The 54662-nt window shown below is 71.1% G+C and carries 58 protein-coding genes (2 of these 58 cut by a window edge); 16 read left to right on the top strand and 42 right to left on the bottom strand.

Annotated elements, in window-relative coordinates; translation table 11 throughout:
* Positions 1-293: the 3' end of a DUF72 domain-containing protein gene (locus HNR14_RS16570; protein ID WP_179701901.1), read on the top strand. The gene continues 535 nt to the left of window position 1, outside the view; only the last 293 of its 828 coding nucleotides appear in the window; its start codon lies beyond the left edge, outside the window; its stop codon occupies positions 291-293.
* Positions 294-306: 13 nt separating this feature from the next.
* Here HNR14_RS16570 and HNR14_RS16565 read toward each other — a convergent pair whose 3' ends face one another.
* Entirely contained in the window at positions 307-696 is a 390-nt protein-coding gene (locus HNR14_RS16565) for a VOC family protein (protein WP_179701900.1), read from the bottom strand.
* 32 nt (positions 697-728) lie between these two features.
* Positions 729-1679: a J domain-containing protein gene (locus HNR14_RS16560; RefSeq protein WP_021765593.1), complete on the bottom strand. Its 951-nt coding sequence runs from the start codon at positions 1677-1679 to the stop codon at positions 729-731.
* A 155-nt stretch (positions 1680-1834) separates the two neighbouring features.
* On the opposite strand from HNR14_RS16560, the gene HNR14_RS16555 reads away from it, so the two are divergent.
* Positions 1835-2215: a VOC family protein gene (locus HNR14_RS16555; protein ID WP_179701899.1), complete on the top strand. Its 381-nt coding sequence runs from the start codon at positions 1835-1837 to the stop codon at positions 2213-2215.
* A 23-nt stretch (positions 2216-2238) separates the two neighbouring features.
* On the opposite strand, the gene HNR14_RS16550 is transcribed toward HNR14_RS16555, so the two are convergent.
* From HNR14_RS16550 to HNR14_RS16525, 6 genes are read right to left on the bottom strand one after another with little or no spacing between them, the layout of a single operon-like run.
* On the bottom strand, positions 2239-3117 hold the full coding sequence (locus HNR14_RS16550; RefSeq protein WP_179701898.1) for a prenyltransferase: 879 nt from the start codon (positions 3115-3117) through the stop codon (positions 2239-2241).
* The gene (locus HNR14_RS20985; RefSeq protein WP_343064520.1) at positions 3114-3440 is read right to left on the bottom strand and encodes a lycopene cyclase domain-containing protein; all 327 of its coding nucleotides are present in this window, start codon (positions 3438-3440) and stop codon (positions 3114-3116) included. The genes HNR14_RS16550 and HNR14_RS20985 overlap by 4 nt, the downstream gene beginning before the upstream one ends.
* Positions 3437-3766 (bottom strand): lycopene cyclase domain-containing protein, encoded by a 330-nt coding sequence (locus HNR14_RS16540; protein WP_179701897.1) that lies wholly within the window; start codon positions 3764-3766, stop codon positions 3437-3439. Before HNR14_RS16540 ends, HNR14_RS20985 begins: the two co-directional genes overlap by 4 nt.
* A complete protein-coding gene (gene crtI, locus HNR14_RS16535) occupies positions 3763-5364 on the bottom strand; it encodes a phytoene desaturase family protein (RefSeq protein WP_179701896.1) in 1602 nt (533 codons plus the stop codon). Before crtI ends, HNR14_RS16540 begins: the two co-directional genes overlap by 4 nt.
* Positions 5361-6266: a phytoene/squalene synthase family protein gene (locus HNR14_RS16530; protein ID WP_179701895.1), complete on the bottom strand. Its 906-nt coding sequence runs from the start codon at positions 6264-6266 to the stop codon at positions 5361-5363. Before HNR14_RS16530 ends, crtI begins: the two co-directional genes overlap by 4 nt.
* Positions 6263-7366 carry a polyprenyl synthetase family protein gene (locus tag HNR14_RS16525; RefSeq protein ID WP_179701894.1) on the bottom strand — a complete coding sequence of 368 codons (1104 nt, stop codon included), beginning with the start codon at positions 7364-7366 and terminating at the stop codon, positions 6263-6265. Before HNR14_RS16525 ends, HNR14_RS16530 begins: the two co-directional genes overlap by 4 nt.
* A 90-nt stretch (positions 7367-7456) precedes the next feature.
* Between HNR14_RS16525 and HNR14_RS16520 the strand changes: the two genes are divergently transcribed.
* Positions 7457-8020 carry a MarR family winged helix-turn-helix transcriptional regulator gene (locus tag HNR14_RS16520; RefSeq protein WP_246311590.1) on the top strand — a complete coding sequence of 188 codons (564 nt, stop codon included), beginning with the start codon at positions 7457-7459 and terminating at the stop codon, positions 8018-8020.
* Here the strand turns inward: HNR14_RS16520 and HNR14_RS16515 are convergent.
* Positions 7995-9500 (bottom strand): SDR family oxidoreductase, encoded by a 1506-nt coding sequence (locus tag HNR14_RS16515; protein ID WP_179701893.1) that lies wholly within the window; start codon positions 9498-9500, stop codon positions 7995-7997. The two genes, HNR14_RS16520 and HNR14_RS16515, sit on opposite strands and share 26 nt — an antisense overlap.
* A gap of 80 nt (positions 9501-9580) precedes the next feature.
* Between HNR14_RS16515 and HNR14_RS16510 the strand changes: the two genes are divergently transcribed.
* Positions 9581-9922, top strand: a complete 342-nt coding sequence (locus HNR14_RS16510; RefSeq protein WP_179701892.1) for a DUF7882 family protein — start codon at positions 9581-9583, stop codon at positions 9920-9922.
* Positions 9923-9987: 65 nt separating this feature from the next.
* Here HNR14_RS16510 and HNR14_RS16505 read toward each other — a convergent pair whose 3' ends face one another.
* On the bottom strand, positions 9988-10899 hold the full coding sequence (locus tag HNR14_RS16505) for a sigma-70 family RNA polymerase sigma factor (protein WP_021765581.1): 912 nt from the start codon (positions 10897-10899) through the stop codon (positions 9988-9990).
* 297 nt (positions 10900-11196) lie between these two features.
* Here HNR14_RS16505 and HNR14_RS16500 point away from each other — a divergent pair, with 297 nt between their 5' ends.
* Complete coding sequence (locus tag HNR14_RS16500; RefSeq protein ID WP_179702714.1) at positions 11197-12612, top strand: MFS transporter; 1416 nt, start codon at positions 11197-11199, stop codon at positions 12610-12612.
* A 19-nt stretch (positions 12613-12631) separates the two neighbouring features.
* Here HNR14_RS16500 and HNR14_RS16495 read toward each other — a convergent pair whose 3' ends face one another.
* Together HNR14_RS16495 and ku are read right to left on the bottom strand one after the other, a co-directional pair.
* Positions 12632-13600, bottom strand: a complete 969-nt coding sequence (locus HNR14_RS16495) for a DNA topoisomerase IB (protein WP_179701891.1) — start codon at positions 13598-13600, stop codon at positions 12632-12634.
* Positions 13597-14484 carry a non-homologous end joining protein Ku gene (gene ku, locus HNR14_RS16490; protein ID WP_179701890.1) on the bottom strand — a complete coding sequence of 296 codons (888 nt, stop codon included), beginning with the start codon at positions 14482-14484 and terminating at the stop codon, positions 13597-13599. The genes HNR14_RS16495 and ku overlap by 4 nt, the downstream gene beginning before the upstream one ends.
* A 75-nt stretch (positions 14485-14559) precedes the next feature.
* On the opposite strand from ku, the gene HNR14_RS16485 reads away from it, so the two are divergent.
* From HNR14_RS16485 to HNR14_RS16475, 3 genes are read left to right on the top strand one after another with little or no spacing between them, the layout of a single operon-like run.
* Entirely contained in the window at positions 14560-17043 is a 2484-nt protein-coding gene (locus tag HNR14_RS16485) for an ATP-dependent DNA ligase (RefSeq protein ID WP_179701889.1), read from the top strand.
* Between the two features lie 5 nt (positions 17044-17048).
* The gene (locus tag HNR14_RS16480; protein ID WP_021765576.1) at positions 17049-17492 is read left to right on the top strand and encodes a hypothetical protein; all 444 of its coding nucleotides are present in this window, start codon (positions 17049-17051) and stop codon (positions 17490-17492) included.
* 44 nt (positions 17493-17536) lie between these two features.
* On the top strand, positions 17537-18838 hold the full coding sequence (locus HNR14_RS16475; RefSeq protein WP_179702713.1) for an MFS transporter: 1302 nt from the start codon (positions 17537-17539) through the stop codon (positions 18836-18838).
* Between the two features lie 20 nt (positions 18839-18858).
* Here the strand turns inward: HNR14_RS16475 and HNR14_RS16470 are convergent, their stop codons facing one another.
* Entirely contained in the window at positions 18859-19500 is a 642-nt protein-coding gene (locus HNR14_RS16470; RefSeq protein WP_246311589.1) for a putative glycolipid-binding domain-containing protein, read from the bottom strand.
* A 34-nt stretch (positions 19501-19534) separates the two neighbouring features.
* On the opposite strand from HNR14_RS16470, the gene HNR14_RS16465 reads away from it, so the two are divergent.
* Positions 19535-19861, top strand: a complete 327-nt coding sequence (locus HNR14_RS16465; RefSeq protein ID WP_179701888.1) for a hypothetical protein — start codon at positions 19535-19537, stop codon at positions 19859-19861.
* A 32-nt stretch (positions 19862-19893) separates the two neighbouring features.
* On the opposite strand, the gene HNR14_RS16460 is transcribed toward HNR14_RS16465, so the two are convergent.
* On the bottom strand, positions 19894-21048 hold the full coding sequence (locus HNR14_RS16460; RefSeq protein ID WP_179701887.1) for a citrate synthase: 1155 nt from the start codon (positions 21046-21048) through the stop codon (positions 19894-19896).
* Between the two features lie 15 nt (positions 21049-21063).
* Here HNR14_RS16460 and HNR14_RS16455 point away from each other — a divergent pair, with 15 nt between their 5' ends.
* The gene (locus tag HNR14_RS16455) at positions 21064-22335 is read left to right on the top strand and encodes a citrate/2-methylcitrate synthase (RefSeq protein ID WP_343064519.1); all 1272 of its coding nucleotides are present in this window, start codon (positions 21064-21066) and stop codon (positions 22333-22335) included.
* A gap of 73 nt (positions 22336-22408) precedes the next feature.
* Here the strand turns inward: HNR14_RS16455 and HNR14_RS16450 are convergent, their stop codons facing one another.
* Genes HNR14_RS16450 through HNR14_RS16440 form a run of 3 tightly spaced genes read right to left on the bottom strand, consistent with a single transcriptional unit; the run spans position 22409 to position 25063 of the window.
* Positions 22409-23068 (bottom strand): methionine ABC transporter permease, encoded by a 660-nt coding sequence (locus HNR14_RS16450; RefSeq protein ID WP_021763432.1) that lies wholly within the window; start codon positions 23066-23068, stop codon positions 22409-22411.
* On the bottom strand, positions 23065-24090 hold the full coding sequence (locus HNR14_RS16445) for a methionine ABC transporter ATP-binding protein (RefSeq protein ID WP_021763433.1): 1026 nt from the start codon (positions 24088-24090) through the stop codon (positions 23065-23067). The genes HNR14_RS16450 and HNR14_RS16445 overlap by 4 nt, the downstream gene beginning before the upstream one ends.
* 4 nt (positions 24091-24094) lie before the next feature.
* Positions 24095-25063, bottom strand: a complete 969-nt coding sequence (locus HNR14_RS16440) for a MetQ/NlpA family ABC transporter substrate-binding protein (RefSeq protein ID WP_021763434.1) — start codon at positions 25061-25063, stop codon at positions 24095-24097.
* 155 nt (positions 25064-25218) lie between these two features.
* Here HNR14_RS16440 and HNR14_RS21225 point away from each other — a divergent pair, with 155 nt between their 5' ends.
* Genes HNR14_RS21225 through HNR14_RS16425 form a run of 3 tightly spaced genes read left to right on the top strand, consistent with a single transcriptional unit; the run spans position 25219 to position 27613 of the window.
* A complete protein-coding gene (locus tag HNR14_RS21225) occupies positions 25219-25467 on the top strand; it encodes a BatC protein (protein WP_179701886.1) in 249 nt (82 codons plus the stop codon).
* On the top strand, positions 25467-26720 hold the full coding sequence (locus HNR14_RS16430; RefSeq protein WP_179701885.1) for a cupin domain-containing protein: 1254 nt from the start codon (positions 25467-25469) through the stop codon (positions 26718-26720). The genes HNR14_RS21225 and HNR14_RS16430 overlap by 1 nt, the downstream gene beginning before the upstream one ends.
* Positions 26717-27613 (top strand): sucrase ferredoxin, encoded by an 897-nt coding sequence (locus tag HNR14_RS16425; RefSeq protein WP_179701884.1) that lies wholly within the window; start codon positions 26717-26719, stop codon positions 27611-27613. The genes HNR14_RS16430 and HNR14_RS16425 overlap by 4 nt, the downstream gene beginning before the upstream one ends.
* Positions 27614-27641: 28 nt before the next feature.
* On the opposite strand, the gene HNR14_RS16420 is transcribed toward HNR14_RS16425, so the two are convergent.
* The 6 genes from HNR14_RS16420 to HNR14_RS16395 all read right to left on the bottom strand — a co-directional run bounded on the left by HNR14_RS16420 (position 27642) and on the right by HNR14_RS16395 (position 33824).
* Positions 27642-28067, bottom strand: a complete 426-nt coding sequence (locus HNR14_RS16420) for a VOC family protein (protein ID WP_021763410.1) — start codon at positions 28065-28067, stop codon at positions 27642-27644.
* Positions 28068-28120: 53 nt separating this feature from the next.
* Positions 28121-28531 (bottom strand): helix-turn-helix transcriptional regulator, encoded by a 411-nt coding sequence (locus tag HNR14_RS16415; protein ID WP_021763409.1) that lies wholly within the window; start codon positions 28529-28531, stop codon positions 28121-28123.
* An 18-nt stretch (positions 28532-28549) separates the two neighbouring features.
* On the bottom strand, positions 28550-32014 hold the full coding sequence (locus HNR14_RS16410; RefSeq protein WP_179701883.1) for a TM0106 family RecB-like putative nuclease: 3465 nt from the start codon (positions 32012-32014) through the stop codon (positions 28550-28552).
* An 84-nt stretch (positions 32015-32098) separates the two neighbouring features.
* On the bottom strand, positions 32099-32662 hold the full coding sequence (locus tag HNR14_RS16405; protein WP_021765093.1) for an HhH-GPD-type base excision DNA repair protein: 564 nt from the start codon (positions 32660-32662) through the stop codon (positions 32099-32101).
* 56 nt (positions 32663-32718) lie between these two features.
* Positions 32719-32934 carry an SCO4848 family membrane protein gene (locus tag HNR14_RS16400; protein WP_179701882.1) on the bottom strand — a complete coding sequence of 72 codons (216 nt, stop codon included), beginning with the start codon at positions 32932-32934 and terminating at the stop codon, positions 32719-32721.
* On the bottom strand, positions 32931-33824 hold the full coding sequence (locus HNR14_RS16395; RefSeq protein ID WP_179701881.1) for a LysR family transcriptional regulator: 894 nt from the start codon (positions 33822-33824) through the stop codon (positions 32931-32933). The genes HNR14_RS16400 and HNR14_RS16395 overlap by 4 nt, the downstream gene beginning before the upstream one ends.
* A 78-nt stretch (positions 33825-33902) precedes the next feature.
* On the opposite strand from HNR14_RS16395, the gene HNR14_RS16390 reads away from it, so the two are divergent.
* Positions 33903-35141, top strand: a complete 1239-nt coding sequence (locus HNR14_RS16390) for an MFS transporter (protein WP_179701880.1) — start codon at positions 33903-33905, stop codon at positions 35139-35141.
* 20 nt (positions 35142-35161) lie between these two features.
* Here the strand turns inward: HNR14_RS16390 and HNR14_RS16385 are convergent, their stop codons facing one another.
* From HNR14_RS16385 to HNR14_RS16350, 8 genes are all read right to left on the bottom strand, one after another.
* Positions 35162-35782, bottom strand: coding sequence for an NADPH-dependent F420 reductase (locus tag HNR14_RS16385; protein WP_179701879.1), 621 nt, complete (start codon positions 35780-35782; stop codon positions 35162-35164).
* Between the two features lie 87 nt (positions 35783-35869).
* Positions 35870-36709 carry an endo alpha-1,4 polygalactosaminidase gene (locus HNR14_RS16380; RefSeq protein WP_179701878.1) on the bottom strand — a complete coding sequence of 280 codons (840 nt, stop codon included), beginning with the start codon at positions 36707-36709 and terminating at the stop codon, positions 35870-35872.
* 143 nt (positions 36710-36852) lie between these two features.
* Positions 36853-37725: an SseB family protein gene (locus HNR14_RS16375; RefSeq protein ID WP_179701877.1), complete on the bottom strand. Its 873-nt coding sequence runs from the start codon at positions 37723-37725 to the stop codon at positions 36853-36855.
* Complete coding sequence (gene priA / locus HNR14_RS16370) at positions 37709-38455, bottom strand: bifunctional 1-(5-phosphoribosyl)-5-((5-phosphoribosylamino)methylideneamino)imidazole-4-carboxamide isomerase/phosphoribosylanthranilate isomerase PriA (RefSeq protein ID WP_021759754.1); 747 nt, start codon at positions 38453-38455, stop codon at positions 37709-37711. The genes HNR14_RS16375 and priA overlap by 17 nt, the downstream gene beginning before the upstream one ends.
* Before the next feature lie 55 nt (positions 38456-38510).
* Positions 38511-39152 (bottom strand): imidazole glycerol phosphate synthase subunit HisH, encoded by a 642-nt coding sequence (gene hisH, locus HNR14_RS16365; protein WP_179701876.1) that lies wholly within the window; start codon positions 39150-39152, stop codon positions 38511-38513.
* Positions 39149-39751 (bottom strand): imidazoleglycerol-phosphate dehydratase HisB, encoded by a 603-nt coding sequence (gene hisB / locus HNR14_RS16360; protein WP_021759758.1) that lies wholly within the window; start codon positions 39749-39751, stop codon positions 39149-39151. The genes hisH and hisB overlap by 4 nt, the downstream gene beginning before the upstream one ends.
* The gene (locus HNR14_RS16355) at positions 39748-40860 is read right to left on the bottom strand and encodes a histidinol-phosphate transaminase (RefSeq protein ID WP_179701875.1); all 1113 of its coding nucleotides are present in this window, start codon (positions 40858-40860) and stop codon (positions 39748-39750) included. The genes hisB and HNR14_RS16355 overlap by 4 nt, the downstream gene beginning before the upstream one ends.
* 78 nt (positions 40861-40938) lie before the next feature.
* Complete coding sequence (locus HNR14_RS16350) at positions 40939-41307, bottom strand: LysM peptidoglycan-binding domain-containing protein (RefSeq protein WP_021759764.1); 369 nt, start codon at positions 41305-41307, stop codon at positions 40939-40941.
* 238 nt (positions 41308-41545) lie between these two features.
* Between HNR14_RS16350 and lexA the strand changes: the two genes are divergently transcribed.
* On the top strand, positions 41546-42229 hold the full coding sequence (gene lexA, locus HNR14_RS16345) for a transcriptional repressor LexA (RefSeq protein ID WP_021759766.1): 684 nt from the start codon (positions 41546-41548) through the stop codon (positions 42227-42229).
* A gap of 108 nt (positions 42230-42337) precedes the next feature.
* Here lexA and HNR14_RS16340 read toward each other — a convergent pair whose 3' ends face one another.
* The 4 genes from HNR14_RS16340 to hflX all read right to left on the bottom strand — a co-directional run bounded on the left by HNR14_RS16340 (position 42338) and on the right by hflX (position 47824).
* Positions 42338-42688: a metallopeptidase family protein gene (locus tag HNR14_RS16340; protein ID WP_179701874.1), complete on the bottom strand. Its 351-nt coding sequence runs from the start codon at positions 42686-42688 to the stop codon at positions 42338-42340.
* Between the two features lie 85 nt (positions 42689-42773).
* The gene (gene metE / locus HNR14_RS16335) at positions 42774-45122 is read right to left on the bottom strand and encodes a 5-methyltetrahydropteroyltriglutamate--homocysteine S-methyltransferase (RefSeq protein ID WP_179701873.1); all 2349 of its coding nucleotides are present in this window, start codon (positions 45120-45122) and stop codon (positions 42774-42776) included.
* A complete protein-coding gene (locus HNR14_RS16330) occupies positions 45119-46081 on the bottom strand; it encodes a methylenetetrahydrofolate reductase (RefSeq protein WP_179701872.1) in 963 nt (320 codons plus the stop codon). The genes metE and HNR14_RS16330 overlap by 4 nt, the downstream gene beginning before the upstream one ends.
* A gap of 231 nt (positions 46082-46312) precedes the next feature.
* Positions 46313-47824: a GTPase HflX gene (gene hflX / locus HNR14_RS16325; RefSeq protein WP_179701871.1), complete on the bottom strand. Its 1512-nt coding sequence runs from the start codon at positions 47822-47824 to the stop codon at positions 46313-46315.
* Positions 47825-47888: 64 nt separating this feature from the next.
* Between hflX and HNR14_RS16320 the strand changes: the two genes are divergently transcribed.
* Positions 47889-48515: a class I SAM-dependent methyltransferase gene (locus HNR14_RS16320; protein ID WP_021762550.1), complete on the top strand. Its 627-nt coding sequence runs from the start codon at positions 47889-47891 to the stop codon at positions 48513-48515.
* Between the two features lie 83 nt (positions 48516-48598).
* Here the strand turns inward: HNR14_RS16320 and dapF are convergent, their stop codons facing one another.
* The 7 genes from dapF to HNR14_RS16285 form a co-directional block, all read right to left on the bottom strand.
* Positions 48599-49477, bottom strand: coding sequence for a diaminopimelate epimerase (dapF, locus tag HNR14_RS16315; RefSeq protein ID WP_179701870.1), 879 nt, complete (start codon positions 49475-49477; stop codon positions 48599-48601).
* A gap of 2 nt (positions 49478-49479) precedes the next feature.
* Entirely contained in the window at positions 49480-50397 is a 918-nt protein-coding gene (miaA, locus tag HNR14_RS16310) for a tRNA (adenosine(37)-N6)-dimethylallyltransferase MiaA (RefSeq protein WP_179702710.1), read from the bottom strand.
* Positions 50398-50444: 47 nt separating this feature from the next.
* The gene (miaB, locus tag HNR14_RS16305) at positions 50445-52091 is read right to left on the bottom strand and encodes a tRNA (N6-isopentenyl adenosine(37)-C2)-methylthiotransferase MiaB (RefSeq protein ID WP_179701869.1); all 1647 of its coding nucleotides are present in this window, start codon (positions 52089-52091) and stop codon (positions 50445-50447) included.
* Positions 52092-52134: 43 nt separating this feature from the next.
* Complete coding sequence (locus HNR14_RS21420; RefSeq protein ID WP_343064518.1) at positions 52135-52854, bottom strand: regulatory protein RecX; 720 nt, start codon at positions 52852-52854, stop codon at positions 52135-52137.
* 157 nt (positions 52855-53011) lie between these two features.
* Positions 53012-54091: a recombinase RecA gene (gene recA / locus HNR14_RS16295; RefSeq protein ID WP_021761910.1), complete on the bottom strand. Its 1080-nt coding sequence runs from the start codon at positions 54089-54091 to the stop codon at positions 53012-53014.
* A 170-nt stretch (positions 54092-54261) separates the two neighbouring features.
* Positions 54262-54486, bottom strand: a complete 225-nt coding sequence (locus tag HNR14_RS16290; protein ID WP_179701867.1) for a DUF3046 domain-containing protein — start codon at positions 54484-54486, stop codon at positions 54262-54264.
* 84 nt (positions 54487-54570) lie between these two features.
* Positions 54571-54662, bottom strand: the 3' end of a protein-coding gene (locus HNR14_RS16285) for a helix-turn-helix domain-containing protein (RefSeq protein WP_021754800.1). Its footprint extends 220 nt past the window's final position; 92 of the gene's 312 nt are visible here — the last part of the coding sequence; the start codon falls outside the window, past its right edge — the gene reads right to left on this strand; the stop codon is at positions 54571-54573.

Here is a 54662-nt window from a genome sequence, read left to right as displayed (position 1 = left end):
ATCCGGCGTTCGCGCGGATCGCCCGCGAGCACGGTGTCGCCGTCGTGGTGGCCGACACGGCCGGCCGCTACCCGCTCCTGCGCGAGGTGACGACCGACTTCGTCTACGTGCGGCTGCACGGCGACGAGGAGCTCTACACAAGCGGCTACACCGATGTGGCCCTCGACCGCTGGGCGACCGATGCCCGGGGCTGGCTCGACGACGGCCTCGACGTGTACGCCTACTTCGACAACGACGTGAAGGTGCGCGCGCCCTACGACGCGATGGGACTCCGCGAGCGGTTGCGCGACTAGTCCTGCAGCACCGCTAGTCCTGCAGCACCGAGAGCACGTTGCCCGCGGGATCGCGGAACCACGCGATGTCGGGGCCGCGGTTCTGACTGCGCCCGCGTAGGACGCCCTTCTCGTCGGTCGGCAGCCGCTCGCCGTCGTAGATCGTCGTGGACACCCCGCGGGCGTTGAGGTCGTCGACGGCCGCATCGATGTCGTCCACCACGAGGTTGAGGATGGTGAACGTCGCGGGCTCGTGGTCCGGCTTCGGGTAGACGAAGACGTGGGAGCCGGCGGGCAGCGCGATGTCGAGGTTGCCCATCGGGCCGTCCGTCACATCGAGGCCGAGGGTGTCGCGGTAGAACGTGCGGGCCGCGTCGATGTCACTGACGCTGAAGCCGCTGAAGATGTCGAGAGGGGTCACCATGCCCCCACTCTGCTCCTCGGCGGGGCGGGCGTCTAGACGAAGCGGATGGACTCCTGGAGGCGGGTGCGCAGTTCGAACGCGCGGTCGACGCTCTCGCGCGCGGCCGCGTTGGCCCCGTCGCGGAGGATCGTGGGCAGCAGCGAGCGCCGCACGACGAGCGAGCCGGAGAGGCGCCCGCGCTGCACGACGTCGAACGGGACCGCGAGGGCGTTGTCGGGCACCACGACGATGAGGGTGGTGAAGCGCACGCCGGCCTGGCGCCCGAAGCTCTTCGCCGCGCGGTGGAGGTCGTGGAATGGCTCCTCGCCGTCCGCGATCCCCGGCCCCACCAGCTCCCCCTTGGCGAGCTTGACCTCGGTGCCCCAGTCGGCGGACCGGAGGGCGAAGAGACCGGCCGGCCCCAGGACGATGTGGTCGATCTTGGCGTCGGACGACGGGTGCACGGCCACGTCGTTCCAGATCGTGAAGCCGATCCCGAGTCCGGAGACGGCCCGCGCGGTGGCCTCCTCGGCCAGGGCCTCGGCGAGCAGCCCGCGGATCTCGCGCGGGGCGGAGCGGACGAGCGCGGGGTCGTAGGGGTCGTCGAGCTCGGCGCCGCGGCCCACCCATTCGCGCAGGAGGGACAGGTAGCGCTCGCGGGCGCGACCACCCGGGTGTCCGTAGCTGCGGGCGCGCACCGTGGCGCCGCGTGCCGAGCGCGCGGAGTGGAACGTCGCGCTGAACCCGCCGCCGTCGCCGTCGTAGCCACCGGCGACCGCGTCGACGGTGACGGTCTCGCCGCGGTCGTAACGCGCGCGGTCCTCGGGGTCGCCGACCAGCTCCCACGCCTCCTGCACCGCCTGGAACGCGGCGGCGGAGCCTCCGGTGTCGGGATGCGTCTGCCGGGCGAGGCGGCGGTACGCGCGCCGCAGCTCCTCCTGCGTCGCGGTGGAGCGGACGCCGAGCACCTCGTAGGGGGTGGCTGCGGCGGGGCTGTCGCTCATTCGGTCGGAGATCCTTCTGTCGTCTGGGGAGGCTCGGTCTCCGACGATAGCGCGCCGGACCGGGCGTTTGCTCGATATCCGATTGCGGACGGAATCTGACCGCAAGCGTGCATAGCCTGGTGGTACACCGGAAGACACGGACAGAAAGGCAGATCATGGCCATCAGCGACTGGCGCATCGAGCTCATCATCCTCCCCGTCGGCGACGTCGACCGGGCGAAGGCGTTCTACGTCGACACCCTCGGCTGGAACGCCGACCACGACCAGCGCGTCTCCCCCACCCTGCGGTTCGTGCAGGTGACGCCGCCCGGCTCCGCGTGCTCCATCGCGTTCGGCGAGGGGCTCTCCGAGATGGCGCCCGGCACCATGCAGGGGCTGCAGATCGTGATCCCCGACGCCGACGAGGCCCTCGCGCACCTGCAGGAGCACGGCGTGGACGCGCAGGGTGTCGCCGATCTCGCGTGGGGCCGGTTCGTGACGTTCACGGACCCGGACGGCAACGCGTGGTCGCTCCAGCAGCTCCCGGCGCGGTCCTGACGACAGCCGTCAGCCTTCCCCCGTCAGCGCAGGGCGTAGCCGATCAGCAGCATGGTCACGAGGAAACCGCACGCGTAGTTGATCCAGAGGAAGCGCCGCCAGCCCCGGTTGGCGGCGCTCGACTGCGCGTCCGTGACGGACCAGAACGGCGCGGCCGCCAGGATGTACGGCACGGCGAGGATCGCTGCAAGCGGCCCGGGCCATGCGGTGAAGAGCACGCACACCCCGGCGAGCGCCCACGCTCCGATGGCGAAGCGGGTGGTGCGGGCGGCACCGAGCACGGTGGCGATGGAGGCGATGCCGCCCTCGCGGTCGGGCACCACGTCCTGCACGGCGCCGAACGCGTGGCTGCCGACGCCCCAGAGGAAGAACGCCAGGAGCACCAGCCAGAGCTGCGGGGTGAAGACGGCACCCGCCAGCACCAGTCCGTAGAGGGCCGGGCTGCTGAAGTGGAAGCTGGAGGTCGCGGAATCGAGGAACGGGATCTCCTTGAAGCGGAGCCCCCGCACCGAGTAGGCGAGCACGGCGAAGACGCTCGCCGCGAGCACCAGCCACGACAGCGGCGATCCGACTACGACGAGGTAGACCAGGAAGGGAGCGCTGCTCACCGCCGAGGCGATCAGCGTGCGCCGGTGCATCCCCCGGTCGAGCAGCGCGCCCTCCGCTCCGCCCTTGCGGGGGTTGCGCAGGTCGGACTCGTAGTCGAAGACGTCGTTCACGCCGTACATCGTGAGGTTGTACGGGATGAGGAAGTAGAGCGTCCCGATCACCAGCGTCAGGTCGACGTGCCCGGTGGCCAGCAGGTACGCGGCGGCGAAGGGGAAGGCCGTGTTGATCCAGCTGACCGGCCGGGAGGCGATCAGCAGCTGCCGCCACGGTGCGGGTGCGGTAGCCGTCGTCATCCCTCCTCCCCCGACCGCCGACGCAGGAGCAGCCACACGGCGGGGAGCAGGAGCAGCCCGGCGAGCGGGTACGCGAAGTCCTCGATCGGGACGAGCCCGAGCCGCAGACCGGCCAGGTGAGCGCCGCCGTAGGTCATCAGGCCGACGCCGATCATCAGGTTGTCGAAGACGGCGGTCAGGACCGCGATCAGCACGCCGGCGACCGTCACCGGCAGCCACCAGCGCCGGACGAGGCTGCGGCGATCGCGCGCCAGCGTCAGGGCGACGGCGAGGACCACTGCGGCCACGGCGAGGAAGCCCAGACTGAGCCACAGATAGGTCACGAGCGCTCGGCCTTCCGCCGGTCCAGGAGGGTGCGACCGCCGAACACGAGGACCAGCGTGAGATAGCAGAGGAAGAGGAGGAAGAAGATCTCCTCCAGCGGCAGCTCCGGCGCGACCTCGATACCGGTCATGAAGCGGGACCCGCCGCGGGCGAAGATGCCCAGGGCGATGCCGGCCGCATCCCACGCGAGGAAGAACAGGAGGCCGACGGCGAGGGTGATGCCCGCCCGGCGGGCGTCCCGCCAGAAGACGAGCCGGAAGCGCCGGTCGAGCAGCACCATCGCCGCGAGCGAGACGAGCAGGGCGCCCAGATAGATCAGGCTCACGGCACGCGCTCCGACCGCGAGGCCGTCGCGACGAGCGGCTCGGGCAGCGGCGTGGCGGAGACGTCGCCGCGCATCCGCTTCACGACGAGCTCGGCGCTGATCAGGCACATCGGCAGACCGATGCCCGGGATGGTCGAGCAGCCCGCGTAGAACAGGCCGTCGACGCGCGACGACGCGTTGCCAGGGCGGAAGAAGGCGCTCTGCCGCAGCGTGTGCGCCGGCCCGAGCGCTCCCCCGCTCCACGAGTTCACGTCGCGGGCGAAGTCCTCGGGCCCGACCGTGCGGCGGACGACGACGCGGTCGGCGAGGTCGGGGATGCCGGCCCACGCCCCGACCTGCGCGATCGCGGCGTCGGCGGTGCGTTCGACGAGGCGGTCGCCCGCGCCGTCCACACCTCCCGAGCCGATGGACTCGTCGGCGGGGACGGGTACGAGCACGAACAGGTTCTCGTACCCCTCCGGCGCGACGCCCGGGTCGGTCGCGCTCGGCATGCAGACGTAGAGCGAGGCCGGGTCCGGGATTCCCGGCTCGGACCCGTAGATGCGCTCGAAGTTGGCCGCCCAGTCGGTGGTGAAGAACAGGTTGTGGTGCGTGAGCTGCGGGAGCCTCCCGCGGATCCCGAGCATGACGAGGACCGCACCCGGCCCGGGGTTGCGCTTCTCCCAGACCCGCTCGGGATGCGTGCGCAGCTCCGGCGGGAGCAGTCGCGTCTCGGTGTGGTGCAGGTCGGCGGCCGAGACCACCACGTCGGCATCGAGCTCGCGCGGAGTACCTGACGCATCGACGTAGGAGACCCCTGTCGCGCGGGCCGCGGCGTTGCCGCCTGCGGTGCGGATCGCGGTCACCCGCGCACCTGTGACGATGCGCGCACCGGCCTCCGCCGCGAGCGCGGCGACCCGGCCGATCAGGGCGGTGAAGCCGCCCATCGGATAGCGGACGCCGTCGTCGAGGTCGAGGTGGCTCATCAGGCTGTACATGCTCGGCGCGCGATCGGGAGAGGTGCCGAGGAACACCGCGGGGTAGCCGAGGATCTGCCGGAGCCGCACATCCCGCACGTAGCCGGCGGCGTACCGGTCGAGTGGTTCGAGGAGCAACCGCACGAGGCGCCCGGCGCGGCGCAGGAGCGACCTCGTCAGCAGCGGGCGGAACGAGGCGAAGGTTCCATAGAGGAACGACGAGACGGCCATGCGATAGGTCTCGCGTGCACGGGCGAGGTAGCGGTCGAGCGCTGCGCCCGCTCCCGGCTCGACGCTCTCGAACAACGCACGGTTGGCGGCGCCGTCCGCGCGCACGTCGAGCGGCGGCCTCCCGTCCTCCGAGAAGACGCGGTAGCCGGGGTCCAGGGTGACGAGGTCGAGCTGCTCGGCCGTGCTGGTCCCCATCAGGGCGAAGAAGTGGTCGAAGACCTCCGGCATCAGGTACCAGGAGGGACCGGTGTCGAAGCGGAACCCATCGTGCTCCCACGAGCCTGCGCGTCCGCCGACAACGGCGGACTGCTCGAGCAGAGTCACGTCGTGGCCGTCGCGGGCCAGGAGCGCGGCCGACGCGAGACCGGCGATCCCGCCGCCGATCACGACGACCCGACGCCGGCCGGTCACCGCCGGGACCCCGTGCCGGCGCGGACGAGGATGGCGAGCTTGGTGCGCGTCGGTACGCTGACACGCCGCGTGAGGAGTTCCTCGGCCGGAGTGGAGCGGATGCGATCGCTCAGCTCGGCGAAGAGACCGTGGGCAGCGAGGACCGCGCGGCGGCAGTTGTCCGGCAGCTCCGGGATGACGTCGGCAGCAGCGCCCAGGTCGCAGTCGATGTCGACCACGAGGGCGAGCTTCTGCCGCTCGGTCAGCCGGCTGGGGTCGATGCCCGGGAAGTAGCTGCGGCCGAGCTCCGCGTAGTCGACCGCGAGGTCGCGGAGGAAGTTGATCTTCTGGAACGCCGAGCCGAGCCGCTGCGCGCCGATCTCGAGCCGCCTGCGGGTGTCGTCGGTGACCGGGCGGCCCGCCAGAAAGGCGGCGAGGCACATCAGTCCGATCACCTCGGCCGAGCCGTAGATGTAGGACCGGAGCTCCTCGGACGTGAAGTCGACCGGACTGAGGTCCCGTCGCATGGACGCGAAGAACGGGCGGGTGAGCTCGGTGCCGAAGCCGGAGGCGCGGGCGGTCGACGCGAAGGAGTGGACGACGACGTTGGCGCTGTAGCCGGTGCGCATCGCCCGCTCGGTGTCGGCTTCGAGGGCGTCGAGGAGGTCGCGCTGATCGGCGACGGAGAGCCCGGCCTCGGCGGCCGCGCCGTCGACGATCTCGTCGGCGACCCGGACGAGCGAGTAGACGTCCTCCACCCGCGGGCGCACCTCGGCGCCGAGAAGCCGCGTCGCCATCCCGAACGAGGTGGAGTACTCGCGGATGATGGTCGCGGCGCCGGCGTGCGCGGCGCGCGTGTACAGCGCCAGGTCGGTCGGCTGCGCCGAGGCCGAGGGCGTGGAGGCGACGGGTGTGCGCGTCATCGGATCCTCCCGACGCAGCTGCGGGCGATCGTGGTGAGTTCGGCGGCGAGGCCCGACGGCACCTCGGGCACGTCGATCGCGGCGACCGCCTGGTCGACGTGGTCGGCGATGAGGCGTTCGACGAAGCGGCGGGCGCCGCAGCGCTCCAGGATGTCCGCGAGTGCGGCGGCCTCCAGCACGGAGAGATCATCGCGGCCGAGGCCGGCGGCGATCTCGGGCCAGCTGTCGGTGCTGCGGGCGAAGGCGATGAGGGTGGTCTTCTTGCCCTCGCGGAGATCGCTCAGCACGCTCTTGCCGGTGTGCTGCTGATCCCCGTAGATGCCCAGGAGGTCGTCGCCGAGCTGGAACGCCGTTCCGACGAGCCGGCCGTAATCGGCCAGCACCGCGAGCAGGCCGTCGTCGCCACCGGCGAGGATCGTCCCGGCCATGACAGGGCCGGCGACGGAGTAGGCGGCGGTCTTGCGCTCGGTCATCCCCAGGACGGCCGGCAGGGACGGCGTGGTCAGCCCGATCGCGAGCCCCACATCGGCCAGCTCGCCGGCGGCGGTGACGACCACCGAATGGTCCAGGACGTCGAGCAGACGACCACGTGCGGCCGCCGGGATGTCGAGGCGGCCGACGAGAGCAGTCGCCGCGTGCAGGAGGAGGTCGCCGGCGAGGATCGACGCGGACTCCCCCCAGAGGCGCGCCTGCGGGCGCGGCGTGCCGTGCGTCGCGGCGTCGGCCGCGAACTCGCCGGAGAGGTTGGGGCGCCCTCGACGCACGGTGTCGCCGTCGATGACGTCGTCGTGGAGCAGGAAGGCGGTGTGCAGCAGCTCGAAGGCCGTGGCGGTGTCGATCGCCGCAGCGTCGATCTCGCCGCCCAGGGCGGCGAGCGCCGCGAGCACGAAGCGCGGGCGCATCCGCTTACCGCCGTCCGCGGCGGCGCGGGCACTGGACCACAGGTGCTGGTAGTCGTCCCCGTACGCCGCCGAGGCGGCGATGCGCTCCGCGAAGAAGGCGGCGAGCCGGCCGTCGACGGCCGCGAGGCCTCCCTCGATGTCGGCGGTCTGGATCCGTACGGACTCCGGCCGGTCGATGCGGGAATCGAAGCGGGTCATCCGGACCTCCTCGTGTGCGAACGACCATAATGTCTAGCCAAGATAGAAAATAACTTAGCACGCTTCTTACTCGTCGCATAAGATAGCCGCATGAGCTCCAGGGACGATGCGCGCCGCATCTCCGGGTCGATGATCGACCCGCGCGTCATCGACCCCCGGCAGGAGCTCGTCCGCCACGACGACCTGCCGGAATCCGAGCTCGCCGAGATCGTGGCGGTGCTGAGCGCGATGCGTGGCTGGCGTGAGGCGGAGCAGCGGCTGAGCTTCGAGTCGCGCAGCAAGATGCGGCTCAACGAGACCGACATGAAGGCCCTGCGGTACGTGATCGCCTCCATGAACGCGGGCATAGCGGTGACCGCCGGCGCGCTGGCCGAGCATCTCCACATCTCCACCGCCTCCACGACCAAGCTGCTGGACCGGCTGGAGGCGTCCGGCCACGTCGTGCGCCGGCCGCATCCGACCGACCGGCGAGCGGTGACGGTCGAGATCACCCCCGAGACGCATCGCGAGGTGCGTCGGACGATGGGTCTGCAGCACGCCAGGCGCTTCGACGTGGCGCGGTCGCTGACGTCCGACGAGCGCGCGGTGGTCACACGATTCCTGACGGATCTCAGTGCGACCACGCTCGTCACCCCTCCGCCGGCGGAGGACTGACGACCGACCGCAACCGGTCCGGCTCCGTCACGATGCGGTTCGCCATGCCGTTGAAGATGACGCCGTGGAACGGCAGGATCGAGTACCAGTAGAGGCGCCCGGCGAGACCGCGCGGGAAGAAGACCGCGCGCTGCCAGTAGCGGGACCCGCCGTCCGGAGCGGGCGTGACGGCCAGCTCGAGCCAGGCCCGACCGGGCACCCGCATCTCGGCGCGCAGCCGGAGGTCGCCTCCCTCGGGTCCGCGTGTGACACGTTCCACGCGCCACCAGTCGAGCGCGTCTCCGGTGGAGAGGCGGTCCGCGTCGCGCCGCCCGCGTCGCAGCCCGACGCCGCCGACCAGCTTGTCCATCCACCCGCGCAGCGCCCACGCCAGCGGGAACGAATACCACCCGCGCTCCCCGCCGATCCCCTCGACCACGCGCCAGAGATCGGTCGGGGCGGCGTCGGAGGTGCGCTCCCGCACATCCGTGTAGACCGTGTGACCGGCCCACTCCGGGTCGCTCGGCAGCGGGTCGCTCGGCGCTCCGGCGACGGACGAGTTGCGCCAGGTCGTCTCGATGTCGCCGTCGCGCATGCGCGCCAGCGCGAGGCGCACGGCCGTGCGGTACCCGGTGAGGCCTCCCTCGGGCGGCGGGATGACACCGTCGATGTCGTGCTCGTGCATCACGCAGTCGTACTGCAGCGACTCGATGATCGGCACCGCAAGGCTGCGCGGGATGGGCGTCACGAGGTTCACCCACTGGGACGCGAGCCACGGCGTGAACACCGGCAGGGACGCGATCGGCCGCTGCGGCAGCCCGGACTCCACCGCGAAGCCGTTCATCATCTGGCCGTAGCGCAGGATGTCGGGGCCGCCCACGTCGAACGCGCGCGAGACCTCGGGCGGCAGGTCGGCGGCCTCGACGAGGTAGTGCAGCACATCCCGGATCGCGATGGGCTGGATGCGGTTGCGCACCCACTTGGGCGCGGGCATGTACGGCAGCACCTCCGTGAGGTGGCGGATCATCTCGAACGACGCCGATCCCGAGCCGATCACGACGCCCGCCTGCAGCACGATGGTCGGCACGCCGGAGTCCAGCAGGATGCGCCCGACGGCGACCCTCGACCGGAGGTGCCGGGAGAGCGGCCCTTCGGGATGCAGCGCCCCGAGGTAGACGATGCGGCGCACGCCCGCCTCCTTCGCCGCGGTCGCCACCGTGCGGGCCGCCGCCGACTCCTCGTCCTCGAAGTCGCCCCGGGCGCGCATCGAGTGGACCAGGTAGTAGACGACGTCCATCCCCTCCATCGCCCGGGCGACCGAGTCGGGATCACCGAGGTCGCCCTGGACGACCTCGACGTCGTCGGCCCACGGCACGTCGGCCAGCTTCTGCGGCGAGCGCGCCAGCACGCGGACGGTGTGGCCGCGCTCGAGCAGCCGCGGGACGAGCCTCCCGCCGACGTACCCGGTCGCTCCGGTCACGAGTACACGCTGCGGGGTCATGCGCCGACCATACGCCGAGGGGCGCGAGCCGCAACCGGGGTCGGCGTGGCCATGACGCCGGCGTCATGTACGGTTCTGGCATGGGCAAGCTCGTATACGCCGGCACGACCGAGATCGGCTTCGAGGACCGCGTCCTCGCACACCTGCAGATCGTCATCGGTCTCAAGCTCCGGCGCAAGGAGGGGTTCTTCTTCTCCTGGCGGGATGAGCAGAGCGTCGGCGACGGCCGCAGCGCGATCTGGATCGACCCCGCCGTCCCCCTGTTGTTCCGCTACAGCGGGGGGCGTCAGCCGAAGATCAACAAGACGTGGCTGGAGGCGCTGACGATCTCGTCGAACAGCTCCGCCGGGCTGCAGCTGACCGAGGAGATCGGGGCGCTCGGCGCCGACGAGGTCGACTCGGACTCGCCTCCCGGCAAGTAATCCCCCGCAGACGACAGGACCCCGCGCTCGGCTGAGCACGGGGTCCTCGTCTCGTGTGCGGGCGATCAGCGCAGGTACTCGAGCAGCTCGGGGCAGCGCAGCCGCTTGAGGCTGCGGGTCTCGAGCTGGCGGACGCGCTCGCGGGTGATGCCGTAGACCTCGCCGACCTCGTCGAGCGTCATCGGCTTCTGGCCGTCGAGGCCGAAGCGCATGCGGACGACCTTCGCGTCGCGCGGCGGGAGGTCGCGCAGCCGCTCCTCGAGGTCGCGGTGGCGGAAGACGACCTCGACCGCCTCCGGCGGGGTCGGGAAGTCGTCGTCTTCGATCAGGTCGCCGAGTTCGGCGCCCTCGTTCTCGCCGACCGGGACGGCCAGCGACACGGTCTCGGAGTCGCTCATCTGCAGCTTGTGGACCTCGGCCTCGGTCAGGTTGGCGGCTTCCGCCATCTCCTCCAGCGTGGGCGTGCGGCCCAGCTCGCCGCCGAGGTCGCGGCGGATGCGGTCGAGCTTGTCGATCTTCTCCACCGTGTGGACGGGGATGCGGATCATGCGCGCGGTGTCGGCGATGCCGCGGAGGATCGACTGGCGGATCCACCAGGTGGCGTAGGTCGAGAACTTGTTCCCGGTGCGGTAGTCGAACTTCTCGACCGCACGGACGAGTCCGAGGTTGCCCTCCTGGATCAGGTCCATCACCGGCAGGCCGCGGCCCGAGTAGCGCTTGGCGATGCTGACCACCAGGCGCAGGTTCGCCTCGATGAAGCGCTCGAACGCGCGCTTGCCGTCGTCGGCGAGGTACTGCAGCTCGCGCTTCTCGCGGGCGGTGAGTCCCGGCCGCTTGCTCAGGCGCTCTCCGGCGAGGACTCCCACCTCGATGCGCTTGGCGAGCGCCACCTCCTCGTCGGCGGTCAGCAGTCGCGTCCGTCCGATCGAGTTCAGGTAGTCGCGTACCGGGTCGCTGGTCACTTCGAGCACAGTCATCGTGTCATCCCATTCAGCTCGTACTGTCGTGCGTTGCCTCGGTGTTTCGGCTGCGGCTGCCGGGGTCATCCGGGATCGCCGCACACTCAGAGTAGGCAGGGGGCCCTGGCCCCCAACAAGGGGTTGACACCGTACTCGGCGATGCGCTAGCCGCCTAGCCCCTGCTCCGTTTCGCCGGTCGTGTCAAGGTCCTCCCGGGAAATACCCACGGATCGTACGGTGAGCTTCGTGAGTACACGTACACCGGGTTCCCAGCAACCGACACTGTCCACGATCCGCACGCTCATCCCGGCGCGGATGGACCGCCTCCCCTGGTCGCGCTTCCACTGGTTGGTCGTGCTGGGCCTCGGCACCGTCTGGATCCTCGACGGCCTCGAGGTCACCATCGTCGGCGCGATCGGCAGCCGGCTGACCGAGCCGGACAGCGGCCTCGGCCTGACGACCGCACAGGTCGGTCTGGCCGCGGCGATCTACGTCGCCGGCGCGTGCGTCGGCGCTCTGGTGTTCGGGTACCTCACGGATCGCTTCGGCCGGAAGAAGCTCTTCATCCTCACGCTGGGGCTCTACCTGGTCGCGACCGTGCTCACCGCCTTCTCCATCGCCCCCTGGATGTTCTTCGTCTTCCGCTTCTTCACCGGTGCCGGCATCGGCGGCGAGTACGCGGCGATCAACTCGGCGATCGACGAACTCATCCCGGCCCGCCGCCGCGGTCTCGTCGACCTCGCGATCAATGGCTCCTACTGGCTCGGCACCGCCTTCGGCGCGGTGCTCACCGTCTTCCTCCTGAACGAGCAGCTCTTCGCCGCGGACATCGGATGGCGCATCGCCTTCGGCCTGGGCGCCGTGCTCGGCCTCGTGATCCTCCTCGTGCGCCGCAACGTGCCCGAGTCCCCGCGCTGGCTCTTCATCCACGGGCGCGACGAAGAGGCCGAGAAGCTGGTGGACGGGATCGAGCACGACATCGAGAAGGAGAGCGGCGAGTCCCTCCCCGTCGTCCCCGACGACAAGGGCATCGAGATCCGTCAGCGCCGCTCGACCGGGTTCGGCGAGATCGTCCGCACCGCCGTCACGCGGTACCCCAAGCGCTTCGTGCTCGGGCTGTCGCTCTTCATCGGGCAGGCGTTCCTGTACAACGCCGTCTTCTTCACGTACTCCCTCGTGCTCACGAAGCTCCTCCACGTGCCGGACGACGTCGCGCCGTGGGCACTCGTGCCGATCGCGATCGGCAACTTCCTCGGCCCGATGATCCTCGGCCACCTCTTCGACACCGTGGGCCGCAAGTTCATGATCACGCTGTCGTATGTCGGCAGCGGCATCCTCCTCGTCGGCACCGCCATCCTGTTCGACACCGGCGCGCTCGACGCCTTCTGGCTGACCGCGTGCTGGATGGTCGTCTTCTTCCTCGCCTCGGCCGGCGCCAGCAGCGCCTACCTGACCGTGAGCGAGATCTTCCCGATGGAGACCCGGGCCATGTCGATCGCCTTCTTCTACGCGGTCGGCACCGGCCTCGGTGGGATCATCGGACCGATCCTGTTCGGCCAGCTGATCGAGGGCGGCATCCACTCCGTCGTCATCGGCTACTACATCGGCGCCGGCCTGATGATCGCGGCGGGACTCGTCGAGCTCTTCCTCGGGATCGCCGCGGAGGGCCGCTCGCTCGAGGACATCGCGCAGCCGCTGTCGGCGGAGACGAAGGCCCAGCCCGCGACGTGACCGTCGCCGGCGCTGCCGGTCAGCTCTCGAGGAGCTCCAGCAGCGCCGGCTCGGGCACGCGACCGCCCGCCGTGTCGATGACCTCTCCCTGGCGGTACCGGTCGAAGACGCGCGGGTCGATGTAGCTGTTGCGGGCGATGGCCGGGGTGTTGCCGAGTGCGGCGGCAGCCTCGTTCACGGCCGCGGTCACGCGCTTCTTGCGACGCGACTCCGTGTCGCTGATGCCGAGTTCGGCGAGCGCCTCCGCGGCGACGATCGTGCCGTGGAGGGTGCGGAAGTCCTTCGCGGTGAACTCGCCGCCGGTCTGCCTGCGGATGTACTCGTTGAGGGAGGCCGGGCGCAGGGTGTGCCAGGTGCCGTCCTTCCACGAGAGCAGCCGCGAGCGCTGGCCGCGCAGCGCCTGGATCTGGGTCAGGAGCTCGGCGAGGTCGGCGTCGACGATCGTGCTCGTCCACTTCTGGGCCGATTTGGCGGGGAAGGTCAGCGTGATCTCGTCGCCGTCGATGCGGGCGTGCCGGCAGAGCAGGGTGGTGAGGCCACGGCTCCCGTTGGCGTGGAGATACTCCTCGCTGCCGATGCGGACGCTCCCGAGATCGATGATGCGGAAGGCGGCCGCGAGCACGCGGTCGCGCCCGAAGCCCTCCGCGCGGAGATCCATGGTCACCTTGCGCCGCGCCGACGGCAAGGTCTCCGCCAGCTGAGCGGCGCGCTCGAACTTCACGCGGTCCTGATGCAGCCGCCAGGAGTCGTGGTACCGGTACTGCCGGCGCCCGGCCTGGTCGGTGCCGACGGCCTGGATGTGCCCGCGCGCGTCGGGCGAGATCCACACGTCCTCCCACGCCGGCGGGATCACGAGCGAGCGGATGCGCTCCAGCTCGCGCTCGTCGACGATGGGATTGCCGGCCTCGTCCTCGTAGACCGGACCCTTCTTGCTGGCACGACGGTGGTATCCCGGCCCGGACGGGTCGCTGCGGCGCAGGCGCGTCACGCGGGCTTCTTCGCCTTCTTGGCGGGTGCGCTCTTGGCGGCGGTGCTCTTGGCGGCGGTCTTCTTCGCCGGGGCCTTCTTGGCGGGCTCCTTCGTCGACCGGCTGCGCTCGACACTGCGCTGCAGCGCCTCCATGAGGTCGATCACCTCGCCGCCGCCCTTCGCCTTCTCGGGCTCCTCGCCGAAGGTCTCGGCGGTGTCCATGCTCTCGCCCTGCTCGAGCTTGGCGTCGATGAGGCGGCGCAGCTCCTCCTGGTACTCGTCGGTGAACTTCTCCGGCTCGAAGTCGCCGGCGAAGCTCTCCATCAACGCCGCGGAGAGCTTCAGCTCGCGCTCGGTGATCCGCGGAGTCGAGTCCAGGGCCGGGAAGTCGGCCTCCCGGATCTCGTCGTGCCAGAGCATCGTCTGCAGCACGAGCACGTTGCCCCGCACGCGCAACGCCGCCAGGCGCGTCTTCTGGCGCAGGGCGAAGTTCACGATCGCGGTGCGGTCCTCGTCCTCCAGTGTCTTGCGCAGGAGCGCGTACGCCTTGAGCGACTTGGAGTCGGGCTCGAGGTAGTAGCTGCGGTCCAGCATCATCGGATCGATCTGCTCGTTCGGCACGAACTCGACCACGTCGATCTCGCGGCTGCGCTCGGCCGGGAGCGACGACAGGTCCTCCGGCGTGAGGATCACCGTCCGGTCGCCGTCGTCGTACGCCTTCGCGATGTGCTCGTACGGGATGACCTTGCCGTCGATCTCGCACCGCCGCTGGTACCGGATGCGGCCGCCGTCGGCGTCGTGCACCTGGTGCAGTGCGACGTCATGATCCTCCGTCGCGCTGTAGACCTTCACCGGCACGTTGACCAGCCCGAAGGTGATCGCACCCGTCCATATGGCCCTCATGCGCTCTATCGTGTCCGCGCATCGCCCTGATTTCAACCAGTGATCGAAGGATGTTCCCCGGCGTACGGTGGGCGCATGGCTGCGGATGACACCGAGACCGTCTCGATCGACGGTCACCGGCTGAAGCTCACGAACCTCGACAAGGTCATGTATCCGGAGACCGGGACGACCAAGGCGGACGTGATCGGGTACTACCACGCGATCGCGGAGGCGATGATCCCGCACGCCCGCGACCGCATCGCGACCCGCAAGCGCTGGGTGCACGGTGTGGGCACGGCCGACCATCCGGGCGAGGTCTTCTTCCAGAAGAACCTCGATGCCTCCTCCACACCGAGCTGGGTGAAGCAGCGCACCATCACGCACAAGACGAGCGAGAACACGTACCCGCTGGTCAACGACCGGGCCACGCTGGTGTGGCTCGCGCAGATCGCGTCGCTGGAGATCCACGTGCCGCAGTGGCGCGTCGGACGCGGTGACGCCCGGCGCAACCCGGACCGCATGGTGCTCGACCTCGACCCGGGCGACGGGGTGACCCTGGCCGACTGCGCCGAGGTCGCCCGTCTGGCTCGCGGCATCCTGACCGACATGGGGCTCGACCCGCTGCCGGTGACCTCCGGCTCGAAGGGCATCCACCTCTACACCCCGCTCGACGGATCGCAGACGAGCGATCAGATCTCGGCGGTCGCCCACGAACTGGCGCGGGCGCTGGAGGCCGACCATCCCGACCTCGTCGTCAGCGACATGAAGAAGGCGCTGCGGGCGGGCAAGGTGCTCGTGGACTGGAGCCAGAACAACGGCGCGAAGACCACGATCGCTCCCTACTCGCTGCGCGGGCGGCTCCGGCCGACAGTCGCGGCACCGCGCACCTGGCGCGAGCTGGAGGCGAAGGACCTGCGTCACCTGGAATACGAGGAGGTGCTCGAGCGCGTGAAGAAGCACGGCGATCCCCTGGCCGGTCTCTCCGCGGGCGGCACGGCCGAGGCCGGGCACCCGGACGCCGAGCAGCTGCCCGACGCCGCGGGCGATCGGCTGACGACCTACCGCTCCAAGCGCGATGCCGCCAAGACCCCCGAGCCGGTCCCCGCGGTCAGTCCGGACGCGGTCGACGGCCGCTCGTTCGTCATCCAGGAGCACCACGCCCGGCGGTTGCACTGGGACTTCCGCCTGCAGCACGACGGCGTGCTCGTCAGCTGGGCACTCCCCAAGGGGCCGCCCGTCGACCCGAAGCAGAACCACCTCGCGGTGCACGTCGAGGACCACCCGCTGGAGTACGGGACGTTCGAGGGCGACATCCCGCACGGCGAGTACGGCGCCGGGCACGTGGACATCTGGGACCACGGCGAGTACGAGCTCGAGAAGTGGCGGGATGCGGAGGTGATCGTCACGCTGCACGGACAGTCCGACGGCGGCCTGGGCGGCGAACCGCGGAAGTTCGCGCTCATCCGCACGGCAGGCCGGGACGGCGACGAGAAGAACTGGCTCATCCACCTGATGAAGGACGACGGGGAGGCGGCCGAGAAGAAGCCGGCGGCGAAGACGAAGGCGAAGCCGGACGCGGCGAAGAAGAAGTCGACGACGGAGCGCATCACCGAGACGCCCGTCTCCCCCATGCTCGCCACCCTCGGCTCCGAGAAGGACGTCGACGACGAGGACGACTGGGCGTTCGAGATGAAGTGGGACGGCATCCGCGCCGTCGCCGTCGTGCGCGGCGACCAGCTGCGGCTCACCACCCGCAACGGCAACGACGTCACCGCGACCTATCCGGACCTCGCCGGGCTCGTCGCGCTCGCTGACGGCCACGACCTCGTCGTCGACGGCGAGATCGTCACCCTCACTCCGCGCGGACGCCCGGACTTCGGCCTCCTGCAGTCGCGGATGGGACTGACCCGCCCCGCCGAGGTGGCCGCCGCCGCGGAGCGGGCACCGGCGCACTACTTCGTGTTCGACATCCTGGAGTTCGACGGTCACGACCTCCGCCGCACGCCCTACGACGAGCGCCGGTCGGCGCTGCAGGACGCGCTGCGACCACCTGGCGGCGACCCGATCCAGGTCCCGCCGGCGTTCGCGGGCGACCTCGCCCACGCCGTCTCGTCATCGCGCGAGCTGGGGCTGGAGGGCGTCATGGCCAAGCGCCGCGACAGCACGTACACGACCGGTCGCCGATCCCGCTCCTGGATCAAGATCAAGCACCATCTGGCCCAGGAGGTCGTGATCGGGGGCTGGACGCCCGGAACCGGTCGGCGCGCCGGGACCCTCGGCGCCCTGCTCCTGGGCATCCCGGACGGGGACGTGCTGCGCTACGTCGGCAAGGTCGGTACGGGCTTCTCGGACGCCGACCTCGACCGGCTCGCCGCCCTGCTGGCCGCGCACCCGCGCAAGACCAGCCCGCTCGAAGGCGTGCCCTCCGCCGACGCCCGCGGCGCGAACTGGGTGCGCCCCGAGCACGTCGGCGAGGTCGAGTTCGCGGAGTGGACCGGCACCGACCGCCTGCGCCAGCCCTCCTGGCGCGGCCTGCGGCCCGACAAGTCGCCGGACGAGGTCGTGCGGGAGGTAGGGTAGTCGTCGTGAGCACGAACGTTACCGCCCCCACCGCGGCCCACACCGAGGCCGTCACCGCCGACGACGAGCACGGCCCGCTCGTCCGCAGCCTCAGCGCCACCCTCCCCGGTGCGCTCGGCTCGGTCATCGCCACCGTCGTGGTCCTGGCGACCATCGTCTTCGGCATCTGGAGCCTCATCGCGACCTGGAGTGGCAACCCGGGAGCCGGCCTGCCCCTGTTCCAGGTCGTCGTCGCCGGCACGGTCGTCGCGATCAACGCGATCGCCGCTCGCAAGACCTTCAGCTACGTCATCACCCTCATCGGCGCCGTGCTCTGGCTCTGGGTGTCCGTCACGCCGTTCGAGCCGTTCTGGCAGACCCTGCTGCAGGCGGTGACCTTCACCATCATGGCCGCCGGCGTCGTCTTCTCGACCGCCGCCGTCGCGCTCAGCAAGAAGCCCCGCTTCTGAGTCCGGACGACGCTCCGGCCACGAAGGAGCCCGACGATACGACACTGGCCCGCCGGCGCCACTTCGTCGATCTCACCCCGCTGAAGGAGTCCCCCGCGTTCGCGCGGCTCTGGCTCGGCGGTGCCATCTCGGGCATCGGCGGTCAGATGACCATCGTGGCCGTCGGCCTCCACATCTACGACCTCACCGGCTCGACCCTCGCGGTGGCGCTCGTCGCCCTCTTCGCGCTGGGGCCGATGATCGTGTTCGGCCTCTACGGCGGCGTCCTCGCGGACGCCTTCGACCGGCGACTCGTCGCGCTCGTCACGGCGATCGTCGCGTGGGCGTCGACCGCGGGCATCGCCGTCTTCGCCTGGCTCGACATCCAGGTGGTGTGGCCGCTGTACGTGCTCACGACCATCAACGCCGTCGCGTCCGTGATGATCGGCAGTACGCGGCAGGCGATCACGCCGCGCCTCCTCCCCACCCGGCTGCTGCCCGCGGCGAGCGCCCTCGGCGGCATCAGCATGGGCGTGATGGTGACCGTCGGGCCCGCCCTCGCCGGTGTGCTGGTCGCGACCGTCGGCATCGCCTGGACCTACACGGCCGACGTGCTCCTCTTCACGGCGGCGTTCCTCGGGATCTTCACGCTGCCGTCCATCGTCCCCGAGGGCGAGCGTCAGAGCGCGGGACTCGCGTCGGTGCTCCAGGGGCTCCGGTTCCTGCGCTCCGCCCCGAATCTGAGCATGACGTTCGTGCTCGACCTCATCGCCATGACCTTCGGCCAGCCGCGCGCCCTCTTCCCCGCCGTCGGCGCGCTGCTGATCGGCGGCGGCCCGGTGACGGTCGGCATCCTCACCGCCGCCGGCGCGGTCGGGACCCTCGTCTCGAGCGTGTTCTCCGGCCGGCTGGGACACGTCCGCTGGCAGGGGCGCGCCGTGGAGCGCGCCATCCTCGTCTACGGCGCCAGCATCCTGGGCTTCGGGATCGTGCTGGCCGTCGTCGCGATCGGCGGCTGGAACGGCGGCGGCACCTCCATCGCCCAGGCCAACCTCCCGGCGCTCGTGCTCGCGACACTGCTGCTCGCCGCCTCCGGGGCCGCCGACAACATCAGCTCCATCTTCCGGATGACCATCCTCCAGGCGTCGGCGCCCGACACGATGCGCGGCCGGCTGCAGGGTGTCTTCACCGTGGTCGTGACCGGCGGTCCGCGTCTCGGCGACCTCTACATCGGCCTCCTGGCCCTCACCGGTGCCCTCTGGTTCCCGCCGCTGCTGGGCGGGCTGCTCATCGTCGTGCTCGTCGCGACGGTGGTGCGGGTGCAGGGCGCATTCCGACGCTACGACGCTCTCGACCCGACGCCGTAGCGTCAGCGGGTGCCTTCGCGTCAGCGGGCGCGGATGCGCCGGGCGAGTCGCGGATAGTCGATCACCACGCCGCCCTCGTCCACGCCGAGATCGGCGACGAAGCCGCGGTCGGCGCTCCGGTAGCGCACCACGCCGCGGCCACTCGCGGAGTCGAACGGCTCGGCGGCGCTGTAGACCTGCCGGCTCGCCCGCACCTCGAGGCTCGGCAGGTCGACCCACGCCATCGTGAGTTCGGTCTCCTCCACGCCACGCAGGGCGCCGAGCCGCAGGATGGGCATCGTGTTCGTGACCGGGCAGAGGGCGAGGTCGCAGTCCAGGGCGCCGTCGACGGCGGCGGGCTCGGCGAGACCGGGGTGCGCCATCGACTCGCCGTGGAAGGCCGTCGTCCCGTGCGCCCAGCTCTCGCTCGCCCACCGGCCGCCATCGTCCCGGGTCAGCACGAGCCAACGGGTGAAGCCGCGACCCGTCACCGAGACGTCGAGCCGCGTCGTCACCCAGTCGGGCCCGGTCTCGAGCGACCAGCTCGTGACGTAGTCCGTCGTCCGCGAGACGCCGAGGGCGTCCAGCCGGTCCGGCGCCAGCGTGACCGTCGCCGCCTCCAGCCGCTCCGGATCCTCGTCGCCGACCCACTCCACGTGCCGCACCGCTCCACGCATCGCCATCGCCTCCGTTCACCCGGCACGATACGCTCGCCGCATGGACGCAGCGACCTCGCTCGACCGCCGTCGGGGTGAAGGCGTGCGCCGGTCGCAGATGAGGAGACGTGTCATGCAGGCCTCGACCGTTGACCCGCGAACCATCAGTGCGGCGCTCGAGCCGGACGCCTACCGTGTCTATTTCCACGATGCCGATGGCGCGTCTGACGAATGGCGGCTCACAGAGGCTGCCTCCGTCGTCGAGTGCCTCGAGTGGGCCGACCGGCACGCGGACGACCGCACGTACGTCCTGTATGTCGAGATCCCCCGGACCGGAGGTGAACGACTCCTCGCCCGGCTCGCCGGCACGGATCCCAACGAGACATAGCCGCGGCCTGGTGTCGCCGGCCGGCGGCCGATCTATCGGAGCACGGGCGGCCTGACCGGCTCGGGCCCGACGTAGCGGGCGGAGGGGCGGAGGATCTTCCCGTCCGCCGCCTGCTCGAGCACGTGCGCCGACCAGCCGACGACACGCGCAGCCGCGAAGGTGGGCGTGAACATCGAGCGCGGGATGCCGCACAGCTCCATCACGATGCCGGCGTAGAACTCGACGTTCGTGTGCAGCTCCCGGCCGGGCTTCAATTCGGCGAGCAGCTGCTGCACGCGCTCCTCCACCCGCACTGCGAATTCCACGCGCGGTCCGCCGAACCCGAGGGCGACCTCCCGCAGCATCCGCGAACGCGGGTCCTCGGTGCGGTACACGGCGTGGCCGAAGCCCATGACGCGGCCGCCCGAGGTGACCGTCTGCGTGATCCACTCGTCGATGCGGTCCGGCGTGCCGATCGCGTCGAGGGTGTCGAGAGCGCGGCTGGGAGCGCCGCCGTGCAGCGGTCCCGACAGGGCGCCGAGCGCTCCGACGACGGCGGCGACGAGGTCGGCGCCGGTGGACGCGATGACCCGGGCGGTGAAGGTGGACGCGTTGAAGCCGTGGTCGATCGCCGCCGTCATGTACGCGCTCAGGGCGCGTACCCGCTCGGGATCGGGCTCAGCGCCCGTGACCAGGTAGAGGTAGTCGGCCACGTGGCCGAGGTCGTCGCGCGGCTCCAGCGGCTCACCTCCCTCGGCGAGGGTGTGCAGGCTCGCGAGCAGCACCGGCGTCACGGCGGCCGCGCGGACCGCGTCGACGAGCCGCTCTCCGGGGTCCTCGTCGTACACGGGGCGGATGCCGTCGGCGGCAGCGACGGCATCCAGCGCCATCCGCAGGCCCGCGAGCGCGTCCCCCGCCGTCAGCCGCGCGATCGCCGGGAGGAGCTCGCGCACCTGATCAGGGATGCGCCGCGCCTCCGCCGTGCGCGCACGGAACGCCGCGAGCTGCTCCGCGTCGGGCAGCTCGCCGTTCAGCAGCAGGAACCAGGACTCCTCGAACGCGTGATCGCGCGCCAGCTCGATCGCCGGGTACTGGCGGTAGTGGTAGAAGCCCTCCTGGCCGCGCACGTCGCCGAGCGCGGTGCTGGCGGCCACCACATTGGTGAGTCCGCGCGGGACGTCGATCAGGGTGTCGTTCATCCGGTCCATGAGGGTAGTGTGAGCGTGGATTTCCACTACGTCAACGTTGATCGGATCAACATGGATGCCCTCCCCCGCCTCACAGCGGAGCAGACCGCCGAACGCCTCGGGGTCAAACTCGAGACCCTCTACGCCTACGTGGCTCGCGGCAAGCTCGCCCGCGACCGGACGGCCGACGGCTCGTCGTTCGACCCGCTGGAAGTCGAGCGGTTCGCCGCCGCACGGCGACGCCGTTCCGCTCCGGGGAGCCCCGCGACCGGGCGATCGGACGGCCGCCCACTCATGGTCATCGAGACGACCTTCGCTCTCATCGAGGACGGCGACCTCGTCTACCGCGGGCGCCGCGCCGTCGAGCTCGCGCGCGAGCCGTTCGAGACCGTCGCGCGGTGGGCGCTCACCGGCGCGTGGGACGCGGACGCCCGGTTCTCCCCCGGTGCCGGGATGGCGGCCGCGCGGCGAGCGGCGGACGCGCTGCCCGCCTCCGCCGGTGACCGGGATCGCCAGCTGATCGCGGTGACCGCCCTCGCGGCGGCCGACCCGCTGCGGACCTCCCTCGACCCGGCGACCGTCGCCGGGGCCGCCGAACGGATGGTGGCGGGGATGGTCTCCGTGCTGCCCGTCGTGGGCGGCGGCGACGGCGCGAGCGAGACGGATGACGACCCGCTCGCACTGCGCCTCCACCGCCGTCTCGCCCCAACGACTCCGACCCCAAGCGCAGTCGGCATCCTGAACGCCGCTCTGGTCCTGCTGATCGACCACGACCTCGCGGTCTCCACCCTCGCCGCACGGGCCGCCGCCTCCGCCCGGGCGACCCCCTACGGCGTGGTGATCGCCGGGATGGGCGCGCTCGACTCCCCGCTGCACGGCAACGCCAGCCGTGCAGCTCATCGGCTGCTGGCTCGCGTCGTCGCCGGGGAGGATCCCGCCCGGGTTGTGGCCGACGCGGTCGTCGCCGGTTCCGGCGGCCCCGTCCCGGGATTCGGTCAACCGCTGTATCCCGACGGCGATCCGCGCGCCCGGGCTCTCCTGGACCTCCTCGCCGCCGAGGCCAACGCAGCGCCGGTCCTCTCAGCGGTGGAGGCGGTCTCCACCCTGCTGCGCGACCGCGCCGGCGCGCACCCCAACATCGACCTCGCGCTCGGCGCCCTCACGCTCGCCCACGGGATGCGGGACGACGCGGGCGAGGTGGTCTTCGCCACGGCGCGTGCGATCGGCTTCGTGGTGCACGCCCTCGCCGAGTACGGCGAACCGCCCCTCCGGCTGCGCCCCGTCGGCCGCTACACGGGACCGCTTTAGGAACGCGCGTGCCGCGTCCCGGGACGTCTGCGGCTGCGCGTGCAGGCGCAGACGTCCCGGGAGGGCGCAGTCGCTAGCGGCGCAGCGCCTTGCGCGCGAGCCAGTTGCCCAGGAACTGCGCGGCCTGCACCAGGATCACGATGGTGATGACCGCGATCCACGTCACCGCCCAGTCGTAACGCTGATAGCCGTACGCGATCGCGAAGTTGCCCAAGCCGCCTCCGCCGATGCTGCCGGCGATGGCCGAGAGATCCACGATGGCGACGAAGATGAACGTGTAGCCGAGGATCAGCGGCCCGAGCGCCTCCGGGATGAGCAGGGTCGCGATGATCCGCAGCGGGTGCGAGCCCATCGCCCGCGCCGCCTCGATCACGCCCGGCTCGATCGTGACGAGATTCTGCTCCACGATCCGCGAGATGCCGAAGGTCGCCGCGATCGTCATCGGGAAGATCGCCGCCGGCGTGCCGAGGAACGTGCCGAGCACGGCCTGCGTCAGCGGGGCGATCGCCGTCATGAAGATGATGAACGGGATGGGGCGGATGAAGTTCACCACGATGTTGAGCACGGTGAACACGGCCGGGTTCTCGAGCAGACCGCCCTTGCGGGTCGTGTACAGCAGCACGCCGAGCACGAGCCCGAAGATGCCGCCCAGCACCAGCGTGACGACGACCATCCAGAGCGTCTGGCCGATCGAGTCCAGGTAGACGGGCCAGAGAGTGGACCAGTCGCTCATGCGGACACCTCCTCGACGTCGGTGACGGTACGGAGCTCGGCGATCAGCGCATCCACCGCGGCGGGCTCGCCGATCAGTTCGAGCGTGAGACTGCCGAAGGACCGACCCTGCAGGGCGGAGATGCCGCCGTAGACGATCTCGAAGCGCACGCCGTGGCGGCCGACGGCGTCGGAGAGCACGGAGCCCAGGCGTCCGTCGTCGGCGACCCGGGCCGAGACGATGCGACCGGAGTGCTTGCCCCGCAGCCGCTCGATGTCGTCCGCGCCGGGCTGATTGCGCAGCACCGTGCCGACGAAGCGCTGAGCGGTCGACGTCTGCGGGTCCGAGAACACCTCGAACACGGTCCCCTGCTCGATGACCTTGCCGGAGTCGAGCACGGCGACCCGATCGGCGATCGAGCGGACGACCTCCATCTCGTGCGTGATGACGACGATCGTCACCCCGAGTTCGTCGTTGACCCGCTTGAGCAGCGAGAGCACGTCCGCCGTCGTCTCGGGGTCCAGCGCGCTGGTGGCCTCGTCGGCGAGCAGGATGTCGGGGTTCGTCGCGAGCGCCCGGGCGATGCCGACCCGCTGCTTCTGACCACCGGAGAGCTGGTCGGGGAACGACCACGCCTTGTCCGTCAGACCGACGAAGGCGAGCAGCTCGGCGACGCGCTCCTTGCGCTTGTCCGCCGGCCAGCCCGCCACCTTCAGCGGGTAGGCGATGTTGCCGAAGACCGTGCGGGAGCGGAACAGGTTGAACTGCTGGAAGATCATCCCGATCCCGGCACGGACGCTGCGGAGGTCGCGCTCCTTCAGAGCGGTGATCTCGCGGCCGTCGACGACGATCGTGCCGCTGGTCGCGTGCTCCAGCGCGTTGATGAGCCGCAGCAGCGTGCTCTTGCCGGCGCCGGAGTAGCCGATGATGCCGAAGATCTCGCCGCGCTCGATGGCGAGGTCGATCCCTTCGACGGCCGCGACCGTGGCGTCACCCGAGCGGAAGCTCTTGGTGACGCCACGGAACTCGATGATGGGGCTCACCGGGTTACTTCGCCGCCTCGATGTTCTTCTTGAGCGTGTCGAGCACGGCGATGAGATCGGCCTGCGGCTTGTCGACGATCACCGCGGTGTTCTTCGACTCGGCGAGCACCGAGTCGGTGACCTCCTTGGAGTGGTACAGCTCCGCGATCTTCAGGTAGGTCGCGTTGTCCTTGTCCTTCTCGCGCGACACGAAGGCGTTGATGTACGGCTCCGCGGTCTCGGACTTGGGGTCGTCCTGGAAGATGGCGGACTTCGGGTCGATTCCGGCCGTCAGCGCGAAGTTGTTGTTGACGATGGCGCCGTCGGCCGAGTTGAGCGCCGGAGCGGTCTGGGCCGCGTCCACCGGGATGACGGTGACCTTCGAGGCCGAGGCGTCGATGTCGGCCGGGGTGGCGAGCGTGTTGCCGCCGTCCTTGAGCTTCAGGAGGCCGGCCTTCTGCAGCACGAGCAGCGCACGCGCCTGGTTGGTCGCGTCGTTCGGGATGGCGATCTGCGCGCCCTGCGGGATCGCGTCGACCGAATCGTACTTGTGCGAGTAGAGGGGCAGCGGCACGACCAGGGTGGACGCGATCGGGACCAGGTTCTGCTTCGCCTGCACGTCGTAGTTCGCGAGGAACTGGAGGTGCTGGAAGAGGTTGAGGTCGATCTGGCCGTCGGCGAGCGCCGGGTTGGCCTGGGTGTAGTCGCTGAAGCCGACGACGTCGATGGTGATGCCTTCGGCGGCGGCCTTCTTCTTCAGGATGGCCCAGTACGGGGCGGCCTGCTCGGTGGTGCCGATCTTCACGGTGACGTTCTTCGCGCCGGCGGCCTGCGAGGAACCGTTGGCGGCGACGTTCACGGCGATCAGCACGGCGGCCACGATCACGACGACGACCGCGACGGCGATGCCCGCGATCCAGCCGACCTTCGACTTCTTCGGCTTCTCGGGCAGCGCCGGCGTCGGGGAGCCGGCAGGAGGGGTGGCGTCGGGCATGGCTGTGCCTCTCTCTTGTGAAGGGGGGAATGTGATACCGGTGTTCGTCCGCCGGTGGAACCAGCCTCCCAGCCGCGCGGTGGAGGGTCAAAGTGCGTTCCGAAATGTGACGAGCGCGCGTAGTGTGGCGAGCACCGAGCGAAGTGGAGGCCCACATGGGCGCGATCGACGACGACGACATCACCACGAGCGCCAGCGGCGGCGGCGAAGGCCCCGCCGACGGCGGAGCGAACCCCGGCGGGCACGACGGCGGAGCCGACGGATCGGCGGGCGAAGGCCCGGCCGACGGCGGCGCCAACCCGAACGGGCACGACGGCGGAGCCGACGGATCGGCGGGCGAAGGCCCGGCCGACGGCGGCGCCAACCCGAACGGGCACGACGGCGGAGCCGACGGGTCCGCTTGATGGCGACCGATGAGCGCGGGCCGGGCGACCGGCCCGCGCTTTCGCGCTGCACGGCGATCCCCGGTGACGCGTTCGCGTCCGAGTACTGGTCGCAGCGCCCCCTCTTCACCCGCGCGGCCGACCTCGGCGGCGACTTCTCCGACCTGTTCAGCAGGGACGACGTCGACGAGCTCGTCGCCGCCCGCGCCCTGCGCACGCCGTTCGTCCGGATGGCGAAGGAGGGTGACGTCCTCCCTCCCGCGCGCTACACGTCCGGGGGCGGCTTCGGCGCGGAGGTCGGCGACCAGGTCGCCAGCGACCGCGTGCTCGCCGAGATGGCGGCCGGAGCGACCCTCGTGCTGCAGGGGCTGCACCGCACGTGGGAGCCGATCGCCGCGTTCGCGCGGGCGCTGTCGGCCGAGCTCGGGCATCCCTGCCAGGTGAACGCCTACATCACCCCGGCCTCGTCGCGCGGTTTCGATCCGCACTACGACGTGCACGACGTCTTCGTGCTGCAGATCGCGGGCGAGAAGCACTGGCGCATCCACGAGCCCGTGCACACGGACCCGCTGCGGGACCAGCCCTGGACCGACCACCGCACCGCCGTCGCCGCTCGCGCGCAGGAGACGCCCGCGATCGACGAGACGTTCCGGCCCGGCGACGCGCTGTACCTCCCGCGCGGCTGGATCCACTCCGCCACCGCACTCGGCGAGCTCTCCATTCACCTCACGGTGGGCGTGGCCGCCTACACGCGCACCGACATCGTGGAGGCGGCGGTGGCGACCGCGGCGGACGTCCCGTCGCTGCGTGCCTCCCTCCCCCTCGGCTTCGACCCGGACGACGCGTCCCTGCTCGACCCCGAGGTCGACGCCGCGCTCGACGCGCTGCGGGACGCCCTCAGCGACCCCGGACGTCGCGCGAGCATCGCCGCCGCCGTCGGCGACCGCCTCCGCGCGCGTCGGAGGCGCGACACCCCACCCTCTCCCGTGCGGCCGCTGGCGACCATCGAGGCGGCCTCCGCGCTGGACGGCCGCACGGTGGTCACCGCCCGGCCCGGCCTGCGGCCGACCGTCACGATCGAGGTCGAGACGGTGACGGTCCGGCTCCCGGGTCGCGCGATCGCGCTGCCGATCGCCGCGCGCGCGGCCGTGGAGCGTCTGCTCGACGGAGCACCGGTCGCCGTCGGAGAGCTGCCCGCTCTGGACCCGGAGTCGGCCGTCGTGGTCGCACGTCGCCTGCTGCGGGAGGGCGTCGTCGTGGTCGACGAGCCGTGACGCCGGCGGCCGGCTGGCTGCCCTGCAGCGACCGCGCCCGCGAGCGCGGCGATCCGCTGCCCGGCACGGCCGGGTTCGGCGAACGCTGGCTCCTCGTCGAGATCGAGAGCGGCTGGGGACGCCACGCGTTCTTCGACTCCGCCCTCGACCCGGCGATCGGGGCCGCTCTCGTCGCGCGGGCGGAGGAGGCCGGGATCCGGCCGCTGGCGATCCGGCAGACGGGTCTGCGAGCCGGTGAACGCCGGGCGCAGGAGTCGTGGCGGTGGGCGCTGGTGGACGCCCGGCCCGGGCGCACGTCCCTCCGCTGGGGGCGGGTGGACGACCCCGCCGACCTCCTGGCCCTCCCGCTGGACGGCACAGCCGGTGAGCCCAGCGACCGGCCCGTGTATGCCGTCTGCACGCACGCCCGGCACGACCAGTGCTGCGCGGTCCGCGGGCGTCCGGTGGTGGAGGCGCTCGCGAACGCCTTCCCCGACGAGACGTGGGAGTGCTCGCACCTGGGCGGCGACCGCTTCGCCGCCACGATGATCGTCTTCCCGCACGGCCTGCTCTACGGCGGAGTCCCCGCCGCGGACGCGTCCGACGTGGTCACCCGGTACGCCGAGGGACGCGTCGACCCCCGGTATCTGCGCGGCCGGACCTCCCTCACCACGGTCGCCCAGGCCGCCGAGGCGTTCGCCCGGGATGTCTCGGGCGACGACGCGATCGACGCCTACCGCGTGCTCTCCGAGCACCCGCACCCCCACGGCTGGACCGTCGAGCTCGCACACGACGACGGCGCGGTGGTGGTGGAGGTCGCCGAGCGGCTCTCGGAACCGCTGCTCAGCACCTGCGCGGCCACGATCGCCCACCCGGTGCGGGAGTTCGTGCCCGGCTCGGTGCGGCCGGCCTGAGCTGCCGCACCGAGAGCGCGGCGGCTCGCTACGCGGTCTGGGCCGCGGCGACGCCCCACTGCTGGATCTTGACCATGTTGCCCGACGGGTCGCGGAAGGCGCAGTCGCGCGAGCCGTAGAACTGGTCGATCGGCTCTTGCAGGACCTCGGCGCCGAAGGCGCGCACGCGCTCGAAGAGCCCGTCGACGTCGTCGGTGCTGAAGACGACGCCGGGGAGCGTGCCCTTCGCCACCAGTGCGGCGAGCGCGTCGCCGTCGGCCTGCGGTCGGCCGGCGTACGGGTCGGAGATCACGATCTGGGAGCCGGGCTCGCCGGCCACGCCCATCGTGATCCAGTGGTGGCCGTCGTAGGCGACGTCGTTGAGGACGTCGAGACCGAGGGCGTCGCGGTAGAACACGAGGGACTCCGCGGGGTCGGTGGCGATGATGTCGACGAAGTGTACTGAGATGCTCATGGCTTCACTCTAGGAAGCGGTGGCGTGGCACCGCTTCTCCAAAACTGCTCGACTCAGCCGTGCTGGTGCGTGCGCACCGGCCGGACGCGCTGCTTGGCGATGCAGTCCGGCATCACCGCGACCGACAGGTGGTCGCGTGAGCGGTAGCTGGTCGGCGTCTCCCCCACGAGCTCGCTGAACTTGGCGCTGAACGAGCCGAGCGACGTACAGCCGACGGTCATGCACGCGTCGGTCACGCTCATCCCGGCGCGCAGCAGCGCCATCGCCCGCTCGATCCGGCGGGTCATCAGATAGCTATAGGGGGTCTCCCCGTAGGCGGCGCGGAACTGACGCGAGAAGTGCGAGGCCGACATGTACGCGTGCGCGGCCATCGTCGGCACGTCGAGCGGCTTGGCGTAGTCGCGGTCGATGAGGTCGCGCGCCCGCCGGAGCGCGGCGAGCGTCTCCAGCTCCTCGGGACTCATGCGTCCACCGTAGCCGCCTCAGCCGCCCTCGACCAGACGGATGAAGGCGCTCAGCTCCGTCACACCGGTCGGGGTGGTCGGCAGGAACTCGGCCAGTTCCGGCGAGTGGACGAGGTACGCCGCCCACTTGGCACGGGAGATCGCGACGTTCAGCCGGTTCTTCATCAGCAGGAACGACATGCCGCGCGGGGCGTCGGCCGCACTGGACGCGGCGAGGCTCACGATCGCGACGGCCGCCTCCTGCCCCTGGAACTTGTCCACGGTTCCGACGCGCACGGCCGGGTGCCCCGCCGCGTCGAGGGCCGCGCGCACCTCGACCAGCTGCGCGTTGTACGGCGTGACGACGATCACGTCCTCCGGGCCGAGCGGCTGGTCCTCGACGCCCGAGGACGGATCGCTCCACGATCGTCCCAGTGCTGCGCGCACCAGCTCGACGACCACGGCCGCCTCCTCCGGCGACGCTGTGGCGTTGCCGACGTGTGCCACCGGGACGGGGTGCATTCCGGGCTCGATCCCCGCGAGCAGCCGCTGGGCCGCGTCCGGGTGGGCGTGCAGGCGGCCCTCGTACGAGAGCACCGAGACCGACTCCGCCAATGCGGGGTGCATCCGCCGGCTCTCGGCGAGGAAGTAGCCGTATTCCGCGGGCAGGACGTCGTGGCCGTCGCTCACCCAGCCCAGCGCGGAGCCGTCGACGGGCTCGGGATGCCGCCCCTGGCTCACCTGCGGCAGCTGCTGCGGGTCGCCGAGCAGCAGCAGGTTCGCCGCCGCGACGCCGACGGCGATCGTGGACGCGAGCGAGAACTGCCCGGCCTCGTCGACGACGAGCAGGTCGAGACTGTCGCGCGGGATGCGAGCCGGGTTCGCGAAGTCCCACGCGGTGCCGCCGAGCACGTAGCCGCCGGCCGCGTTGTCCTCCGCGAAGAGCAGATGCCCGTCGGACGGCAGCACCGTGTACGCGCGCTCCTCATCCGGGTCCGCCGACGCACTCGCTGTCTTGCCGACCCGTGGCGGGTCGAGGCCGGCCGCGACCACGCGATCGAGCAGGTTCTCCACCACGGCGTGCGACTGCGCGACCACGCCGACACGCCAGCCGTGCTCGGCGACCAGCCGCGCGATCACGTGCGCGCCGAGGTACGACTTGCCCGTCCCGGGCGGCCCCTGCACGGCGAGGTACGAGCGGTCGAGGTCGAGGAGGCTCGCGACCACGGCGGCGATCCTCCTGCTGCCGTCGGCCGGCCCCTCGTCGGCGAGCGCGCCCGAGACGGTGCGCGGCGGTGTGCGGCGCAGGAGGTCGACGGTGGCGTCGACCGGCCAGGTTCCGGCCTGCAGGGCCGTGAGCAGCCCGGTGCCCCACTCGCGGATGGCCTCGCCCAGCCGGCGCGCGTCCGGCGGCGCGGCGGGGGTCAGAGCCGTCGGGGCGTCGCGGTACGGCAGCACGTCCCGCGGCAGCGTCTCGCGGACGACGACCGAACCGTCCTCCGTCGCGCCGATCACGGCGACGGTCCGCGCGGTGCGCGAGCCGGGCTGGGCGCGCGGCTGACGGAACGGGCCGGGGAACTCGTATAAGAGGAACGGGCCGCCGCGCTCGCTCACCCGGACGGCGCTGCCGGGCCCCCAGCGACCGCTCAGGAGGAGTTCGCGCCGCTCGACACGCTGCCCGTCGTCCTGGTACCAGTCACGCACGACGCGCACCGTGTCGACCGAGAGCACGTCGCGGGTCTCGGCCCACTCCTCGATCGGCTGGATGAGGCGGGCGTAGTGCGACTGCCAGAAGGTCTTCTGCTCACGCTGGTGGAAGTCGATGGCCGCGGCGGCCAGCGCGACGGCCGCGCGGTCCGGGGTGCGGTGCGGGTCCAGCGGGTCGCCCGCGTAGCCGAGCAGCGCCGCGCGCAGGGGCGACTCCTCCGGTGGCACGTCGAGCTCGTCGACCGGGGCGGTGCCCACCGGGATGCCGTTCTCGGCGGCCCGGTCGAGAAGCCAGTCCCGCAGGCGCAGCGTGCTGACGCAGTCGTACCGGTTGTAGTCGCCGAGCGCGTCGAGCAGCGGCTGCGCCTCGTCCTCGCGGCCCAGGGCGAGGAGGTCGCGGGCGTTGGCGTACTCGGTGATCGAGTCGGCGCCGTTGGTGACCTCGCTCTCGCGCAGCTCGGTGCCCATGTAGAGCGGCTCGAGCTTCTTGATCGAGTACGAGCGGGATCCCACTCGCACGGCCTTGCGCACCAGGGGATACAGGTCGACCAGCACGCCGTCGCGCAGGAGGCCGTCGACCTCCTCTTCGCCGACCCCGTGCCGGGCCGCGAGCGCGAGCAGGTGCGTCTGCTCGTAGGCGGCGTAGTGGTAGATGTGCATGCGCGGATACCGTGCGCGCCGTTCCTTCACGAACGCCAGGAAGGCCTCCAGCGCGAGCCGCTCGGCGGCGAAGTCGTGGCCCCAGAAGGCGGTGAACTCGGCGTTCACGTCGACCATGCCGAACAGGTAGTCGAGGCCCCAGCGCTCCCCCGCGCCCTCGGTGTAGAGAGGGTCGCCCTCGAAGTCGAAGAAGAGGTCACCGTCGTCGGGGTGCGGCAGGGCGGCGAGTACCGGCGCGTTGTAGACCCGCACGGGTGGGGCCTCCCCCGGCGTCGCACGCAGCTGCAGCCGCGCCTGCTCACGCAGCCCGTCGAGCGTCCCTTCAGGGATGCCGTCGACCGGGGCCGTGGACTCGGCGAGCGCGTCGATGGTGCCGAGCCCCGCGGCGACCAGGTGCTCGCGCTGCGTCACCCGCATCCCGGCGACGAGGAGCACGTCGCGTGCGGCCTGCACCTCGGCATCGCACGTGTCGCACCGCCCGCAGACCGTGAATCGGGGATCGCCCCACGGGACCGGCCCCCGGTCGACGAGGTGCTCGTCGATGACGCGCAGCAGGCGCGCCCGGCGCTTGCGGTACACGGGCTCGATGTCGGAGAGACGGTGCTCGCTCACCGATCCGTCGCCGAGCAGCAGCTCGACCGTCTCGTCTGTGTCGACGCCGAGGCTCCGCAGCTGGTCGGCGTATGCGGCGAGCTGGAGCAGCGCCGTCACGCGCGCGCTGCGGGCCAGCTTGGAGTCCTGCACGCGGTACAGGCCGTCGGGACGGCGCACGACGAAGTCCGCGAACCCGACGAACGCACCGTCGAAGAAGGTCGCCTGGAAGACGACCTCCGCGCCGCTCTCGAACGCCGCCGAGGTCTCGGAGACGGCCGCGGCGAGCGCGTCGGCGGTCAGCGACTCCGGGCGCTCGATCTCGGCGACCTGCCCCCCGAAGCGTTCGCGGTAGCGCTCCAGGATGTGGTGCTCGTGCTCGTCACCCAGCCGCGACGACCGCACGTACATCGGGTCCTCGATCTCGGGCGCCTTCTCGATCCGCCCCAGCTTCACGTCGAGCGCGCGCAGGAAGGCGAACTCGCACTTCGACGCCTCGGTCAGGTCGCTGGCGCTGGTGACGATCACTCCGTCGAGCACGAACACGCGCAGCCCCTTCCGTCGAGTCCCCTCAACCTATCGGGAACCCCCGACACCCCACGCGGCCGCGACGCTGCACGGGAGGCGCGTTCAGCCCTTGGCCGCCGCCTTCATCGCCCGCTTGTGCTCGCGCACACGGGTGAGCGAGTCGGCGTCCACGATGTCGGCGACCGAGCGGTAGCCCTCGGTGCCGTAGTCCCCCGCCGCCTCGCGCCATCCCGGCGCCTGCAGGTCCTTCTGCTTGCCGAGCAGGGCGAGGAAGATCTTCGCCTTCTGCTCCCCGAAGCCCGGCAACGCCTTCAGGCGACGCAGGACCTCCGCACCCGAGGGGTCGTCGCGCGTCCAGATCGCGGCGGTGTCGCCGCCCCACTCCGAGACGATCGCCGCGGCGAGCGCCTGCACCCGGCCCGCCATCGATCCCGGGAACCGGTGCACGGCCGGAGTCTGCTTCATCACCGCGGCGAGCGCGTCGGGATCGAGCGCCGCGATCTGCGCGGGCTCCAGCTCGCCGAGCCGGTCGCGCAGCTTCGCCGGGCCGGCGAACGCGGTCTCCATCGGGACCTGCTGGTCGAGCAGCATCCCGACCAGGAGGGCGAACGGGGAGCTGTCGAGGAGGGCGTCCGCAGCGGCGTCGCCCGTGATGTTCACTGCCATGCCCTCATCGTCCCACGGCGCAGACGACACCGCACGGGCGTCTGCCTCGGCGCAGGTCAGGCGACGAGCAGCAGCACGCCCGCGACCGCGGAGAGCACGGCGAGCAGCAGCGCCACCCCGAGGAGCACCCCGTGCACCACCAGGAACGGCGTCGCCTTGCCGGCGGCGTCGCGTGCACGGGTGTCCGTGCGGACGCGGGTGAAGAAGCGCGGCCACGCGAACACGTTGAAGAGCGCGTTGAGGAACAGGACGAGGGCGGCGAAGACGGTCATCGTCCCTCCAGCGTACGGGACGGCGCGAATCGCTCGGACACGAGGTCGAGGAGGGCCGTGGCCGCCGCGCTCGGCCGCGGCCGGGCGACCATCCCGAGCCGCCACTCGATCCGTTCGCGCAGCGGGACGGCCACCGCGCCCTCCGCCGGGATGACCGTCAGCGCGGGGAGCGCGGCGACGCCCAGGCGCGCGGCGACGAAGCGCGGGATCTCCCCGAGATCGGAGAGCTCCGTCGGCACGTGCCGGACGATCCCCATCGCGGCGAGCTCGCGGTCGAGGGTGACGCGGTTGCCGAAGCCGGCGCGCGCGTCCACCCACTGCTCGTCGGCCAGTTCGGTCAGCGAGACCTCCGCACGATCGGCGAGAGGATGCGACGCCGCCAGGAGAGCGACGAACGGCGAGACGGCGAGCTCCCGCTCGAGCAGCCCCGGCTGCCGGTCGGGCAGTCCGACGAAGGCGACGTCGATGCGCCCCTGCCGCACGTCCTCCGCGAGTCCGGTCGAACCGCTGGGCGACGGGCCGAGCCGCAGGTCGACGAGGGGATGCCGTCGGTGGAACTCCCCCATGATCGACGGCAGGTCGATCGTGCTGAGGTTGGTGAAGATGCCGACGCGTACGGCTCCGCGCAGCTCGCCGTCGCCGCGGGCCGCGTCGCGCATCCGGTCCACCGCCTCGACGGCGCCGCGCGCCTCCCGCAGCACCGCCTCCCCCGCCGCCGTCAACCGCACGCCGTGCGGGTCGCGGTCGAAGAGCGGAGCGCCCAGCTCGCGCTCGAGTGCCTGGATGCCGGCCGACACCGTCGATTGGGCCGCGAACAGACGCTCGGCGGCGCGGGTGAAGTTCAGCTCCTCGGCGACGGCCACGAGATACTCCAGTTGGCGGGTGTCCATGCGGCAATCGTATCCATCGATGGCCAAGATCGACGATATCCGTTGGACGCGATCGCAATATCGGAGCATCCTCAGAGCATGACCACGATCCGCGAACCCGAGACCTCGTCTCTCCCCGCCGTTCCGACCCGCCGCTGGCAGCTGCGCCACGGCACGGGCTTCTGGGTCATCGCCGCGGCCTTCCTCGCGGTGATGGCCTTCTCCACCGTCCCGACCCCGCTCTACTCGCTCTATCAGGCGCGCGACGGCTTCCCCACCTGGGTGGTCACGGTCGTCTTCGCCGCCTACGCGGTCGGGGTGATCGCGAGCCTGTTCCTCATCGGCCACCTCAGCGACTGGGCCGGCCGGCGCCGGATGGTGCTGATCGCGGTGCTCATCGAGATCGTCGCGGCGGCTCTGTTCCTGGTCTGGAACGACGTCTCCGGCTTGATCGTCGCCCGCGTGCTGTCCGGGATCGGTGTCGGCGCCCTGACGGCGAGCGCGACCGCCCACCTGAGCGAGCTGCGCGCGGTCGCCCGCCCGGCTGAAGGTCCGCGCCTGGCGGGGATGGTCTCCACCGTCGTCAACACCGGCGGTCTGGCCCTCGGGCCGCTGATCGGCGGCGCCTTCGCGCAGTTCCTGCCGGCGCCCCTGCTGCTTCCCTACGTCGTGTTCCTGGTGCTGCTCGCCATCGCCGCGCTGGCCATCGCCCTCGTGCCGGAGACGGTCGAGCGCGCGGAGGAGCGTCCTGCCTACCGGCCGCAGCGCGTGTCCCTCCCCGCGTCGGCCCGCGGAGCCTTCTCCGCCGCCGCGGTGGCCGCGTTCGCCGGCTTCGCCGTCTTCGGGCTGTTCACCTCGCTCGCGCCGAGCGTCGTCTCCGGCGTCCTGCACCAGTCGTCGCACCTGCTGGCCGGCGCCGTGCCGTTCTCGGTGTTCGCGGCGTCCGCGCTCTCGCAGATCGTCTTCGCCCGGCTCCGGATGCGCGCCCAGCTCGGTCTCGCCCTCGTCCTCATGCTTACCGGGCTCGTCGGTCTCGCGGTCGGCGTGCTCGTCGCGTCCCTGGCGGTCTTCCTGATCAGCGGTGTGCTGGCGGGAGCCGGCGTCGGCCTGCTGTTCCGCTCCGCGATCGGCGCCACGGCCGCCCTGGCCGCGCCCGAGCGCCGCGGGGAGGTGCTGGCCGCGATCTTCCTGGTCGCGTACGTCGGGCTCGCCCTCCCGGTCCTGCTCGTCGGAGTCGCCCTGATCGTGTGGCCACTGGTGCCGGTGCTCGTCGTGTTCGTCGGCGTCGTCGGTGTGCTCGCCCTGTTCGGCGGCCTCCGGATGCTGCGGACGGCCTGACCGCTCGCCTGCGAGGCGCGTCAGCCGCGGCGGTCCACGATCCGGACCGCCGTGGCACGCGCGTATCCGCGCTCGACCAGGTCGACCTCGAAGCCGGCGAGCCGCTCCAGGTGCCGGGAGGTCCGCAGACGGCCCACGTCGAACGGCTCGCACCCGATTTCCGTGACGAGACCCGCCACGAGTTCCTTGGCCGGGTCGTCGTCGGAGGCGAGCAGCACCTGGACCCGCTGGTCCGCATCCTCGGCGAGCAGCTCGGCATAGACGGTGTTGAACGCCTTCACGACGCGCGCCCCGGGAGCGGCCTCCGCCATCCGCTCGGCGAGCGAGGGACCCGCGCCGTAGCGGCTCTCGAAGTGCGGCGGGTCGAGCGGGTTGCCGATGTCGATCAGCACCCGCCCCTCCAGCTCGGCGGCGAGCGATCGGACGAGCTCGAGGGCCACGGCATCCCGCACCGCGACGATCACGGCGTCGGCTGCGGCCGCCCCGCGGTGATCGGTCCCGTCGACGGCCCCGATGGTGCGCGCGAGCTCCCGGGCCCGCAGCGGATCGCGCGAGCCGACGACCACGTCATGCCCGGCCCCAGCCAGGCGCCGGCCGAGCGCCTCCGTCATCGCACCGGTGCCCAGTATCCCGACCCTCACGGCGTCTCCTCTTCTCGGTGACTGCGGCGGCGCGGGACGTCCGCGGCTGCGCGCGCAACCGCGGACGTCCCTGGGCGCAGCAGTCGCTCAGCAGTACTCGTAGCGGTACGCGCTGTTCCCCTTGGCGACCACGTCCCGGTCGCGCAGGATCACCGAGATGTTCTTGCCCTGCGCGGCGCACGCCTGCGTGTACGCCGAGCGCGGGTTGTCGGTGTACTCGATCTCGATGACGTTGTTGCCGTAGACCGACGTGTAGGCGTCGCACTCGGTGTTGAACTGGCACTCCTCCGCGATGGCGAAGTCGAACCCGACCGTGTTCTTGCCCGCCGAGCCCAGCTCCGTGGTGTTCTTCTGCGCGATCGCGAGTCCCTTCTGATGCGCGTGGGCGGCCAGCAGGGTCGCGAGGGCGACGTTGTTCTGCTTGGTCAGGAGCTGCGTGCCGCCGCTCTTCGAGCGGGTCCAGGAGTCCAGGTTGTCCGGCTCGACGGCCTGGAAGCCCTTGCTCGCGCACGAGTCGATCCAGCCGTTCACGATGGCCGCGATCCGGGTGCGCTTGGCGGCGGTGGAGGTGTCGAGCAGGTACTCGTTCCACTCCGGGTCGCCGACCTTCACGCCCTTCGCGTTGCGGAGGATGAGGTCGCTGTTCGCCCCCGCCCACGTCGTCGTGTCGTCGGGCTGCGTCTGGAACGCGTTCACGTAGCAGACGTTGTATCTGCCACTCACGGGCGACGCCGTGTGGTCGCGGTCGACGATGCCCACCGACGCCGCCGGCGTGTAGACGCCGCCGATCTGGTAATCGAATTGCGCGTTCACCGGCGGCGGTGCCGGGGTCGCCGCCTGCGCGGCGGTCCCGCCCGCGACGATCGAGAGGGCGATCGCTCCGGCGGAGAGAAGGGTGGTCAGGGCTGTGCGGGATGAGGCACGCATCGGTGCTCCGATCTGTGGATGCCCCGCCTCGAGCTTCATCTCTGGCGTCACGCCCGGTGTTCGATCAGTCGGCGACCGGTAGGGCTCTCCACGGCGCGTTCAGACTACGAGAGCGAACGCAGCCGATGCAAGACGGGTCTTCGTCAGTCCGCAGCGACGAGCTGTACCCGGAGGGAGTCCACCCGCGTCGCGATCACGTCGTCCGCCGCCCAGCGCTGGGCCAGCCGGGCCAGGATGGCGTCGAGCTCCTCCCGGGTCAGTCCGCTCGCGAGCGCGAGCTGCACGACGAGCTCCTCGCCCGCGAACCGGTGCCCGGGGTCGCCCGCGGCGAGGCGCACGGCGTGCACACCGAGTTCCGTGGCGATCGACGCGTCGAAGGCGGCGTACACCTCGGGGTCCCGGTCGCTCGGAAGCCACCGCTCCCCGCGGGCGACCGCCCAGACGGCCGGGCGGCGCAGCACGAACTCGGTCTCGCTCGTCGGATCGAGCACGACGATCTCGGTCTCCTCGGAGGCCGCGGCGAGTGCGACCCGCCGCCCGTCCGCGGGGACCGGACGCGCGGCCGGGTTCCAGGTCTGCATCGCGGTCACGGACGAGAAGACGGGCAACACGCTGCGCCCGTCCGGGCCGGAGACCGTCACGATCGACAGCTCCTGCGACTTGTCCACGGTCAGTCCGGCATCCGTCGTGCCCTCGTCGCCGAGCTCCGCGACGAGCGGGATCAGGAGCCGGGAGGCGCGGAGCGCGTCGACCACGGCCTCCGGACCGACCTCGCCCGCACGGAAGGCCGCCAGCGCGCCGAGCAGGGCAGGAGGCGCCGTCCCGTCGTCGTCGCCGAACGGGTTGTCGTCGAACTCGCGCCCCTGCCACGGCTGCCCGGCGGAGTCGCCGAGCGACGCCGCGAAGTGCTTCAGCCGGTCGGCGCCCTTCTCCGTCGGCTGGCCGGGCACGCGGCTCCCGCCGCCCGCGCCGCCCGTCGCGTCGCGGCCGTCGGCCGGGTCAGTATCCCGCGACATCCAGCGCCTCGGGCAGGGTGAACGCACCGGAGTAGAGCGCCTTCCCCACGATCGCGCCCTCGAGGCCCAGGGAGACGAGTTCCCGCAGGGCGGCGATGTCGTCCAGGTTGGCGATGCCGCCCGAGGCGACGACGGGACGCTGGGTGCGGTCCATCACCTCGCGGAGCAGGTCGAGGTTCGGTCCGCGGAGCGTGCCGTCCTTGGTGACGTCGGTGACCACGTAGCGGGCGCAGCCGGCGTCCTCGAGGCGCTCGAGCACCTGCCACAGGTCGCCGCCGTCCTGGGTCCAGCCGCGGGCGGCGAGCGTGGTGCCGCGCACGTCGAGTCCGACGGCGATCGCCTCGCCGTACTGCCCGATCACGTGGGCCGCCCACTCCGGGTTCTCCAGCGCTGCGGTGCCGAGGTTCACCCGGGTGGCGCCGATCTCGAGCGCCTGCTCCAGCGACTCGTCGTCCCGGATGCCGCCGGACAGCTCGATGTTGACCCCGCGCACCTGACGGATGACCTTCTTGAGCAGCGAACGGTTCGAGCCGCGGCCGAAGGCGGCGTCGAGGTCGACGAGGTGGATCCAGTCCGCACCCGCGTCCGCCCACTCGGCAGCCGCGTCGACCGGGTCGCCGTAGCTCGTCTCGCTGCCGGCCTCGCCCTGCGTCAGCCGCACGGCCTTGCCGTCCGCGACGTCGACCGCCGGGAGCAGGACGAGCTTGGGCGTGTTGTTGAATTCGCTCACTGTGTTTCCTCGTTCGGGTCCGCGACGGCGGACGGGTGATGCGCGGAGGCGTCGGCTAGAGGGTGCCGATCCAGTTGCGCAGCAGCTGGATGCCGGCGCTGCCGGACTTCTCGGGGTGGAACTGGGTCCCACTCAGCGGCCCGTTCTCCACCGCGGCGATGAACGGCGAACCGTGCTCGGCCCAGGTCACGTGCGGCTTCGGGAAGGGGCCGGTCACCTCGAGGGTCCAGTCCTGCGCGGCGTAGGAGTGGACGAAGTAGAAGCGCTCGTCGTGGAGCCCGGCGAAGAGCCGCGAGGTCTCGGGAGCCTGGACCGTGTTCCAGCCCATGTGCGGCACCACGTCGGCCTGCAGCAGATCGACCGTGCCCGGCCATTCGCCGAGCCCCTCGGTCTCGACGCCGTGCTCGACGCCGCGCTCGAAGAGCACCTGCATGCCCACGCAGATCCCCAGCACGGGGCGTCCACCCGCGAGCCGGCGGTCGATGACCTCGTCGCCGTGGGAGGTGCGCAGTGCGTCGATGACGGCGGCGAACGCTCCGACCCCGGGGACCAGCAGGCCGTCGGCCTCCAGCGCCCGCTTGCGGTTTCCCGTCAGCTCGACGTTCGCGCCCGCGGCCTCGAGCGCCTTGACGGCGGAGTGCACGTTGCCCGAGCCGTAGTCGAGGACCACGACATCCGGGGTGCCGGAAACGCTCACAGCGCACCCTTGGTCGACGGGATGCCCGACACCAGCGGGTCGAGCGCCTTCGCCTGGCGGAACGCGCGCGCGAACGCCTTGAACTCCGCCTCGGCGATGTGGTGCGGGTCGCGACCGCCGACCACGGTGATGTGCGCCGTCATCGCGGCGTTGAAAGCGATGGCCTCGAAGACGTGCCGCACCATGGAGCCGGTGAAGTGGCCGCCGATCAGGTGGAACTCGAACCCGGCCGGCTCTCCCGTGTGCACGAGGTAGGGACGGCCGGAGAGGTCCACGACGGCCTGCACGAGCGCCTCGTCGAGCGGCACGAGCGCGTCGCCGTACCGGGAGATGCCGCTCTTGTCGCCGAGCGCCTGACGGATCGCCTGGCCGAGCACGATCCCCACGTCCTCCACGGTGTGGTGCACGTCGATCTCGGTGTCGCCGTTGGCGCGCACGCGCAGATCGGTCAGCGAGTGCTTCGCGAACGCCGTGAGGAGGTGGTCGTAGAACGGCACGCTCGTGGCGATGTCGGCCACGCCCGTCCCGTCGAGGTCGAGGCTCAGCTCGATGCTCGACTCACTGGTCTCCCGCTGGAGGCTGGCGGTGCGATTCGTCATGACTGCGAGTTTACTGGGGCGGCGGAGCCGGACGGGCGCCCGAGGGCGGCCAGCGCCTCGAGGAAGGCGGTGGTCTCCGGCTCGGTCCCCGCCGTGACGCGCAGGTGGTTCGGGATGCCGACGTCGCGGATGAGGATGCCCCGCTCCAGGAGGGCCTCGAACACCGCGTGCGGGTCGTCCACGCCGCCGAAGAGCACGAAGTTGCTCCCGCTGCGGTGGGGCGCGTAGCCGAGCCGGGCGAGCTCGGTGACGAGGCGGTCACGCTGCAGGCGGATCTCCCCCACCATCGCGAGCATCTCGTCGGAGTGGGCGAGGGCGCCGAGTGCGGCCGCCTGGGTGAGTGCGGAGAGGTGGTACGGGAGGCGCACCAGGCGCAGGGCGTCGACGACGGCCGGGTCGGCCGCCAGATACCCGACGCGGGCCCCTGCGAAAGCGAACGCCTTGCTCATCGTGCGCGAGACGAGGAGACGCGGCCGCCCCTCGAGCAGGGTGAGAGCCGACGGCTCGCCGTCGGGCATGAACTCGGCGTAGGCCTCGTCCACGACGACGATCCCGCGGGCCGCGTCGTACGCCGCCTCGATCGTGTCGAGGGAGAGCGGGGTGCCGGTGGGGTTGTTCGGCGAGCAGAGGATGACGATGTCCGGGTCGGCACGGCGGATCTCCGCCGCAGCGGTCTCCGGTGTCAGCTCATAGTCGGCATCGCGAGCGCCGGCGATCCAGCTCGTCCCGGTGCCCGAGGCGAGCAGCGGGTACATCGAGTAGGTCGGGGCGAAGCCGAGCAGGCTGCGGCCGGGACCGCCGAAGGCCTGCAGGATGTGCTGCAGCACCTCGTTGGACCCGTTGGCCGCCCAGATCCAGCTCGCGTCGAGGCCGTGCCCGAGGTAGCGCGCGAAGGCCTCGCGGAGCTCGGTGAACTCGCGGTCCGGGTAGCGGTTGACGCCGGTGATGGCGACCGCGACGCGGGCGACGATGTCGGCCGCGACGTCCTCCGGAACCGGATGCGTGTTCTCGTTCACGTTGAGAGCGACGGGAACGGACTTCTGCGGGGCGCCGTACGGCGTCCGGCCACGCAGATCATCACGGATCGGAAGGTCGGAGAGGGAGGTCACCCATCCATGCTAGCCATGCCCGGGAGCGCGTCCTCCCACATGACGAACGGCCGCGGGATGGTCAGCGCCGCGTGAGGGTCAGTGCGCGTACTGGGTCGGGATGGCGAGCTGCTGACCCGGCGAGACCACGCCCGAGGCGTCGAGACCGTTGAGCTGCACGAGCGCGGCGATCACGTCACGCGGGTCGGCGCTCGGCGCAACGCGCTCGGCGACCGACCACAGGGAGTCGCCCGACTCGACGGTCACGTGCTGGAAGCTCACGTGCGTCTGCTCGCTGGTGGCGACCGCTCCCCCGCCGTTGAGGGCGAAGGTGAGGGCGCCGATGACGAGAGGAAGAGCCACGAGTGCCGTCAGGACGGCGCGACCGCGCCGCGTGAGACGGAGTCGCGTGCGTGCGCCCGCGGGGAAAGCGGGAATCGTGCTGCTCACCATCGCCGTCGTGCTCATGGCTCTGACCTCCTCATGCTCCGCGGATGCGAAGCTTTGTTCCGAATGTATCTTCGAATGTTCGAAATCGCAAGACTCGATACGCGAGGAATTCGTCCACGGATTTCGAGACACACTCGAACACATGTTTGTTTCCGGCCGTATCGTGGATACAGTTTCGATTGTCTGGAGTTCACCTTTCCAGGCACCACCGACATTCGAGACGAGCGGATGCGGTCGAGGTCACGAAGGGACGAGCGTGTCGAACGAGAACCAGGCTCCACGAGGGGGCACGCGCCGCCGCAAGAACCTCAGCGAGAAGCAGCTCGCCATCCTCGACGTGATCCAGAAGTCCGTCAGCCAGCGGGGCTATCCGCCGAGCATGCGCGAGATCGGCGACGCCGTCGGGCTGTCCTCCCTCTCGTCGGTGACCCACCAGCTCAACCAGCTGGAGCTGAGCGGCTACCTCCGCCGCGACCCGAACCGGCCGCGCGCGCTCGAGATCCTCATCGACCTGCCCTCCACCTCGTCGGAGTCCGTCGACTACGAGAACCAGACGCCGGTCGGCGACGCGGCCATGGTCCCGCTCGTCGGACGCATCGCCGCGGGCGTTCCGATCACCGCCGAGCAGCAGGTCGAGGAGGTCTTCCCCCTTCCCCGTCAGCTGGTCGGCAACGGCGACCTCTTCATGCTGAAGGTCGTGGGCGAGTCGATGATCGACGCGGCCATCACCGACGGCGACTGGGTCGTCGTCCGCCAGCAGAACACGGCGGAGAACGGCGACATCGTCGCGGCCATGCTCGACGAGGAGGCCACCGTCAAGGTGTTCCGTCAGCGCGACGGCCACACCTGGCTGCTGCCGCGCAACTCCAACTTCGAGCCCATCGTCGGTGACTTCGCCCAGATCCTCGGCAAGGTCGTCGCGGTCCTCCGCGCCGTCTGACCGGCTCCCACCCGAGCGGCGACCGCACATTTGTGCCGAATGTCGCGAAAGCGCGCCTCGTAAGCCACATTTGTGACGAATGTGGGGCGGGCTGAACCCGCGCCCTCATCACGCCCAGCCGAGCTCCTGCAGCTTCGCGTCGTCGAGCCCGTAGTAGTGGCCGATCTCGTGCACCAGCGTCACGCGCACCCGCGCGCGCAGCTCGTCCAGGCTCGAGCAGCTGGCCTCGAGATTGTTGCGGAACAGCGTGATGCGGTCCGGCAGCTCGCCGAAGCCGTAGACGCCGCGCGTCGTGATCGGTCGCCCGCTGTACAGCCCGAACAGCCGCGGCCGGTCCCCCGACGGCTGGTCCTGGATGAGGAACGCCACGTTGTCGAGCTTCCCGACGATCTCGTCCGGGAGGGCGTCGAACACTGCGCCCACCAGATCCTCGAACTCCGCGTCCGTCATCTGCACCATGCGCCCATCCTGGCGCACGCAGACGGGGTCGCGTCCGGCCGTCCGCCCACGGCGGAACCGGCAGTCCGCGACCCCGGAGTCGCTGCTACGCGTCGACCGAGACGCGCTCGCGCACCGCGCGGGTGGCCTCGAGGATGTTGCGCAGCGAGGCGACGGTCTCGTCGTAGCCGCGCGTCTTGAGACCGCAGTCCGGGTTGACCCAGAGCTGGCGGCCCGGGATCGCGCTCAACGCGGTCTCGAGCAGCTCGGTGACCTCGGCGACCGACGGCACGCGCGGCGAGTGGATGTCGTAGACGCCCGGGCCGATGCCGTGCTCGAAGCCGGACGTCTGGATGTCGTGGACGACCTCCATGCGGCTGCGGGCCGCCTCGATGCTGGTCACGTCGGCGTCGAGGTTGCGGATGGCGTCGATCACCACGCCGAACTCCGAGTAGCAGAGGTGGGTGTGGATCTGGGTCTCGTCGCGCACGCCCGCCGTCGCCAGACGGAAGGAGCCCACCGACCAGTCGAGGTACTCCTCCTGCGCCGACCGCTTCAGCGGGAGCAGCTCGCGCAGCGCCGGCTCGTCGACCTGGACGACGCGGATGCCCGCCGACTCCAGGTCTTCGATCTCGTCGCGCAGCGCGAGGGCGACCTGGCGGGCGGTCTCGCCGAGCGGCTGGTCGTCGCGGACGAACGACCACGCGAGGATCGTCACCGGGCCGGTCAGCATGCCCTTGACCGGCTTCTCGGTGAGGCTCTGCGTGTACGTCGACCAGTCCACCGTGATCGGCTTCGGCCGCGAGACGTCGCCCCAGAGGATCGAGGGACGCGTGCAGCGGGAGCCGTACGACTGCACCCAGCCGTTCTGCGTGACCGCGAAGCCGTCGAGGTTCTCGGCGAAGTACTGGACCATGTCGTTGCGCTCGGGCTCGCCGTGCACGATGACGTCGATCCCGATCTCCTCCTGGAGGTCGACGACGCGCTTGATCTCCGCCTGCATGCGGGCGAGGTACTCCGCTTCCGTGATCAGCCCCTTCACGAGCTGCGCGCGGGAGCGACGGATGTCGCCGGTCTGGGGGAACGAGCCGATGGTCGTCGTCGGGAGGAACGGCAGGCCGAGCGCCGCGTCCTGGGCCGCGAGACGGTCCTCGTACGCGCCGCGGCGGAAGTCCGCCTCGGTGAGCGCCGCCTCCCGAGCACGTACCGCGTCGACGCGCACGCCAGGAGCGGAGGCCCGGTCGGCCAGGGATGCGGTGGCGGCCGTCAGGTCGTCCTGGATCGACTCGTGTCCATCGACCAGCCCGCGGGCCAGGATCGCGATCTGCGCGACCTTCTGGTCGGCGAAGGCGAGCCAGCTCTTCAGGCGCGCGTCGAGCTCCGGCTCGTCCTCGACGTCGTGCGGCACATGCAGCAGCGAGGTGGAGGTGGAGACCGCGACGTCCGGGCTCAGCGACAGCAGCTCGGTCAGCGACCCGAAGGCCGCCTCCAGGTCGCCGCGCCAGATGTTGTGGCCGTCGACGACGCCGCCCACGAGGGTCTTCGTGGCGAGGGAGCCCGCCGTCTGCGCGTCCAGGCCGGTGGGCAGGGAGCCGCGGACCAGGTCGAGCGAGAGCGCCTCCACCGGCGAGGCGGCGAGCACCGGGAGGGCGTCGTCCAGGCTGCCGTACGGGGCGGCCACGAAGAGGGCGGGCCGTTCCGCGACGGCGCCGAGGTCGGCGTACGCCGTGCGCAGCGCCTCCAGCACCTCCGCCCGCGGCTCCTCGATGCTCTCGCTGACGAGGGCCGGCTCGTCCAGCTGCACCCACGGCGCCCCTGCGGCGCCGAGGCGGGCGAGCAGTTCGCGATACACCGGCAGCAGGTCCGCCAGCCGCGAGAGCGGGCGGAAGCCCTCGGGAGCCTCGTCCGACGCCTTGCTCAGGAGCAGGAAGGTCACCGGCCCGACGATCACCGGGCGGGTGACGAAGCCGGCGTCGCGCGCCTCCTCGAACTCCCGCACCAGGCGGTCGGATGCCAGGCGGAAGTCGGTCTCCGGCCCGATCTCGGGCACGAGGTAGTGGTAGTTGGAGTCGAACCACTTCGTCATCTCGAGCGGGGCGTTGTCGCCCTCGCCGCGCGCGATCGTGAAGTAGCCGGCGAGGTCGACGCTGCCGTCCGCTCCGACGAGCCCGGCGAACCGGGTCGGCACGGCTCCGACGGCGACCGCGGCGTCGAGCACCTGGTCGTAGTAGCTGAAGCTCTCCGGGATGGCGGCATCGTCACGCCCGAGGCCCAGGGCGGCGAGGCGTTCGCGCGTCGCGGCGCGCAGGCCGGCGGCGGTCGACTCCAGCTCGTCCGCCGTGATGGCGCCCGCCCAGAAGGACTCGACGGCCTTCTTGAGCTCGCGGCGGCGCCCGATGCGCGGATAGCCGAGGATCGTTCCGGCCGGGAAGGCGGCGCGGGAGGTGGAGGTCATGCTGGTTCCCTTTCGGTTGCGGAGGAGATGGAGTCGGGGGCGGGCAGCACGCCGATCCGGTCGAGGACCGACAGCACCGCCTCGCTCTGGTTGAAGGTGTAGAGGTGGAGGCCCGGAGCGCCACCGTCGAGCAGGCGCCGGCCGAGACCCGCGGCCCACTCGATGCCGATCTCGCGACGCCCCTCGTCGGTCGGCTCGACCTCGAGCTGGATCGCGAGATCGCTCGGCAGGTCCTCGCCGCTGAGTTCCAGCATCCGGCTCAGCCGGGCGGGTGACGTCACCGGCATGATGCCGGGCAGGATCGGGAAGGCGACGCCGGCATCGTTCGCCTTCTGGGCGAACGACAGGTAGTCCTCGGCGTGGAAGAAGAGCTGCGTGATGCCGAGGTTCGCACCGGCGGCCTGCTTCGCGAGCAGGGCGTCGATGTCCTGGGAGATCGAGTGGGACGCCGGGTGCCCGTTGGGGAAGGCCGCGACCGCGATCTGCACGTGCTCGCGCCGGGTGAGCACCGCCTGCGCCGGCAGCCCGGGCACAGTCAGCTCGCCGTACGGGACGCGTTCGGCCTGCACCCGGTGGATGAGCTGCACGAGCTCGGCCGAGCTGCGGATGTCGCCGATGCCGTCCTCGCCCGGGGCCGCACCCTCGGGCGGGTCTCCCCGCACCGCGAGGAAACGGCGCACACCGGCATCCAGGAACTCGCGGATGAGGCGGTTGGCCTCCTCGTGCGACGACCCGACGCACGTCAGGTGCGCCATCGGGCTGACGTCGGTGCGCTCCAGGATGTGGCGCAGCACGTCGAGGGACGATGTGCGGGACGAGCCGTTCGCCCCGTAGGTCACGGAGATGAAGTCCGGGCGCGCGGCGGCGAGCCGGTCGATGGTGGCGGGCAGCGCGGCGGCGGCCCGCTCGTTGCGCGGCGGGTAGAGCTCGAAGGAGTACCGCGCGGTGGTACAGCTCATGAGGTCCTCGGGGTGGTCGATCAGCGGCACGGACACCCCGCCTCGGGCCTCACGGCGAGGGGCAGGGTTTCACGGGCGGGTGCCGGGCTCGGCTGTCGCACCACCGAGCGGTCGTCCGCTGCGGTTGAGTGCCGAATCTAGCAACGCGAAAGGCCGGACGGAATCGCGGGTGTCATCATTCGACACACGCGCTCCGTCCGGCCTTCCTGTCGCCGGTGCGGCCTCAGGTGTTCAGACCGCGAAGGGCTCGAACACCGCCGTGTACTCCGGCATGATCTTCGCGTGCACGCGGGTGCCCTCCTCCACGTACTCCGTGGCGAGGACGCGCCCGCGCTCATGCAGGGCTGAGATCAGGTCGCCCCGGTCGTACGGCACCATCAGCTCCACCTCCACCGAGAGGTCGGGCAGCAGCCGCGAGATCGCGGCGAGAACCTCGTCGATGCCCTCGCCCGTTCGCGCGGAGGCGAAGATCGCCCCCGGCTCCAGGCCGCGCAGCACGAGCCGCTCGTCGGGTCCGATCAGGTCGGACTTGTTGAAGACCACGATCTCCGGGATGTCGCGGGCACCGACCTCGCCGATGACGTCGCGGACCGTCGCCAGCTGCGACGCGGGGTCGGGGTGGGAGCCGTCGACGACGTGCAGGATGACGTCGGAGTCGGCCACCTCCTCCAGCGTCGAGCGGAACGCCTCCACCAGCTGGTGCGGCAGGTTTCGCACGAAGCCCACCGTGTCGGCCAGCGTGTAGAGCCGGCCGTCGGCGGTCACCGAGCGGCGCACGGTCGCGTCGAGGGTCGCGAACAGCGCGTTCTCGACGAGCACGCCCGCCTTGGTCACGCGGTTCAGGAGGCTCGACTTGCCGGCGTTCGTATAGCCGGCGATCGCGACCGACGGCACCGAGTTGCGGTTGCGGTTCGCACGCTTGGCCTCGCGGGCCGGCTTGAACCCGGCGATCTGCTTGCGCAGCTTCGCCATCCGCGTGTGGATGCGTCGGCGGTCCAGCTCGATCTTCGTCTCACCGGGACCACGCGAACCCATGCCCGCGCCGGCGCCGCCGACCTGGCCACCGGCCTGCCGCGACATCGACTCGCCCCAGCCGCGCAGGCGAGGGAGCAGGTACTCGAGCTGCGCGAGCTCGACCTGCGCCTTGCCCTCGCGGCTCTTGGCGTGCTGGCTGAAGATGTCGAGGATCACCGCGGTGCGGTCGATCACCTTCACCTTCACGACGTCCTCCAGGGCGCGCCGCTGGCTGGAGGCGAGTTCCGTGTCGGCCACGACCGTGTCGGCGCCGAGGGCGGCGACAACGCTCGCGAGCTCTTCCGCCTTGCCCCGGCCGAGGTACGTGCTCGGGTCGGGATGCGGGCGGCGCTGCAGGAGGCCGTCGAGCACCACGGCGCCGGCGGTCTCCGCCAGGGCGGCGAGCTCGCGCATGGAGTTCTCGGCGTCCTGCAGGCTGCCCTGCGAGTACACGCCGATCAGCACCACGTTCTCGAGCCGCAGCTGCCGGTACTCGACCTCGGTGACGTCCTCGAGCTCGGTCGAGAGGCCGCTGACGCGGCGCAGTGCCGCACGCTCCTCCCGGTCGAACTGCTCGCCGTCGTGCGAGCCGTCGGTGGTGTCCGTCGACTGCAGCGCCTGCGCCCCGGTTCCGAACAGCGTCACGCTCGCACGGTTCTTCTCGGTCGCCAGCACGCGCGCGACGACGTCGTCGGCCTCGTGTTCTTCGATATTCGTTCGTTCAGTCATCGTTCGTCCCCGTTCCGGGTCCATCCCAGTTTGTCAGTTCGGCTGCGTCCTGTACGGTCCTCTTATGGCGAGCGGAGACCACTACTTTTCCACGGCTCCCGAGAGCGAGACGAACCTGCGGCCGATCACCGTACGACTGGCCGGCCAGACGTACGAGCTGACGACCGCGAACGGCATCTTCAGCCCCGAGCGCATCGATACGGGAACGAGAGTCCTGCTCGACCATGTCCCCTCTGCGCCGCCGGGCGGTCAGTTCCTCGACCTCGGCTGCGGCTGGGGGCCCCTGGCTCTCACACTTGCTCTCGAATCCCCTCATGCGACGGTCTGGGCCGTCGACGTCAACACCCGAGCGTTGGACGTGGTGCGCTTGAACGCGCAGAAGCTCGGTCTCACCAATGTTAACCCCGTGACCCCGGATGATGTTCCCGATGACGTGATGTTCACGACGATCTGGTCGAACCCGCCCATCCGGATCGGCAAGGATGAGCTGCACAACATCCTGACGCGATGGCTGCCCCGCCTCGAGCCGGGATCCGACGCGTGGCTGGTCGTGCAGCGCAATCTCGGCAGCGACTCGCTGCAGCGCTGGATCGAGGCGACCATGCCGGAGCTCAAGACCACGCGCCAGGCGATCTCCAAGGGGTACCGCGTGCTCCGCTCGCACCGCCCGGCGCGCGCCGCGCAGGAGTAAACCCCCGCGGCATTCGTGCCGAATGTCGGGAATGCGCGCGCGAAACACGACATTCGTGCCGAATGTCGGGGACGCGCGCCCGGTCAGGCGAGCTCGAGAGTGCCGGTGTAGACGAGCTCCGCCGGGCCGGAGAGGGCGACGTGTTCGCCGTCCTCGGTCGCGAACATCCGCACGCCCACGGTGCCGCCCGGCACATCCACGCGCCACTGGTTCGGGGCGCCGCCGCCGGCCCAGTACCGCACCGCGAGCGCCGCGGCGGCCGCCCCCGTGCCGCACGACAGGGTCTCGCCGCTGCCGCGCTCGTGGACGCGCATTCGGATCCGGCCGACACCGTCCTTGACGAGCGGGTCGTGCGGGACGACGAACTCGACGTTCGCGCCGTCCTCCGGCGCGGGCTCCAGGTGCGGGATGTACGTGAGGTCGGCGGCCTCCAGCTCGCTCTCGTCGGCGACCGCGACGACCACGTGCGGGTTGCCCATGTCGATCCCGAGACCGGGGCGGGCCACCGGGAGCTCCTTGGCCCGGACCAGCGGCTCGCCACCGTCGAGCGCCCAGCGGCCGAGGTCGACCTGGAACCCGGTGAGGTTGCGCTGCACGTCGCGCACGCCCGAACGGGTGCCGATCGCGAGGGTGTCGCCGTCCGCGAGCTCCACGAGGCCGGACTCGATGAGATACCGGGTGTAGACGCGGATGCCGTTGCCGCACATCTCGGCGGCCGAGCCGTCGGCGTTGTAGTAGTCCATGAACCACTCGGCGGCCTCGTCCTCCGCCAACGCCTCGGCTCCCTCGGGGAGGTGCTTCGACTTCACTGCGCGGATCACGCCGTCGGCGCCGACGCCGAAGTGGCGGTCGCAGATCTCGGCGATCTGCGCTGCCGTCAGCGGCAGGCTGCCGTCGGGGTCCGAGTAGAGCACGAAGTCGTTCCCCGTGCCCTGACCTTTGGTGAAGTGGAGTGTCGCCATGCTCACAGCCTAGCGAGCGCCGCGTCGGGCAGCGCCGGGTCGTCGTAGTCGAGCCAGTGCAGATCGGGGTAGCGCTTGAACCAGCTCGCCTGCCGGCGTGCGTAGCGCCTGGTGAGCTGCTGGGTCTGTGCGATCGCCTCGGTGCGGCTCAGCTCGCCGCGCAGTTCGGCCAGCGCCTGGGCGTAGCCGATCGCGCGGCCGGCCGTGACGCCTCGTTCGATCCCGAGTGGGATGAGCGCGCGCACCTCGTCCTGGAGCCCCGCCTCCCACATCCGCTCGACCCGTGCGTCGAGCCGGGTCACGAGCTCCTCCCGCGGCGCCGCCAGCCCGAGGATGGTCACGGGTCGCCACGGAGTCGGAGCGTCCGGGAGTGAGCCGCTGACGGGCTCCCCGGTCAGCTCAGCGACTTCGAGCGCCCGGACGATGCGCCGACCGTTGCTGGAACCGATACGCGCCGCGGACTGAGGGTCCACCTCGGCGAGGCGGCGGAACAGCATCCCGGGTCCCTGCTCGGCGAGCTCGGCCTCGAGGCGTGCGCGCAACTCCGGGTCGGTTCCGGGGAAGCGGAAGTCGAAGATCACGCTGGAGACGTACAGCCCCGAGCCGCCCACCAGGATGGGCACTGCACCGCGGCTCCGGATCGCCTCGATCGCGGCGCGTGCCTCCGGCTGGTAGCGGGCGACCGTCGCCTCTTCGGCGACGTCGAGCACGTCGAAGAGGTGGTGCGGGACCCCGCGCCACTCGGCGGGCGGGATCTTCGCGGTGCCGATGTCCATGCCGCGGTAGAGCTGCATCGCGTCCGCGTTGACGACCTCCGCCGCCTGACCGCGGTCGCGCAGGCGCTCGGCCAGGGCGAGCGACAGGTCCGTCTTGCCGGTGCCGGTCGGCCCGACGATCGCGACGATTCCTTGTGCGTCGATGTCGTGGGCGTCGGCGTCCGGGACGTGGGCGCCCGGGACGTGGGCGCTCAGCGCTGTCCGTCCGTCGGATCGTAGATCGGCATCGTCCCGACACCCGGCGAGGTCAGCGGCTCGCGGGTGCGGAGCGTCGGGAGGCCGAGCGAGACCGGGCCCGCTCCCCCGGCGCCAGCACCGGAGCCGTGAGCGGGCACGGCGCACGACTCGGCCTCGGCACGATCCCACGCGTCGCCGGCCTGGGTGCGGCGGACGCGCAGCGGCGTCGCCGGGTCGGCGTCGGCGATGAGGTAGTGCGGGGCCGCCTGGGTGACGCGCACGGTGACGATATCGCCGGGACGCGGTGTCTCCGCGCCCTCCGGCAGCTCGAAGTGCACGAGGCGGCTGTCGCGGGCGCGTCCGCTCAGACGGCGGGTGTCGGCGTCCTTGCGGCCCTCGCCGTTGGCGACGAGCAGCTCGACCTCGCGGCCGACCAGCTTCTGGTTCTCCTCCAGGGAGATCCGCTCCTGCAGCGCGATGAGGCGGTCGTAGCGCTCCTGCACGACCTCCTTCGGGACCTGGTCCTCCATCGTCGCGGCGGGCGTGCCCGGCCGGATGGAGTACTGGAAGGTGAAGGCCGACGCGAAGCGGGCCGCCTCGACCACGCGCATCGTCTCGAGGAAGTCCTCCTCGGTCTCCCCGGGGAAGCCGACGATGATGTCGGTGCTGATCGCGGCGTCCGGCAGCTTGGCGCGGACACGGTCGAGGATGCCGAGGAACTTCGAGGAGCGGTACGACCGGCGCATGCTGCGGAGGATGCGGTCCGAGCCGGACTGCAGGGGCATGTGGAGTTGCGGCATCACGTTCGGGGTCTCGGCCATCGCGTCGATGACGTCGTCGGTGAATGCGGCCGGGTGCGGGCTGGTGAAGCGGATGCGCTCCAGGCCACGGATCTCGCCGGCCGCGCGCAGCAGCTTGCTGAACGCCTGACGGTCGCCGAACTCGACACCGTAGGAGTTGACGTTCTGGCCGAGGAGCGTGACCTCGATCGCGCCGTCGTCGACGAGCGCCTGGATCTCCGCGAGGATGTCGCCGGGCCGGCGGTCCTTCTCCTTGCCGCGCAGTGACGGCACGATGCAGAACGTGCAGGTGTTGTTGCAGCCGACGGAGATCGAGACCCAGCCCGAGTAGGACGAGTCGCGCTTGGTCGGCAGCGTGGAGGGGAAGGTCTCCAGCGCTTCGAGGATCTCGATCTCGGCGGCGTCGTTGTGACGCGCGCGCTCGAGCAGGCTGGGCAACGCACCCATGTTGTGGGTGCCGAAGACGACGTCGACCCAGGGCGCCTTCTCGAGGATGACGTTCTTGTCCTTCTGGGCCAGGCAGCCGCCGACGGCGATCTGCATCCCCTCGTGGCGGCGCTTGACCCCCGCGAGATGGCCGAGGTTGCCGTAGAGCTTGTTGTCCGCGTTCTCGCGCACAGCGCACGTGTTGATGACGACGACGTCGGCCTCTTCGCCGTCGGCCGGGACGTACCCGGCCGCCTCGAGGGAGCCGCTCAGCCGCTCCGAGTCGTGGACGTTCATCTGGCAGCCGAAGGTGCGGACCTCGTAGGTCCGGGCGCGTCCGTCGGTGCTGAGGGCCGCGTCCGAGGGCTGGATGATGCTGCGCTTCTCGAGGACGCTGCGCAGTTCGAGGTCGGTGCGCTGTTCGGTGATGCTCATGATGCCGACAATTCTACGTTCGCCCCGGCGTGGATCCGAACGGTTACTGGAAGCGCACGCCACCACGGCGGCGCGACGCGAAGGCGGCGTCCATCGCCTGTCGCACGATACTGGAGCTGTAGCCCTTGCGCGCGAGGAATCCGTGCAGCCGGCGTCGAGCGGTCTCCTCGTCGTACGACGACAGCTGCCCGATCCGCTTGACGGCCAGCTCGGTGGCCCGTTCCAGTTCGTCTTCGTCCGCGATGTCCGCCAGCGCGATCTCGATCAGCTCGGGATCGATGTGCCGGCGCTTGAGATCCTGCTCGATCGACGACCGGCCCAACCCTTTACGGCTGTGCTGGGTAAACGCCAGGCTGACCGCGAGCGAGGCGTCGTCGATCACGCCCAGCGTCTCCAGGCGGTCGAGTTCGGGACCGAACACCTCGGGCTCGATCTCGCGCTTGAGCAGCACCTGCTCCAACTCCCAGCGCGACATGCCGCGACGAGCGAGCTGACGGATGGTGACGGCCGACACCTTCTTGCTCTGGCGATCAGCCTCGTCGTCCTCCGGCTCGGGCGGAACGGCACGGGCCTCGGACCGGGATGTCGCAGGGCGGCCATCGTCGCCCCAGGTGTTGTTCCAGCGTGTGGAGCCGGGAAGCTCGACGATTTCTCCCGCGGGCTCGGGCCGTGCGGTCGTGCTCGCACGCCCCGTCCCGGCGGGATGCCGCGGACTCCGCTCGCCGCCGTCTCGCGGCGCCGCCGGGCGCCGGAGCGGCGTCACCGGGGCGAGGTGCTCTCCCCCGGTGACACCGCCTTCGTCCGAACGGGCATCGCCGTGCTCGCCCCCGGAGGGATCGGACGGGAACCTCACGACCATGCAGATCTCCTCGTGCGACGAACGGATGGACGGTCGACGGGCATCAGGCCCGCGCCCCGGGTCAGGCGCCCTTGCGTGCGCGCAGCTTCTCCTCGATCGAGCCCACCTCGGCCTCTGCCTCTGGCACGGCCACAGGGTTCGGGTCGGGGATGATGCCGAGCTTGATCTTGATCTTGTTCTCGATCTCGGCCGCGATGTCGGCGTTGGTGATCAGGAAGTTGCGCGAGTTCTCCTTGCCCTGACCGAGCTGGTCGCCCTCGTACGTGTACCAGGCACCCGACTTCTTGACGATGCCATGCTCCACGCCGAAGTCGATCAGGCTGCCCTCGCGGGAGATGCCGACACCGTAGAGGATGTCGAACTCGGCCTGCTTGAAGGGCGGAGCCATCTTGTTCTTGACGACCTTGACGCGGGTGCGGTTGCCGACCGCTTCGGTGCCGTCCTTCAGGGTCTCGATGCGGCGGATGTCCAGACGCACCGACGCGTAGAACTTGAGGGCCTTACCACCGGCGGTGGTCTCGGGGCTGCCGAAGAAGACACCGATCTTCTCGCGGAGCTGGTTGATGAAGATCATCGTGGTGTTGGTCTGGTTGAGCCCACCGGTGAGCTTGCGGAGCGCCTGCGACATGAGGCGGGCCTGCAGACCGACGTGCGAGTCGCCCATCTCGCCCTCGATCTCGGCGCGGGGCACGAGCGCCGCGACGGAGTCGATGACGATGAGGTCGATGGAGCCGGACCGCACGAGCATGTCGGCGATCTCGAGCGCCTGCTCACCCGTGTCGGGCTGGGAGACCAGCAGGGCGTCGATGTCGACGCCGAGCTTGCGGGCGTACTCCGGGTCGAGCGCGTGCTCGGCGTCGATGAAGGCCGCGATTCCACCGGCGCGCTGCGCGTTGGCGATGGCGTGGAGGGTCAGAGTCGTCTTACCCGAGGACTCCGGACCGTAGATCTCGACGATGCGGCCGCGCGGGAGTCCGCCGATGCCGAGCGCGACGTCCAGCGCGATCGAGCCGGTCGGGACGACCTCCACCGGGGCGCGCTCGTCGCTGCCCAGGCGCATGACCGAGCCTTTGCCGAACTGACGGTCGATCTGCGCGAGTGCGGTCTCGAGCGCCTTCTCGCGGTCTGCGGGTGATGGCATGTGCGGTTCTCCTTCTTACGCTTCGCTGACGAGTTCGACTGTACGAGGAACGTCCGACACAGGGCCGTCGTCCGGCAGATCGGTGGACAACTCGTTTTCGATTGCGGTTGTGAAGCGAGTCTAGCCACATCCGAACATATCTTCGAGTCGTTCGAACCGGCGTGTCGGCGTCAGTTCTTCGGAGCGGGACGTCCAGCGCCGTGCCAGTGCGACGCGGGGACCCCGGCCTCGCGGCAGAGTGCGAACCAGACGTCGCGTGGGGCCGCGCCGGCGTCGAGCGCCTGCTGCGCCGTCCGGCCGCCGAGCTCACCGAGCACGAGATCGGCCAAGAGTGCCTGGCCGTAGCCGCGGCCGAACTCGTCGACGACGGCACGCTGGAATTCGCTGAGCTTCATGGGTCCATTCTCACGGGTCGGACATGACGAAGGACGCCCCGCTCACGCGGGGCGTCCTCAAGTCTTGATGGGATGTCGCCGGTGTCAGCGCGAGACCAGCGGCGCTTCCATGGCCGTGACGAACTCGTCGGGGACGGTGTCGGGGATGACCGGCTCGAGACCCTCGAGCACCGCGA

This window comes from Leifsonia naganoensis, assembly GCF_013410615.1.
GTDB lineage: Bacteria > Actinomycetota > Actinomycetes > Actinomycetales > Microbacteriaceae > Leifsonia > Leifsonia aquatica.
This window is presented reverse-complemented; position numbering and strand designations above follow the sequence as displayed.

Coding starts and splice junctions, on each gene's coding strand:
- HNR14_RS16565 (WP_179701900.1), bottom strand. CDS start 696: ATGGTGACCCCTCTCGACATCTTCAGCGGCTTCAGCGTCAGTGACATC.
- HNR14_RS16560 (WP_021765593.1), bottom strand. CDS start 1,679: ATGAGCGACAGCCCCGCCGCAGCCACCCCCTACGAGGTGCTCGGCGTC.
- HNR14_RS16555 (WP_179701899.1), top strand. CDS start 1,835: ATGGCCATCAGCGACTGGCGCATCGAGCTCATCATCCTCCCCGTCGGC.
- HNR14_RS16550 (WP_179701898.1), bottom strand. CDS start 3,117: ATGACGACGGCTACCGCACCCGCACCGTGGCGGCAGCTGCTGATCGCC.
- HNR14_RS16530 (WP_179701895.1), bottom strand. CDS start 6,266: ATGACGCGCACACCCGTCGCCTCCACGCCCTCGGCCTCGGCGCAGCCG.
- HNR14_RS16525 (WP_179701894.1), bottom strand. CDS start 7,366: ATGACCCGCTTCGATTCCCGCATCGACCGGCCGGAGTCCGTACGGATC.
- HNR14_RS16520 (WP_246311590.1), top strand. CDS start 7,457: ATGAGCTCCAGGGACGATGCGCGCCGCATCTCCGGGTCGATGATCGAC.
- HNR14_RS16515 (WP_179701893.1), bottom strand. CDS start 9,500: ATGACCCCGCAGCGTGTACTCGTGACCGGAGCGACCGGGTACGTCGGC.
- HNR14_RS16510 (WP_179701892.1), top strand. CDS start 9,581: ATGGGCAAGCTCGTATACGCCGGCACGACCGAGATCGGCTTCGAGGAC.
- HNR14_RS16505 (WP_021765581.1), bottom strand. CDS start 10,899: ATGACTGTGCTCGAAGTGACCAGCGACCCGGTACGCGACTACCTGAAC.
- HNR14_RS16500 (WP_179702714.1), top strand. CDS start 11,197: ATGGACCGCCTCCCCTGGTCGCGCTTCCACTGGTTGGTCGTGCTGGGC.
- ku (WP_179701890.1), bottom strand. CDS start 14,484: ATGAGGGCCATATGGACGGGTGCGATCACCTTCGGGCTGGTCAACGTG.
- HNR14_RS16485 (WP_179701889.1), top strand. CDS start 14,560: ATGGCTGCGGATGACACCGAGACCGTCTCGATCGACGGTCACCGGCTG.
- HNR14_RS16470 (WP_246311589.1), bottom strand. CDS start 19,500: ATGGCGATGCGTGGAGCGGTGCGGCACGTGGAGTGGGTCGGCGACGAG.
- HNR14_RS16465 (WP_179701888.1), top strand. CDS start 19,535: ATGGACGCAGCGACCTCGCTCGACCGCCGTCGGGGTGAAGGCGTGCGC.
- HNR14_RS16460 (WP_179701887.1), bottom strand. CDS start 21,048: ATGGACCGGATGAACGACACCCTGATCGACGTCCCGCGCGGACTCACC.
- HNR14_RS16450 (WP_021763432.1), bottom strand. CDS start 23,068: ATGAGCGACTGGTCCACTCTCTGGCCCGTCTACCTGGACTCGATCGGC.
- HNR14_RS16440 (WP_021763434.1), bottom strand. CDS start 25,063: ATGCCCGACGCCACCCCTCCTGCCGGCTCCCCGACGCCGGCGCTGCCC.
- HNR14_RS21225 (WP_179701886.1), top strand. CDS start 25,219: ATGGGCGCGATCGACGACGACGACATCACCACGAGCGCCAGCGGCGGC.
- HNR14_RS16430 (WP_179701885.1), top strand. CDS start 25,467: ATGGCGACCGATGAGCGCGGGCCGGGCGACCGGCCCGCGCTTTCGCGC.
- HNR14_RS16420 (WP_021763410.1), bottom strand. CDS start 28,067: ATGAGCATCTCAGTACACTTCGTCGACATCATCGCCACCGACCCCGCG.
- HNR14_RS16415 (WP_021763409.1), bottom strand. CDS start 28,531: ATGAGTCCCGAGGAGCTGGAGACGCTCGCCGCGCTCCGGCGGGCGCGC.
- HNR14_RS16405 (WP_021765093.1), bottom strand. CDS start 32,662: ATGGCAGTGAACATCACGGGCGACGCCGCTGCGGACGCCCTCCTCGAC.
- HNR14_RS16400 (WP_179701882.1), bottom strand. CDS start 32,934: ATGACCGTCTTCGCCGCCCTCGTCCTGTTCCTCAACGCGCTCTTCAAC.
- HNR14_RS16395 (WP_179701881.1), bottom strand. CDS start 33,824: ATGGACACCCGCCAACTGGAGTATCTCGTGGCCGTCGCCGAGGAGCTG.
- HNR14_RS16390 (WP_179701880.1), top strand. CDS start 33,903: ATGACCACGATCCGCGAACCCGAGACCTCGTCTCTCCCCGCCGTTCCG.
- HNR14_RS16380 (WP_179701878.1), bottom strand. CDS start 36,709: ATGCGTGCCTCATCCCGCACAGCCCTGACCACCCTTCTCTCCGCCGGA.
- HNR14_RS16375 (WP_179701877.1), bottom strand. CDS start 37,725: ATGTCGCGGGATACTGACCCGGCCGACGGCCGCGACGCGACGGGCGGC.
- hisB (WP_021759758.1), bottom strand. CDS start 39,751: ATGACGAATCGCACCGCCAGCCTCCAGCGGGAGACCAGTGAGTCGAGC.
- HNR14_RS16350 (WP_021759764.1), bottom strand. CDS start 41,307: ATGAGCACGACGGCGATGGTGAGCAGCACGATTCCCGCTTTCCCCGCG.
- HNR14_RS16340 (WP_179701874.1), bottom strand. CDS start 42,688: ATGGTGCAGATGACGGACGCGGAGTTCGAGGATCTGGTGGGCGCAGTG.
- metE (WP_179701873.1), bottom strand. CDS start 45,122: ATGACCTCCACCTCCCGCGCCGCCTTCCCGGCCGGAACGATCCTCGGC.
- HNR14_RS16330 (WP_179701872.1), bottom strand. CDS start 46,081: ATGAGCTGTACCACCGCGCGGTACTCCTTCGAGCTCTACCCGCCGCGC.
- hflX (WP_179701871.1), bottom strand. CDS start 47,824: ATGACTGAACGAACGAATATCGAAGAACACGAGGCCGACGACGTCGTC.
- HNR14_RS16320 (WP_021762550.1), top strand. CDS start 47,889: ATGGCGAGCGGAGACCACTACTTTTCCACGGCTCCCGAGAGCGAGACG.
- dapF (WP_179701870.1), bottom strand. CDS start 49,477: ATGGCGACACTCCACTTCACCAAAGGTCAGGGCACGGGGAACGACTTC.
- miaB (WP_179701869.1), bottom strand. CDS start 52,091: ATGAGCATCACCGAACAGCGCACCGACCTCGAACTGCGCAGCGTCCTC.
- recA (WP_021761910.1), bottom strand. CDS start 54,091: ATGCCATCACCCGCAGACCGCGAGAAGGCGCTCGAGACCGCACTCGCG.
- HNR14_RS16290 (WP_179701867.1), bottom strand. CDS start 54,486: ATGAAGCTCAGCGAATTCCAGCGTGCCGTCGTCGACGAGTTCGGCCGC.